Annotated in this window: 53 protein-coding genes; 46 read left to right on the top strand and 7 right to left on the bottom strand. The window is 60.9% G+C overall.

The window, feature by feature from the left end:
• Window positions 1–78: 78 nt before the first annotated feature.
• From rluC to SOP85_RS23745, 3 genes are read left to right on the top strand one after another with little or no spacing between them, the layout of a single operon-like run.
• Window positions 79–1,041 carry a 23S rRNA pseudouridine(955/2504/2580) synthase RluC gene (gene rluC, locus SOP85_RS23755; RefSeq protein WP_274072956.1) on the top strand — a complete coding sequence of 321 codons (963 nt, stop codon included), beginning with the start codon at window positions 79–81 and terminating at the stop codon, window positions 1,039–1,041.
• On the top strand, window positions 1,028–1,690 hold the full coding sequence (locus tag SOP85_RS23750; RefSeq protein ID WP_323628412.1) for an HAD-IA family hydrolase: 663 nt from the start codon (window positions 1,028–1,030) through the stop codon (window positions 1,688–1,690). The genes rluC and SOP85_RS23750 overlap by 14 nt, the downstream gene beginning before the upstream one ends.
• Before the next feature lie 24 nt (window positions 1,691–1,714).
• Window positions 1,715–2,713 carry a S49 family peptidase gene (locus SOP85_RS23745; RefSeq protein WP_323628410.1) on the top strand — a complete coding sequence of 333 codons (999 nt, stop codon included), beginning with the start codon at window positions 1,715–1,717 and terminating at the stop codon, window positions 2,711–2,713.
• 95 nt (window positions 2,714–2,808) lie between these two features.
• On the opposite strand, the gene SOP85_RS23740 is transcribed toward SOP85_RS23745, so the two are convergent.
• Complete coding sequence (locus SOP85_RS23740; protein ID WP_323628408.1) at window positions 2,809–3,387, bottom strand: Maf family protein; 579 nt, start codon at window positions 3,385–3,387, stop codon at window positions 2,809–2,811.
• 105 nt (window positions 3,388–3,492) lie between these two features.
• Here SOP85_RS23740 and SOP85_RS23735 point away from each other — a divergent pair, with 105 nt between their 5' ends.
• The 26 genes from SOP85_RS23735 (at window position 3,493) to SOP85_RS23610 (ending at window position 27,942) form a co-directional block, all read left to right on the top strand.
• Window positions 3,493–4,020, top strand: coding sequence for a YceD family protein (locus SOP85_RS23735; RefSeq protein WP_323628407.1), 528 nt, complete (start codon window positions 3,493–3,495; stop codon window positions 4,018–4,020).
• 13 nt (window positions 4,021–4,033) lie between these two features.
• The gene (gene rpmF / locus SOP85_RS23730; RefSeq protein WP_003179396.1) at window positions 4,034–4,216 is read left to right on the top strand and encodes a 50S ribosomal protein L32; all 183 of its coding nucleotides are present in this window, start codon (window positions 4,034–4,036) and stop codon (window positions 4,214–4,216) included.
• 4 nt (window positions 4,217–4,220) lie between these two features.
• Window positions 4,221–5,231, top strand: a complete 1,011-nt coding sequence (gene plsX / locus SOP85_RS23725) for a phosphate acyltransferase PlsX (RefSeq protein WP_323608683.1) — start codon at window positions 4,221–4,223, stop codon at window positions 5,229–5,231.
• Window positions 5,232–5,356: 125 nt separating this feature from the next.
• Window positions 5,357–6,295: an ACP S-malonyltransferase gene (gene fabD, locus SOP85_RS23720; RefSeq protein ID WP_033043587.1), complete on the top strand. Its 939-nt coding sequence runs from the start codon at window positions 5,357–5,359 to the stop codon at window positions 6,293–6,295.
• Between the two features lie 16 nt (window positions 6,296–6,311).
• Complete coding sequence (gene fabG, locus SOP85_RS23715; RefSeq protein ID WP_274072961.1) at window positions 6,312–7,055, top strand: 3-oxoacyl-ACP reductase FabG; 744 nt, start codon at window positions 6,312–6,314, stop codon at window positions 7,053–7,055.
• A 191-nt stretch (window positions 7,056–7,246) separates the two neighbouring features.
• Window positions 7,247–7,483 carry an acyl carrier protein gene (acpP, locus tag SOP85_RS23710; protein ID WP_007987170.1) on the top strand — a complete coding sequence of 79 codons (237 nt, stop codon included), beginning with the start codon at window positions 7,247–7,249 and terminating at the stop codon, window positions 7,481–7,483.
• A 109-nt stretch (window positions 7,484–7,592) separates the two neighbouring features.
• Window positions 7,593–8,837 (top strand): beta-ketoacyl-ACP synthase II, encoded by a 1,245-nt coding sequence (fabF, locus tag SOP85_RS23705; RefSeq protein WP_077185643.1) that lies wholly within the window; start codon window positions 7,593–7,595, stop codon window positions 8,835–8,837.
• Window positions 8,837–9,652 (top strand): aminodeoxychorismate lyase, encoded by an 816-nt coding sequence (gene pabC, locus SOP85_RS23700; RefSeq protein ID WP_323628406.1) that lies wholly within the window; start codon window positions 8,837–8,839, stop codon window positions 9,650–9,652. Before fabF ends, pabC begins: the two co-directional genes overlap by 1 nt.
• Window positions 9,653–9,655: 3 nt before the next feature.
• Window positions 9,656–10,945: an endolytic transglycosylase MltG gene (gene mltG / locus SOP85_RS23695; protein WP_323628405.1), complete on the top strand. Its 1,290-nt coding sequence runs from the start codon at window positions 9,656–9,658 to the stop codon at window positions 10,943–10,945.
• 19 nt (window positions 10,946–10,964) lie between these two features.
• Entirely contained in the window at window positions 10,965–11,597 is a 633-nt protein-coding gene (gene tmk / locus SOP85_RS23690; protein ID WP_323628404.1) for a dTMP kinase, read from the top strand.
• Window positions 11,590–12,576, top strand: coding sequence for a DNA polymerase III subunit delta' (locus tag SOP85_RS23685; protein WP_323628403.1), 987 nt, complete (start codon window positions 11,590–11,592; stop codon window positions 12,574–12,576). Before tmk ends, SOP85_RS23685 begins: the two co-directional genes overlap by 8 nt.
• 72 nt (window positions 12,577–12,648) lie before the next feature.
• On the top strand, window positions 12,649–13,434 hold the full coding sequence (locus SOP85_RS23680) for a TatD family hydrolase (protein WP_274072966.1): 786 nt from the start codon (window positions 12,649–12,651) through the stop codon (window positions 13,432–13,434).
• Window positions 13,435–13,776: 342 nt separating this feature from the next.
• Window positions 13,777–14,415 (top strand): TetR/AcrR family transcriptional regulator, encoded by a 639-nt coding sequence (locus SOP85_RS23675; RefSeq protein WP_274072967.1) that lies wholly within the window; start codon window positions 13,777–13,779, stop codon window positions 14,413–14,415.
• Window positions 14,416–14,552: 137 nt separating this feature from the next.
• Window positions 14,553–15,521, top strand: a complete 969-nt coding sequence (locus tag SOP85_RS23670) for a GTP 3',8-cyclase MoaA (RefSeq protein WP_274072968.1) — start codon at window positions 14,553–14,555, stop codon at window positions 15,519–15,521.
• A gap of 66 nt (window positions 15,522–15,587) precedes the next feature.
• A complete protein-coding gene (locus tag SOP85_RS23665; protein WP_323628401.1) occupies window positions 15,588–16,196 on the top strand; it encodes a DUF4823 domain-containing protein in 609 nt (202 codons plus the stop codon).
• A gap of 16 nt (window positions 16,197–16,212) precedes the next feature.
• Window positions 16,213–16,773 carry a DUF1285 domain-containing protein gene (locus tag SOP85_RS23660; RefSeq protein ID WP_274072970.1) on the top strand — a complete coding sequence of 187 codons (561 nt, stop codon included), beginning with the start codon at window positions 16,213–16,215 and terminating at the stop codon, window positions 16,771–16,773.
• A 187-nt stretch (window positions 16,774–16,960) separates the two neighbouring features.
• Window positions 16,961–17,677 carry a FadR/GntR family transcriptional regulator gene (locus SOP85_RS23655; protein WP_323628400.1) on the top strand — a complete coding sequence of 239 codons (717 nt, stop codon included), beginning with the start codon at window positions 16,961–16,963 and terminating at the stop codon, window positions 17,675–17,677.
• A 134-nt stretch (window positions 17,678–17,811) separates the two neighbouring features.
• Window positions 17,812–18,687, top strand: a complete 876-nt coding sequence (locus SOP85_RS23650; RefSeq protein WP_323628398.1) for an SMP-30/gluconolactonase/LRE family protein — start codon at window positions 17,812–17,814, stop codon at window positions 18,685–18,687.
• A 272-nt stretch (window positions 18,688–18,959) separates the two neighbouring features.
• A complete protein-coding gene (locus SOP85_RS23645) occupies window positions 18,960–19,778 on the top strand; it encodes an SDR family oxidoreductase (protein WP_274072973.1) in 819 nt (272 codons plus the stop codon).
• Between the two features lie 98 nt (window positions 19,779–19,876).
• Window positions 19,877–20,881: a substrate-binding domain-containing protein gene (locus SOP85_RS23640; protein WP_323628397.1), complete on the top strand. Its 1,005-nt coding sequence runs from the start codon at window positions 19,877–19,879 to the stop codon at window positions 20,879–20,881.
• 64 nt (window positions 20,882–20,945) lie between these two features.
• Window positions 20,946–22,502: an L-arabinose ABC transporter ATP-binding protein AraG gene (gene araG / locus SOP85_RS23635; RefSeq protein WP_323628396.1), complete on the top strand. Its 1,557-nt coding sequence runs from the start codon at window positions 20,946–20,948 to the stop codon at window positions 22,500–22,502.
• Between the two features lie 12 nt (window positions 22,503–22,514).
• Window positions 22,515–23,483, top strand: a complete 969-nt coding sequence (araH, locus tag SOP85_RS23630) for an L-arabinose ABC transporter permease AraH (protein WP_274072976.1) — start codon at window positions 22,515–22,517, stop codon at window positions 23,481–23,483.
• A gap of 208 nt (window positions 23,484–23,691) precedes the next feature.
• Window positions 23,692–24,405, top strand: coding sequence for a GntR family transcriptional regulator (locus SOP85_RS23625; protein ID WP_274072977.1), 714 nt, complete (start codon window positions 23,692–23,694; stop codon window positions 24,403–24,405).
• Window positions 24,402–25,400, top strand: coding sequence for an ADP-ribosylglycohydrolase family protein (locus SOP85_RS23620; RefSeq protein ID WP_323628395.1), 999 nt, complete (start codon window positions 24,402–24,404; stop codon window positions 25,398–25,400). Before SOP85_RS23625 ends, SOP85_RS23620 begins: the two co-directional genes overlap by 4 nt.
• 153 nt (window positions 25,401–25,553) lie before the next feature.
• A complete protein-coding gene (locus SOP85_RS23615) occupies window positions 25,554–27,020 on the top strand; it encodes a purine-cytosine permease family protein (RefSeq protein WP_323628394.1) in 1,467 nt (488 codons plus the stop codon).
• Window positions 27,013–27,942 carry a PfkB family carbohydrate kinase gene (locus tag SOP85_RS23610; RefSeq protein WP_323628393.1) on the top strand — a complete coding sequence of 310 codons (930 nt, stop codon included), beginning with the start codon at window positions 27,013–27,015 and terminating at the stop codon, window positions 27,940–27,942. The genes SOP85_RS23615 and SOP85_RS23610 overlap by 8 nt, the downstream gene beginning before the upstream one ends.
• Window positions 27,943–28,073: 131 nt before the next feature.
• On the opposite strand, the gene SOP85_RS23605 is transcribed toward SOP85_RS23610, so the two are convergent.
• The 4 genes from SOP85_RS23605 to SOP85_RS23590 all read right to left on the bottom strand — a co-directional run bounded on the left by SOP85_RS23605 (window position 28,074) and on the right by SOP85_RS23590 (window position 30,404).
• Window positions 28,074–28,454: a Rho termination factor N-terminal domain-containing protein gene (locus SOP85_RS23605; RefSeq protein WP_323628392.1), complete on the bottom strand. Its 381-nt coding sequence runs from the start codon at window positions 28,452–28,454 to the stop codon at window positions 28,074–28,076.
• 27 nt (window positions 28,455–28,481) lie between these two features.
• Complete coding sequence (locus SOP85_RS23600) at window positions 28,482–28,736, bottom strand: hypothetical protein (RefSeq protein WP_274072983.1); 255 nt, start codon at window positions 28,734–28,736, stop codon at window positions 28,482–28,484.
• A 39-nt stretch (window positions 28,737–28,775) separates the two neighbouring features.
• Window positions 28,776–29,114, bottom strand: a complete 339-nt coding sequence (locus tag SOP85_RS23595) for a hypothetical protein (protein WP_274072984.1) — start codon at window positions 29,112–29,114, stop codon at window positions 28,776–28,778.
• Between the two features lie 84 nt (window positions 29,115–29,198).
• The gene (locus SOP85_RS23590) at window positions 29,199–30,404 is read right to left on the bottom strand and encodes an MFS transporter (protein WP_323628391.1); all 1,206 of its coding nucleotides are present in this window, start codon (window positions 30,402–30,404) and stop codon (window positions 29,199–29,201) included.
• A gap of 194 nt (window positions 30,405–30,598) precedes the next feature.
• Between SOP85_RS23590 and SOP85_RS23585 the strand changes: the two genes are divergently transcribed.
• The 6 genes from SOP85_RS23585 (at window position 30,599) to SOP85_RS23560 (ending at window position 36,550) form a co-directional block, all read left to right on the top strand.
• On the top strand, window positions 30,599–31,081 hold the full coding sequence (locus SOP85_RS23585) for a GNAT family N-acetyltransferase (protein WP_274072986.1): 483 nt from the start codon (window positions 30,599–30,601) through the stop codon (window positions 31,079–31,081).
• A 260-nt stretch (window positions 31,082–31,341) separates the two neighbouring features.
• A complete protein-coding gene (locus SOP85_RS23580; RefSeq protein ID WP_323628390.1) occupies window positions 31,342–32,334 on the top strand; it encodes a 2-dehydro-3-deoxygalactonokinase in 993 nt (330 codons plus the stop codon).
• A 19-nt stretch (window positions 32,335–32,353) separates the two neighbouring features.
• On the top strand, window positions 32,354–32,974 hold the full coding sequence (locus tag SOP85_RS23575; RefSeq protein ID WP_274072988.1) for a 2-dehydro-3-deoxy-6-phosphogalactonate aldolase: 621 nt from the start codon (window positions 32,354–32,356) through the stop codon (window positions 32,972–32,974).
• A gap of 63 nt (window positions 32,975–33,037) precedes the next feature.
• Entirely contained in the window at window positions 33,038–34,186 is a 1,149-nt protein-coding gene (gene dgoD / locus SOP85_RS23570) for a galactonate dehydratase (RefSeq protein ID WP_046815968.1), read from the top strand.
• A 189-nt stretch (window positions 34,187–34,375) separates the two neighbouring features.
• Window positions 34,376–35,686 carry an MFS transporter gene (locus SOP85_RS23565; protein ID WP_274072989.1) on the top strand — a complete coding sequence of 437 codons (1,311 nt, stop codon included), beginning with the start codon at window positions 34,376–34,378 and terminating at the stop codon, window positions 35,684–35,686.
• A 60-nt stretch (window positions 35,687–35,746) separates the two neighbouring features.
• Entirely contained in the window at window positions 35,747–36,550 is an 804-nt protein-coding gene (locus SOP85_RS23560) for an IclR family transcriptional regulator (RefSeq protein WP_323628389.1), read from the top strand.
• Here the strand turns inward: SOP85_RS23560 and SOP85_RS23555 are convergent.
• Window positions 36,547–37,599 (bottom strand): NAD(P)-dependent alcohol dehydrogenase, encoded by a 1,053-nt coding sequence (locus SOP85_RS23555; RefSeq protein WP_323628388.1) that lies wholly within the window; start codon window positions 37,597–37,599, stop codon window positions 36,547–36,549. The genes SOP85_RS23560 and SOP85_RS23555 overlap by 4 nt on opposite strands.
• 180 nt (window positions 37,600–37,779) lie before the next feature.
• Between SOP85_RS23555 and SOP85_RS23550 the strand changes: the two genes are divergently transcribed.
• Window positions 37,780–38,670, top strand: coding sequence for an AraC family transcriptional regulator (locus tag SOP85_RS23550; RefSeq protein WP_323628387.1), 891 nt, complete (start codon window positions 37,780–37,782; stop codon window positions 38,668–38,670).
• Between the two features lie 180 nt (window positions 38,671–38,850).
• On the opposite strand, the gene SOP85_RS23545 is transcribed toward SOP85_RS23550, so the two are convergent.
• Window positions 38,851–40,515 (bottom strand): electron transfer flavoprotein-ubiquinone oxidoreductase, encoded by a 1,665-nt coding sequence (locus SOP85_RS23545; RefSeq protein WP_323628386.1) that lies wholly within the window; start codon window positions 40,513–40,515, stop codon window positions 38,851–38,853.
• 545 nt (window positions 40,516–41,060) lie between these two features.
• On the opposite strand from SOP85_RS23545, the gene SOP85_RS23540 reads away from it, so the two are divergent.
• The 10 genes from SOP85_RS23540 (at window position 41,061) to SOP85_RS23495 (ending at window position 50,668) form a co-directional block, all read left to right on the top strand.
• Window positions 41,061–41,810 (top strand): electron transfer flavoprotein subunit beta/FixA family protein, encoded by a 750-nt coding sequence (locus SOP85_RS23540; protein WP_015093946.1) that lies wholly within the window; start codon window positions 41,061–41,063, stop codon window positions 41,808–41,810.
• A 2-nt stretch (window positions 41,811–41,812) separates the two neighbouring features.
• On the top strand, window positions 41,813–42,742 hold the full coding sequence (locus SOP85_RS23535) for an electron transfer flavoprotein subunit alpha/FixB family protein (protein ID WP_274072994.1): 930 nt from the start codon (window positions 41,813–41,815) through the stop codon (window positions 42,740–42,742).
• A 188-nt stretch (window positions 42,743–42,930) separates the two neighbouring features.
• Window positions 42,931–43,746 carry a substrate-binding periplasmic protein gene (locus SOP85_RS23530; RefSeq protein ID WP_323628384.1) on the top strand — a complete coding sequence of 272 codons (816 nt, stop codon included), beginning with the start codon at window positions 42,931–42,933 and terminating at the stop codon, window positions 43,744–43,746.
• A 9-nt stretch (window positions 43,747–43,755) separates the two neighbouring features.
• Window positions 43,756–44,112 carry a DUF4398 domain-containing protein gene (locus SOP85_RS23525; protein WP_274072996.1) on the top strand — a complete coding sequence of 119 codons (357 nt, stop codon included), beginning with the start codon at window positions 43,756–43,758 and terminating at the stop codon, window positions 44,110–44,112.
• Window positions 44,109–44,921 carry an OmpA family protein gene (locus tag SOP85_RS23520; RefSeq protein ID WP_274072997.1) on the top strand — a complete coding sequence of 271 codons (813 nt, stop codon included), beginning with the start codon at window positions 44,109–44,111 and terminating at the stop codon, window positions 44,919–44,921. Before SOP85_RS23525 ends, SOP85_RS23520 begins: the two co-directional genes overlap by 4 nt.
• A gap of 314 nt (window positions 44,922–45,235) precedes the next feature.
• Window positions 45,236–46,675: an aminotransferase-like domain-containing protein gene (locus tag SOP85_RS23515; protein WP_020799971.1), complete on the top strand. Its 1,440-nt coding sequence runs from the start codon at window positions 45,236–45,238 to the stop codon at window positions 46,673–46,675.
• Window positions 46,676–46,765: 90 nt separating this feature from the next.
• Window positions 46,766–47,227 carry a translation initiation factor 2 gene (locus SOP85_RS23510; RefSeq protein ID WP_323628383.1) on the top strand — a complete coding sequence of 154 codons (462 nt, stop codon included), beginning with the start codon at window positions 46,766–46,768 and terminating at the stop codon, window positions 47,225–47,227.
• A 165-nt stretch (window positions 47,228–47,392) separates the two neighbouring features.
• On the top strand, window positions 47,393–47,647 hold the full coding sequence (locus SOP85_RS23505; protein ID WP_323628382.1) for a YkgJ family cysteine cluster protein: 255 nt from the start codon (window positions 47,393–47,395) through the stop codon (window positions 47,645–47,647).
• Between the two features lie 41 nt (window positions 47,648–47,688).
• Entirely contained in the window at window positions 47,689–48,294 is a 606-nt protein-coding gene (locus tag SOP85_RS23500; protein ID WP_274072999.1) for an START domain-containing protein, read from the top strand.
• Window positions 48,295–48,568: 274 nt separating this feature from the next.
• Window positions 48,569–50,668, top strand: coding sequence for an LTA synthase family protein (locus tag SOP85_RS23495; protein WP_323628381.1), 2,100 nt, complete (start codon window positions 48,569–48,571; stop codon window positions 50,666–50,668).
• The last annotated feature ends 133 nt before the right edge of the window (window positions 50,669–50,801 follow it).

The following is a 50,801-nucleotide window of genomic DNA, read 5'->3' as shown; positions in this document are numbered from 1 at the left end:
CGCTTTTGGCGGCGTTCGCGACTATAGCAGCAATGATTAAGTGCTTCAATTCCATAAAAAATTGTTATCATCCGCGGCATGACGACGACTACCCCCCCGACTCCAGGCGTACAACTGCTTGAGGTCTCGCCGGAATATGCCGGCCAACGTATTGACAACTTCCTTCTCGCTCGGCTCAAAGGCGTGCCCAAGACCTTGATTTACCGCATTTTGCGCAAAGGCGAAGTGCGAGTGAACAAGGGCCGGATCAAGCCCGAATACAAGCTGCAGGCGGGCGATATCGTGCGCGTGCCGCCGGTTCGCGTGCCTGAACGCGACGAGCCGGTGCCGCTGGCCCAGGGGCTGCTGCAGCGCCTGGAAGCCTCGATTGTCTTCGAAGACAAGGCCCTGATCGTGATCAACAAGCCCGCCGGCATTGCGGTTCACGGCGGCAGCGGCCTGACGTTCGGGGTGATCGAAGCCTTTCGTCAGTTGCGCCCCGATTGCAAGGAGCTCGAACTGGTTCACCGTCTCGACCGTGATACCTCCGGCCTGCTGATGATCGCCAAGAAGCGCAGCATGTTGCGCCACTTGCACACCGCGTTGCGCGGTGATGGCGTCGACAAGCGCTACATGGCGCTGGTGCGCGGTAACTGGGCGAGCTCGATCAAGCAAATCCGTGCGCCGCTTGGCAAAAGCAACCTGCGCTCTGGCGAGCGCATGGTCGAGGTCGACGAGGAGGAGGGCAAGGAGTCCGTGACCGTGTTCAAGGTCCTGCGCCGCTTCGGCGACTTCGCCACCCTGATCGAAGCCAAGCCGATTACCGGCCGCACTCACCAGATCCGTGTTCACACCCTGCACGCCGGGCATTGCATCGCTGGCGACAGCAAATATGGTGAGGAAGGTTTCAGCAAGGAAATCCGCGATCTGGGCGGCAAGCGCCTGTTCCTGCATGCCTACATGCTGACCGTGCCGTTGCCCGATGGCGGCGAGTTGAAGTTGCAGGCCCCGGTCGACGAGATGTGGGCCAAGACTGTGGAGCGTTTGAGTGCGCCCATCTGATTACAAGCTGCTGATTTTCGATTGGGACGGCACCTTGGCCGATTCCATTGGTCGGATTGTCGAGGCAATGCATGTGGCATCGCAGCGGTCCGGGTTTGCGCAGTGCGATGACTTTGCCGTCAAGGGCATCATCGGCCTGGGGCTGCCGGAGGCTATCCGTACCCTGTATCCCGAGATCGGCGAGGCCGAGTTGATTGCCTTCCGTCAGCACTACGCCGACCACTACATCGCCTCGGAGGCGGAGCCTTCGCCCTTGTTTGAAGGCGTGGTCGAGTCGCTCGAGGCGTTCCGTGCCCAGGGTTATCACCTGGCCGTGGCCACGGGCAAGGCCCGTCGCGGGCTGGATCGGGTGCTGAAGTCCCATGGGTGGGAAGATTACTTCGACATCACCCGTGCCGCCGACGAGACGGCCAGCAAGCCCCATCCGTTGATGCTGGAGCAGATACTTGCCCATTGCGAGGTGCGTGCGGACCAGGCGCTGATGGTGGGTGATTCGTCCTTCGACTTGCAGATGGCACGCAATGCCGGCATGGATTCGGTGGCGGTCAGCTACGGCGCGCAATCGATCGAAGCGCTGAAGCTGTTCGAGCCGCGACTGACCATCGATCGTTTTTCACAATTGCACGACTGGCTGGGCCAGCGGGCTTAATACGTTATTGCTGGGGTAGATGGCATGGCCGACGAATGGAAAGCGCCCGCCAAGGCGAGCGAAGCGAGTGCAGAGAACGGTGACGAAAAAAGCTGGAAGCTGCTGGAAAAGACCCTGCTGGCCGGTGTGCAGGAGCAGCGTCGCTCCCGGCGCTGGGGGATTTTCTTCAAGTTGCTGACCTTCGTGTACCTGTTTGTCGCGCTGGCGCTGTTTACGCCGCTGATGGACATGGAGAAGGCGGCTACCCGCAGTGGCAATTACACCGCGTTGATCGACATCACCGGCATGATCGCCGACAAGGAGCCGGCCAGCGCCGATAATATTGTCGGCAGCCTGCGGGCCGCTTTCGAAGACGAAAAGGTCAAGGGCGTCATCCTGCGTATCAACAGCCCTGGCGGCAGTCCGGTGCAGTCGGGCTACGTCTATGACGAGATCCGCCGTCTGCGTGGCCTGCATCCGGATACGAAGCTCTACGCAGTGATTTCCGACCTGGGTGCTTCCGGTGCGTATTACATTGCCAGTGCGGCGGACCAGATCTATGCCGACAAGGCGAGCCTGGTGGGTTCCATTGGGGTTACGGCGGCTGGTTATGGCTTCGTCGGCACCATGGAGAAGTTGGGTGTGGAGCGTCGCACCTACACCTCGGGCGAGCACAAGTCATTCCTCGATCCGTTCCAGCCGCAGAAGCCTGAAGAAACGGCGTTCTGGCAGGGCGTGTTGGATACCACTCACAAACAGTTCATCAACAGCGTCAAGCAGGGTCGTGGCGACCGCCTGAAAGACAAAGAGCATCCGGAGCTGTATTCCGGGCTGGTCTGGTCGGGTGAGCAGGCGCTGCCGCTGGGATTGATCGATGGCCTGGGCAGTGCCAGTTCGGTGGCTCGCGATGTGGTCGGCGAAAAAGAACTGGTGGACTTCACCGTTCAGGAATCGCCATTCGACCGCTTCTCGAAAAAGCTCGGTGCCAGCGTGGCTGAGCATTTGGCGATGTGGATGGGGTTTAACGGTCCGTCGCTGCGTTAAGCCGCTTTAAACATCAAAAGATCGCAGCCTGCGGCAGCTCCTACAAGGTTATGTGTACACCTGTAGGAGCTGCCGCAGGCTGCGATCTTTTGCTTTCAAGGGACTTTCACACCCTCTGCCAGCAGCATATCCACCAGGCGAATCAGCGGCAGGCCTACCAGGCTGGTAGCATCAGGCCCTTCGGTGCTTTGAAACAGGCTCACCCCCAATCCCTCGGCCTTGAAGCTGCCAGCGCAATCGTAGGGTTGTTCGGCACGCAGGTAGCGTTCGATGCGTTCGCTGTCGAGTGCGCGCATATGAACCGTAAAAGGCACGCAGTCGACCTGACAGTGGCCGGTCTGGCTGTTCAGCAAGGCCAGCCCGGTCAGGAAGGTCACGCTGGCGCCGCTTGAAGCCAGGAGTTGCTCGCGGGCTTTTTCGAAGGTGTGAGGCTTGCCGATAATCCGCTCGCCCAGCACCGCGACCTGGTCCGAGCCGATAATCAGATGAGCGGTATGGCTGGCGGCCAGTGCCCGCGCTTTCTGTTCGGCGAGGCGTTTGACCAGCTCGATGGCGGATTCGCCAGGGCGATGGCTTTCGTCGATATCCGGCGAGCTGCAGCTGAATGGCAGCTGCAGGCGGGCCAGCAAATCCCGGCGATAGATCGAGCTGGAAGCGAGTAATAAAGGCAGCATGGGCAACTCCAAATGACTGGCGCGAATTCTAGCGAGGCTTCCAAGTGACGGACAGGGCTGAATTTCCTTTGACATGGGCGGGTGCATCCCTATAATGCTGCGCCTATGTTGAATGACCCGATTCCACCTCACGTTGACCCGCGCAAATTGGCTGATCGTGGCACCACCCTCCAGGGTGAAATGCTGCTGGCCGATTTGAAGAGACTCTGCGACCCGCTTTCCGACAATGTCGGTACGGTGCAGGCTAAATTCGTTTTTGAACGAGATGAACGTAAATCTGTGGTCATCCACAGCTTTATCGACACTGAAGTCAAAATGATTTGCCAGCGTTGTCTTGAGCTGGTCACCCTGCCGATCCATAGCGAATGCAGTTACGCTGTGGTGAAGGAGGGTGCGAATACCCAGTCGTTACCGAAAGGTTATGACGTGCTGGAACTGGGCGAAGATCCATTGGATCTGCAGTCACTGATCGAGGAGGAGCTTCTGCTCGCCTTGCCCATTGTGCCTGCTCATCATCCGGAAGAATGCCAGCAGCCGGCGGGAGCAGATGAGCCCGAACCGAGCGAGGACGAGGTAACGCGGTCCAACCCGTTCAGTGTATTGGCGCAGTTAAAGCGTGACCCAAACGTTTAGGAGTTAATCAATTATGGCTGTTCAGCAGAACAAAAAATCCCGCTCTGCCCGTGACATGCGCCGTTCGCACGACGCTCTCGAGGCTAGCACCCTGTCTGTAGAAAAAACCACTGGTGAAGTTCACCTGCGTCACCACGTATCGCCAGAAGGCGTATACCGTGGTCGTAAAGTGATCGACAAGGGCGCTGACGAGTAATCACTTGTCCGCTCAAGTCATCGCGATTGACGCAATGGGCGGGGACTTCGGTCCCCGCAGCATTGTCCAGGCCAGCCTTGCTTGCCTGTCTGCCACGCCCTCGCTGCACCTGACCCTCGTCGGTCAACCCTCCCTCCTTGAAGAACTGATCGCTGGCCAACCGGCTGTGGATCGCGCGCGCCTGTCGATTGCTGCAGCGTCCGAAGTCATCGCCATGGACGAAAAGCCGACCCAGGCCCTGCGTGGCAAGCCCGACTCGTCGATGCGCGTGGCCCTTGAATTGCTGCGCGACGGCAAGGTCCAGGCCTGTGTCAGTGCCGGCAATACCGGGGCGCTGATGGCGTTGTCGCGCTTTGTGCTCAAGACCTTGCCGGGCATCGATCGGCCGGCCATGGTGGCGGCGATCCCGACGCAGAAAGGTTACTGCCAATTGCTCGACCTGGGCGCCAATGTCGATTGCAGCGCCGAGCATCTGTTGCAGTTCGCGGTGATGGGTTCCGTCGCGGCGGAGACTCTGGGCATCGTGCGCCCGCGCGTGGCCCTGCTGAACATCGGCACCGAAGACATCAAGGGCAATCAGCAGGTCAAGTTGGCTGCAACCCTGTTGCAAAGTGCCCGTGGCATCAACTACATCGGTTTTGTCGAGGGCGACGGGTTGTACCGTGGCGAGGCGGACGTCGTGGTCTGTGATGGTTTTGTCGGCAACATCCTGCTCAAGTCCAGCGAGGGCCTGGCCACGATGATTGCCGGGCGCATCGAGGCGTTGTTCAAGAAAAGCCTGCCATCGCGCATGGTCGGAGCCTTGGCCTTGCCACTGATGAAGCGCCTACAGGCCGACCTGGCACCCGCACGGCATAACGGCGCGAGCTTCCTCGGGTTGCAGGGTATCGTGGTTAAAAGCCACGGATCTGCGGGGGTGCAGGGCTTCCAGAGTGCGATTTCCCGCGCCTTGATCGAGATCCAGGAAAACCTGCCGGAACGCATCCACGGTCGTCTGGAGGATTTGTTGCTTTAGGCGTTTTCGTCGGACAATGCTTAAATGTGACCGCTTGGGCTATTTGGCCATCCAACTGTCAGTTTCTTGCGTCCCCCGAGTGGGGCGCCAATTCTCCGACGACCAGATCATTAGGGGCTTGTTACATGTCTGCTTCCCTCGCATTCGTCTTTCCGGGACAGGGTTCGCAGTCCCTCGGCATGCTGGCCGAGTTGGGCGCGCAACACCCGGTCGTCCTCGACACTTTCAAAGAAGCTTCCGATGCCCTCGGTTACGACCTGTGGGCCCTGACCCAGCAAGGGCCGGAAGAGCAACTCAACCAGACCGATAAAACCCAACCGGCAATCCTCACCGCTTCGATCGCCCTGTGGCGTCTGTGGCTGGCTGAAGGCGGCGCGCGTCCGGCTTATGTCGCCGGTCACAGCCTGGGCGAATACAGCGCCCTGGTGGCGGCTGGCAGCCTGAGCCTGGCGGACGCGGTGAAGCTCGTCGAGCGCCGTGGCCAGCTGATGCAGGAAGCTGTTCCGGCCGGGCAGGGCGGCATGGCTGCGATCCTCGGCCTGGAAGACGCCGACGTACTGGCTGCCTGTGCCGAAGCGGCGCAGGGCGAAGTGGTCAGCGCGGTCAACTTCAACTCCCCGGGCCAAGTGGTCATTGCCGGTGCGAAGGCTGCGGTCGAGCGTGCCATCGAAGGTTGCAAGGCCCGTGGCGCCAAGCGTGCCATGCCGTTGCCGGTCAGCGTGCCGTCGCACTGCGAACTGATGCGTCCGGCGGCCGAGCGTTTCGCCGAGTCGATCGCGGCGATCGATTGGCAGGCCCCGCAGATCCCGGTGGTACAGAACGTCAGCGCCCAGGTGCCGGCGGATCTGGAAACCCTCAAGCGTGATCTGCTCGAGCAACTGTACAAGCCAGTACGCTGGGTAGAATCCGTGCAGACCCTGGCCGCCAAAGGCGCGACCAATCTTGTCGAATGCGGCCCGGGCAAAGTACTGGCCGGTCTGAACAAGCGCTGCGCCGAAGGCGTATCGACTTCCAATCTCAACACCCCAGACGCTTTCGCTGCCGCCCGTGCAGCGCTGGCCTGAATCAGGAGAAGCTTGCATGAGTCTGCAAGGTAAAGTTGCACTGGTCACCGGTGCGAGCCGCGGTATCGGCCAGGCCATCGCCCTGGAACTGGGTCGTCAGGGCGCCATCGTTGTCGGCACCGCGACCTCCGCCTCGGGTGCCGAGCGCATTGCCGCCACCCTGAAGGAAAACGGCATTCAGGGCACTGGCCTTGAGCTCAATGTCACCAGCGACGAGTCCGTGGCGGCTGTCCTGGCGAGCATCCAGGCGCAGTTCGGTGCGCCGGCGATCCTGGTCAACAATGCCGGCATCACCCGCGATAACCTGATGATGCGCATGAAAGACGACGAGTGGCATAGCGTGGTCGATACCAACCTGAACAGTCTGTTCCGCCTGTCCAAGGGCGTTTTGCGCGGTATGACCAAGGCCCGTTGGGGACGAATTATCAGTATTGGCTCGGTTGTGGGTGCCATGGGCAACGCAGGCCAAGTAAACTACGCTGCCGCCAAGGCCGGCCTGGAAGGTTTCAGCCGCTCTCTGGCGCGTGAAGTCGGTTCGCGTTCGATTACGGTAAACTCGGTGACCCCAGGGTTCATCGATACCGATATGACCCGCGAACTGCCCGAGGCACAGCGTGAAGCCTTGCAGACGCAGATTCCGCTGGGTCGTCTGGGGCAAGCTCAAGAGATCGCGTCTGTGGTCGCTTTTCTTGCGTCGGACGGTGCGGCTTACGTTACTGGGGCTACAATCCCGGTGAACGGCGGGATGTACATGAGTTAAATGTGACGGATCGTTTCAAAAAAATGTCATACGAGCTGTCTAAAATCCGTTATAAAGCTGCAATCTATTTATAGGCAGCGGGTCGCCGGGTTTGAGGAGTGAAGCTTTCAGTTGAAAAGCTGAAAAGTCTTTCTATACACTTACCCACTGGCCAGCTGCCTGAATTTGTCCATTAGGAGTGAAAACAAGGTATGAGCACCATCGAAGAGCGCGTCAAGAAAATCGTTGCCGAGCAACTGGGCGTTAAAGAAGAAGAAGTGGTCAACACTGCTTCCTTCGTTGAAGACCTGGGTGCTGACTCCCTTGACACCGTTGAGCTGGTGATGGCTCTGGAAGAGGAATTCGAGACCGAAATCCCTGACGAAGAAGCTGAGAAGATCACTACTGTACAAGCTGCAATCGACTACGTTACTGCCCACCAGGCGTAATAGTTTGTAATCGTTGCTCGCTGTCATGGAAAAACCGCACTGCCATCATGGCGTGCGGTTTTTTCTTTAGGCCTGATGCAAAGTCGTCATTTGAAAAAAGGAGAGTGCTGTGTCGCGTAGACGCGTCGTAGTCACCGGTATGGGTATGTTGTCGCCACTGGGCACTGATGTGCCGAGCAGCTGGCAGGGCATTCTGGCTGGCCGCAGTGGCATTGGTCTGATCGAACACACCGACCTTTCTGCCTATTCCACTCGTTTTGGCGGCTCGGTAAAGGGCTTCAATGTCGAGGAATACCTGTCGCTCAAGGAAGCGCGCAAGCTCGACCTGTTCATTCAGTACGGTCTGGCCGCAGGTTTCCAGGCAGTGCGCAATGCCGGCCTGGAAGTCACCGACGCCAACCGCGAGCGCATCGGCGTGGCCATGGGTTCGGGTATCGGTGGGCTGACCAACATCGAAGAAACCAGCCGCACCTTGCATGAGACCGGCCCGCGACGAATTTCTCCGTTCTTCGTGCCTGGCTCGATCATCAACATGATTTCCGGTTTCCTGTCCATCCACCTGGGGGCACAGGGGCCTAACTATGCCATCGCCACGGCGTGTACCACCGGTACGCACTGCATCGGCATGGCTGCGCGCAACATCATGTACGACGAAGCCGACGTGATGATCGCCGGTGGCGCCGAAATGGCCGCTTGCGGCCTGGGCATGGGCGGTTTTGGCGCCTCCCGCGCACTGTCGACCCGCAACGACGAGCCGACCCGCGCCAGCCGTCCATGGGACAAGGGCCGTGATGGCTTCGTACTGTCCAATGGCGCCGGTGCGCTGGTCCTGGAAGAGCTGGAACACGCCAAGGCCCGCGGCGCGACCATCTATGCCGAACTGATCGGTTTCGGCACCAGTGGCGACGCCTACCACATGACTTCGCCACCCGCCGATGGTGCCGGAGCTGCGCGCTGCATCACCAATGCGCTGCGTGACGCCAGGATCAATGGCGATCAGGTGCAGTACATCAATGCCCACGGCACCTCGACGCCGGCTGGCGACCTCGCGGAAGTCAATGCGATCAAGTCGGTGTTCGGCGAGCACGCCTACAAGATGGCCGTCAGTTCGACCAAGTCGATGACCGGGCATTTGCTGGGCGCGGCGGGCGCGGTGGAGGCGATCTTCAGCGTGCTGGCGATCAACAGCCAGGTGGCGCCACCGACCATCAACCTCGACGAGCCGGACGAAGGCTGCGACCTCGATTTCGTGCCGCACACCGCGCGCAACATGGATATCGATGTGGTCCTGTCCAACTCCTTCGGTTTTGGCGGTACCAACGGCTCGCTGGTGTTCCGCCGGTTCGCAGGTTGATGGACAGCTGGGTCGACGGTCAGCCGGCTGACGCATTGTCGCTGAAGGATCGCGGCCTGGCCTACGGCGACGGTCTGTTCGAGACCATCGCCGTGCATGATGGCTTTCCGGTCCTGCTGGATCGTCATCTGGTGCGGCTGGCCAGGGGCTGCCGGCGGTTGGCGATCAATCTTGATCAGGGTGTCGTGGTCGCGGAATTGTTGACCTATGCCGAGCAGCTGAACGAAGGCGTAATCAAGCTGATCGTTACCCGCGGCGACAGCCTGCGCGGTTACGCTTTCGATCCTTCGGCCCAGGCCCGTCGTATCCTGTCGGGTAATCCTCCTGCGGTTTACCCGCACGCCCATGCAGAGCAGGGCATACGCCTGTTCCCGTGCACCACACGCCTTTCCTTGCAACCTCTTCTCGCAGGGCTCAAGCACCTGAATCGTCTTGAGCAGGTGATGGCGCGCGCCGAATGGCAGGATACCGAACATGCCGAAGGCTTGATGCTCGATCAGGCCGGTCGCGTGATCGAGGGCGTTTTCAGCAACCTGTTCCTGGTGCGTGACGGCGTGTTGATCACCGCGGATTTGAGCTGCTGCGGCGTAGAAGGTGTGATGCGTGCCGAGTTGTTGTCTCAGGCCGAATCGTTGGGCATCCCCATACAAATCACCGATATCACGCTCGAGCAGCTGCAAGACGCTGACGAAGTCTTTGTCTGCAACAGCGTGTATGGCGTTTGGCCGGTGCGCGCCTATGCAGCACTGAGCTGGCCGGTTGGGCCGCTCACCCGTAAACTCCAAACCATTGCCCGCGCGCTACTGGATGCTTGATACGTGAGACGTAAACTCTTGCTGCTGCTGGAAACCGGACTGGTTCTGGCGGGGCTGACGTTAGGTGCTTCTGCCTGGAAAATTCATTCGGCGCTGGTGCAGCCGCTGAATATCACACAGGAAGAACTGCTTGAGGTGCCCAAGGGCACTACCCCGAACCGCACTTTCCTGCGCATGGAAGCCGATGGCGTCATCAAGGACTCCTTCTGGCTGCGCGTCTATTGGCGCTTCAACTTGCCGAAACAGCCGTTGCACAGCGGCGAGTACCGCATGACGCCGGGCATGACCGTCGAAGGCCTGATCGATCTGTGGAAGCGCGGGGAAATGGTGCAGTACAGCCTGACCCTGGTCGAAGGCTGGAATTTCCACCAGGTCCGTGCGGCCCTGGCCAAGGAAGAAAAACTCGAGCAAACCCTGAACGGCTTGAGCGACAGTCAGGTCATGGACAAGCTCGGCCACAACGGGATTTTTCCTGAAGGGCGATTCTTTCCCGACACTTACCGCTTCGTGCGCGGTATGTCCGACACCGAACTGCTGAAAACCGCTTACGACCGCCTCGACGAAGTGCTGGCCAAGGAGTGGAACCAGCGGGCGGCCGACCTGCCTTACTCCGGCCCGTATGAAGCCCTGATCATGGCCTCGCTGGTGGAGAAGGAAACCGGCGTGCCGCAGGAACGCGGGCAGATTGCCGGGGTGTTCGTGCGTCGCATGGCGATCGGCATGCTGTTGCAAACCGACCCGACGGTGATCTACGGCCTGGGTGACCGCTACAACGGCAAGCTGACCCGCGCCCATCTGAAGGAAGCGACCCCTTACAACACCTATATGATCGCCGGACTGCCGCCGACCCCGATTGCCATGGTCGGCCGCGAAGCCATCCACGCGGCGCTCAATCCGGTGGAGGGCAGCAGCCTTTACTTCGTGGCTCGCGGCGATGGCAGCCATGTGTTCTCCGATGACCTGGACGCGCACAACAACGCCGTGCGAGAGTTTCAGCTCAAACGTCGCGCCGATTACCGTTCCAGCCCGGCGCCGGCGACCACGTCTGAAACGCCCGAAGCGCCGGATACCCAGGCGCCGCCAGCCGAGACGGCGCAACCTGAGGCTACTGAGGCTACTGAGGCTACCGAGGTTCCCGAGGCCCAGCCCCCTGTCCCGGCGGCTTCACCCGACCCGGCGCCCGAGGCTGCACCTCCCGTGCAAGAGCCTGCGCCTGAACCTGCAGTTGCTCCGCAGGCGCCCCCGGAGCCTGAACCACAACCGAATGCAACAACACCGCAAAGCCCGCAATGAATCTGACTAAGGACTGCCTGTGACTGGCTTGTTTATTACGCTGGAAGGCCCGGAAGGCGCCGGCAAGAGCACCAATCGCGAATACCTGGCCGAACGCCTGCGTGCGGCCGGTATCGAGGTGGTGCTGACCCGCGAGCCGGGTGGCACGCCACTGGCCGAACGCATCCGCGAAGTATTGTTGGCGCCGATCGAAGAAGTCATGAACCCGGACACCGAGCTGTTGCTGGTGTTCGCCGCGCGCGCCCAGCACTTGGCCGAAGTCATTCGCCCGGCGCTGGCCCGTGGTGCCGTGGTGTTGTGTGATCGCTTCACCGATTCGACCTACGCCTACCAGGGCGGTGGCCGTGGCCTGTCCCTGGAGCGTATCGAGACCCTGGAAAGCTTTGTTCAGGGCGACCTGCGTCCCGACCTGACCTTGATTTTCGACTTGCCGGTGGAAGTGGGCCTGGCGCGCGCCAGTGCCCGCGGACGCCTGGATCGTTTCGAGCTGGAAGGCCGGACCTTTTTCGATGCCGTGCGCGGTGCTTTCCTCAAGCGCGCGACGGCGCAGCCTGCGCGTTACGTGCTGATCGACGCCGCGCAGCCGTTGGCGCAGGTTCAGCAATCCCTGGATGCCTTGCTGCCACGCCTGCTGGAGTTAAGCCGTGGCTGACGCCTATCCGTGGCAGGACAGTCTCTGGCAGCAACTGGCCGGTCGTGCGCAACACGCCCACGCCTATTTGCTGCATGGCCCGGCCGGGATCGGCAAGCGCGCGCTGGCCGAGCGCCTGATGGCCAGCCTGCTGTGCCAGCGCCCGACCGCCCAGGGCGCCTGTGGCGAATGCAAATCGTGCCTGTTGCTCAAGGCCGGCAGTCATCCCGATAACTACATCCTGGAGCCGGAAGAGGCCGACAAGGCGATCAAGGTCGACCAGGTGCGCGACCTGGTGAGTTTCGTGGTGCAGACCGCGCAGTTGGGTGGACGCAAGGTGGTGCTGATCGAGCCGGTCGAGTCGATGAACATCAACGCCGCCAACGCCTTGCTCAAAAGCCTCGAAGAGCCGTCCGGCGACACCGTGTTGCTGCTGGTCAGCCATCAACCCAGCCGGCTGTTGCCGACTATCAAGAGCCGCTGTGTGCAGCAAGCCTGCCCGCTGCCGGGCGAGGCCATGAGCCTGGACTGGCTGGCCAGGGCCTTGCCCGACTGTTCGCAGGAAGAACGCGTCGAATTGCTGACCCTGGCCGCCGGTTCGCCGCTGGCCGCCGTCAACCTGCAGGCCCAGGGCGTGCGCGAGCAGCGCGCGCAAGTGGTCGATGGGGTGAAGAAATTGTTCAAGCAGCAACAATCGCCGACGCAGCTGGCCGAGGGCTGGAATGCGATTCCGTTGTTGCTGCTGTTCGACTGGTTCTGTGACTGGTCGAGCCTGATCCTGCGTTATCAGCTGACCCAGGATGAAGAAGGCCTGGGGCTGATGGACATGCGCAAGGTGATTCAGTACCTGGCGCAAAAAACCGCGCAGGACAAAGTCCTGAATATCCAGGACTGGATCCTCGCCCAACGGCAGAAAGTGTTGAGCAAAGCCAACCTCAACCGGGTGTTGTTGCTGGAGGCGTTGCTGGTGCAATGGGCAACTTTGCCTACCCAGAGGTAACCGTCTGCGCCTAGACTCCAGGTATCAGACAAACCGACTGTCCCACTCATACGATGTAAGTTGCAGCCCTTTATGCTCGTAGATTCCCATTGTCACCTCGATCGCCTTGACCTCGCCGCCCATGACGGCTCGCTGGATGCCGCCCTCGAGGCGGCCCGCCAGCGCGGGGTAGGGCACTTCCTGTGCATCGGTGTCAGCGCCGACAACGCGGCCGATGTCAAAGCCCTGGCTGAGCGTTACGACGACGTCGATTGTTCAGTCGGCGTGCATCCGCTGGACGTGCAGCCGGGTGCGGCGCCTGCGCTGGACTGGCTGTTGCACGAGCTCAATCATCCGCGCGTCGTGGCGATCGGTGAAACCGGCCTGGATTATCACTACGAACCGGAAGCGGCAGAGTTGCAGCAGCAATCCTTCAGGTTGCACCTGCAAGCGGCCCAGCAGACCGGCAAGCCGGTGATCATCCATACCCGTGGTGCCCGCGCCGATACCTTGGACCTGCTGCGTGAAGCGGCGCTGCCCCAGGCGGGCGTGCTGCACTGTTTCACCGAGGACTGGGACATGGCGAAAGCCGCGCTGGACATGGGTTACTACATTTCCCTGTCCGGGATTGTCACGTTCCGCAATGCCGACGCGCTGCGCGACGTGGCGAGCAAGGTGCCGGCCGACCGTTTGCTGGTGGAAACCGACTCACCGTACCTGGCGCCGATCCCGTACCGTGGCAAGCCGAACCTGCCGCAGTACGTTCGTGAAGTAGCGGAATTTCTGGCAATGTTGCGGGGTGAGGCTTACGAGCGATTTGCCGAGCAGACCACCGAGAACTTCAAGCGGTTGTTCCCGCTGGCGCATGTGAAAGGTTAAATCGCAGGCAAAAAAAACCCGGGTTCTGGGGGGTGAATCCGGGTTAAGACCATTAGGAGTAAAACAATGGCACGCGGTCCGTTGGTACCAATATCGGCGTGACACTTGGGGGAGATGCCCCGCCGACAGTTCAAGTATTGATCAGTATTTCGCACCGTCCAGTTTGTAGGCTGCGGTTTTTAAACAAATTTGGAATACGCACGCTTCAGAAGAGTTCTCATCAAGCGGCTGTCTTGCGCGAAATCATCAAGAAACACAGATATGGACGGATGATCCGTGCATTTTGGCGTAATTTAGGCATAATACGCGGCTTCGAATTTTGACCCCTACAGACCTTTTCTTATGCATAAAGAACCTCGTAAGGTCCGTGAGTTTCGTCGCCGCGAGCAAGAAATTCTCGATACCGCGCTCAAGCTGTTCCTCGACCAGGGTGAAGACAGTGTCACCGTCGAGATGATTGCTGATGCTGTCGGTATCGGCAAAGGCACGATCTACAAGCACTTCAAGTCCAAGGCCGAGATCTATCTGCGCCTGATGCTCGACTATGAGCGCGATTTGAACGAGCTGTTGCATTCGGCTGATGTCGACAAGGACAAGGAAGCCCTGTCCCGCGCCTATTTCGAATTCCGCATGCGCGATCCCCAGCGTTACCGCTTGTTTGACCGCCTGGAAGAGAAGGTCGTCAAGGGCAACCAGGTACCGGAGATGGTCGAGGAACTGCACAAGATCCGCGCCTCCAACTTCGAACGCCTGACCTTGCTCATCAAGGGCCGGATCAGCGAAGGCAAGCTTGAAGACGTGCCGCCTTACTTCCATTACTGCGCGTCCTGGGCGCTGGTACACGGTGCCGTGGCGCTGTATCACTCGCCGTTCTGGAGCAACGTGCTGGAAGACCAGGAAGGCTTCTTCCAGTTTCTGATGGACATCGGCGTGCGCATGGGCAACAAGCGCAAGCGCGACAACGACACCCCGAGCAGCTGAGCCATTCAGCCGCCTTATTGCCCATGATTTCTCTACATGGCGCAGTACCGCAGGAATATACTCAGGCATAGGGCTTGCTAAAACTTGATTTGTGAGTCAAGTTTTACCAGCCCGTATATTTCTTCGCCGGAGTCATCATGATCGTCGACCGTCAAGGCAGGCGCTTTCGCAATTTAAGAGTCAGCCTGACCTCAGCCTGCAATTACGCTTGTACCTACTGCGTGCCCAACGGCAAGCGGCTGGTGGCTGCGCAGGATGAATTGTCGGCCGAAGCCATGGCACGCGGGGTGGCCTACCTGATCGAAGCGGCGGGCATCGAGCGCTTGCGCATCACCGGTGGCGAACCGCTGGTCAGCCCGAAACTCGAAGCCTTCATGGCCGCGGTCGGGCAGATGGGGCTGCAGGACATCAGCCTGACCACCAACGGGCAGCTGCTGGCGAAGAAGCTGCCGATCCTGATCGACGCCGGCATTCGACGCATCAACGTTTCCCTCGATACTCTGGACGCCTCTGCGTTTCGCAGCATTGCCCGTGGCGGCGACCTGGCGACGGTGCTCGGCGGCATGGATCAGGCCCGTGCAGCGGGCATGAAGGTCAAGGTCAACATGGTGCCGCTGCGCGGCCAGAACCTCGACCAGGTGATGCCACTGCTCGACTATTGCCTGGAGCGTGGCTATGAACTGCGCTTTATCGAGTTGATGCGCATGGGCCACCTGGCTAGCGACTCCAATGCCTTCCTGCAGCAGTTTGTCAGCCTGCAACAGCTGCTGAGCCTGATCGGCGAGCGTTATGAGTATCTCCAGGCCGATGCGCCTGTAGACGCGACCGCTGTACGTTATGAAATTCCGGGGCAGGGCTATTTTGGCGTGATTGCCAACGAAAGCGTTCCGTTCTGCCGCACCTGCTCGCGGTTGCGCCTGTCCTCCACTGGCTGGCTGCATGGCTGCCTGTCGTCGAGCAATCGCCACTATGTCGGCGACCTGCTGGACAAACCGCGCCATCAGGCTTTGCCGGCGTTGCAGCGACTGCTGGTCAAGGCATTGGGCGACAAGCAGGAAGTGGCGTTTTCCGGTGGTGCCACGGTCATGAAGATTATTGGCGGCTGAGCTGGCGCAAAAGCTGCATCCCACGGCCATTCGCCGGTTTTCCGTCACCGGCCTCTGGAGGATAGGATGCGTAGCCTGGTTTTGCTGCTGGCCATATTGGCGCTCGGTGGCTGCATGAATGTCAGCGACATGGCCGAAGGGACTCGCTACCACATGAGCGACGCCGGCCTGCTGGACCACAGCGACAGCCGCCGGGTGAACAACCTGCGCATTCAGCCGGACTCCTTCGTCTACATTGCCCAGGGCGCCTTTGTACCGCCTGGCAGTGCCGTCTACCCGCGCCCCAACGTGATCGCCGAAGTCGCCTTCGATGGTTTCGTCGAATATTTCCCGATGGTCCGCCGCGCCCGCACACCGCAAGGTCTTGACCAGGCCATGGGCGAAGCCCGTGCCGTGGGTGCCCATTACCTGCTCTATACGCGTTTCGCCAACTCCGATGACCGCATCGGCAACTCGGATGAGTGGCTGGACCAGGAAGCCCTTGATCGCCTCGGCATCGACACCGGCGTGATTCAGGTCATGTTGATCGAGACCAGCACCCAGTATTTGATTGATACTGCACGTATCCAGGGTCGTGGTGGTCTGCTGACCTTCCACGACGAAAAACCCGAAGACCTGATGGGCCCGCCGCTGCAACAGTACGCGCGCAGCCTGCTGGGGCTCAGCGACCAGTAATTTCAAGGAGAACGCCATGAGTGGCCCGCAAAAAGCCAACGACCTGCTGGGGCAAATCCCCAAGACCCAAGGCTTGCCACCGGTCCACCTGTGGAACCCCGACTTCTGCGGCGACATCGACATGCGCATCGCCCGCGACGGTACCTGGTATTACCTGGGCACGCCGATCGGGCGCAAGCCGATGGTCAAGCTGTTCTCCACCATCATTCGCCGCGACGGTGATGATTACTTCCTGATCACGCCGGTGGAGAAGGTTGGCATCAAGGTCGATGACGCACCTTTTGTGGCGATTGCCGTGGAGGTGGAAGGTAAGGGCGAGAAGCAGGTCCTGCGCTTCACCACCAACGTCGATGAGACTGCCGAGGCCGGCACCGAGCATCCGATTCGCGTGGTCATCGATCCCGACACACAAGAGCCGGCGCCCTATGTGCATGTGCGCACCAACCTCGAAGCGCTAATCCATCGCAATGTGTTCTATCAACTGGTTGAGCTGGCGGTGAGCCGTGAGATCGAGGGTCAGCGCTGGTTGGGGGTGTGGAGTGGCGGTGAATTCTTCCCCATCGGTCTAGAGCCTTAATCGGTCAAAATGTGGGAGCGGGCTTGCTCGCGAAGGCGGTGTGCCTGACACATGGATGTTAGATGTACAGACGCTTTCGCGAGCAAGCCCGCTCCCACATTTGATCTATGTATTATTTTAATGTGATTGACAGCCAATCATATGATGATTAGCGTGGACACCCATCGCGAACGGCTTTGAGGTGTCCATGTCCAGCAGTTTTCATGCGTCGACCGTCGATTGGCTGGGCTGCTGGATCGCTGCCGGGCAGGTCAAGCCCGGTGAGGCGCTCAAGGTCGAAGCCGACCTCGGCGAACAACTGGGTGTCAGCCGCACCGTTATCCGCGAAGCCATCAAGACCCTGGTCGCCAAGGGCATGCTCGAGGTCGGGCCGAAGGTCGGTACGCGAGTGTTGCCGGTACGGCGCTGGAACCTCTTCGATCCGCAAGTCGTCGGCTGGCTGTCCCGCAGCGGTTTGCCGGAAAACTTCGTCGATGACTTGCTCGACCTGCGCCGCACCATCGAGCCGATGGCCGTGCGTTGGGCCTGCGAACGCGCAACCGCACAACAGCTCGACGCCATTTCATTGGCCTACAACGCGTTGGAGCGAGCAGTGGACAGCGGCGTCGACTACAACCGCGCCGACCAGCTCTTCCACGAGTGCATCCTCGCCGCCAGCCACAATCAATTCATCGAACAAATGGTCCCGGCCCTGGGCGCGCTGCTGGCCGTGTGTTTCGAAGTGTCCGCCGCCGACCCCGACGAACTGCGCCGCACCTTGCCGATTCATAAAGATATGGCCGACGCCATCGCCGCCCGGGATACCGCGCGGGGTGTCTGGGCCTGCATGACCCTGATCGATAACGCTGACCTGGCGATCAAACGCTTCTACCCACAAGTGATGGCCGACAAAAAAGACAGCTGAGCACGGAAAACTCTTGTGGGAGCGGGCTTGCTCGCGAAGGCATCGGCACATTCAACATCGCCTTTCCCTGCCACACCGCCTTCGCGAGCAAGCCCGCTCCCACATTAAAAAACAAGAACAATGCAGGAGGTTTCATGGAGTGCACCGCAGTGACCGAACACCGCGCCCAGCTCGGCGAAGGCCCGTTCTGGGATGCGCCGACCCAGGCGCTGTACTGGGTGGACATCGCCGGCAAACAGGCGCTGCGCTTGATCGGCGCCAACGTGCAGATCTGGCAGATGCCGGAGCACGTGTCGGCGTTCATCCCCTGTGCGAGCGGCGATGCGCTGGTGACCTTGAGCAGCGGGGTGTATCGGCTGGATCTGGATTCACCTGGACTAGCGCCTCGACTGACCTTGTTCTGCGTCGCCGATCCGCACCCCGGTAACCGCCCCAACGAGGCCCGCTGCGATGCCCAGGGCCGGCTCTGGCTCGGCACCATGCAAAACAACATTGGCGAGCAGGGCGAAGACCTGCCTGTCGAACGGCGTTCCGGTGGCCTGTTCCGCATTGATCGCGACGCACGGGTGACGCCGCTGCTGCGTGGCTTGGGCATTCCCAACACGTTGCTGTGGAGCGATGACGCCACCACCGTTTATTTCGGCGACAGCCTCGACGGCACGTTGTACCAGCATTTCATTCGTACCGACGGCCACCTCGAACCGCCACTGGCCTGGTTCGGCCCCCACACCCGCGGCGGCCCGGACGGCTCGGCGATGGATGCCGAAGGTTTTATCTGGAATGCGCGATGGGATGGCAGTTGCCTGCTCAGGCTGACGCCGGACGGGCAGGTCGATCGGGTGATCGAACTGCCCGTCAGCCGTCCGACCAGTTGCGTATTTGGCGATGCCGACCTGAAAACTTTGTACATCACCAGTGCCGCGAGTCCGCTTGGGCATCCGCTGGATGGAGCGGTACTGGCGATCCGCGTCGACGTTGCAGGAAAGATCTGTAGCCGATTCGCTGGTTAGATCCCTAAATATGGGATGTAAATATATATATTGAGATTATCGGCGAGCCGGGTTTATAGTCGGCTCCATCAGTTACACGCACTCACACTTAAAAAAACAAAACAGGTGAAGTGATGCAGCGATATTCCCCCGCACTCCCGCGTGGAGTCCGCGTTTCAGAGTACCTCAGGGCTGAAACGTTTTCGCGCCTGCCTGTTTCTTCCACTCGCCTTTTGACCGGACATCCACCGATGCCCGGTTTTCGTCGTGCTTTCGAACAGGAGTCCTGATCCATGGCTGAACCTCTTTCGCTGCCACCAGTGCCCGAACCCCCAAAGGGCGAGCGCCTGAAAAATAAAGTCGTGCTGTTGACCGGCGCCGCCCAGGGCATCGGCGAGGCGATCGTGGCGACCTTCGCGTCCCAGCAAGCCAAGCTGGTCATCAGCGATATCCAGGGTGAAAAAGTCGAAAATGTCGCGGCGCAGTGGCGGGGCAAAGGGGCTGACGTGGTGGCGATCAAGGCCGACGTTTCGCAGCCGCAAGACCTGCAGGCGATGGCCAGGCTGGCGGTCGAGCTGCACGGGCGAATCGACGTGCTGGTCAATTGCGCCGGGGTCAACGTGTTCCGCGATCCGCTGGAAATGACCGAGGAAGACTGGCGTCGCTGCTTCGCCATCGACCTCGATGGCGCCTGGTACGGTTGCAAGGCAGTGTTGCCGCAGATGATCGAGCAGGGCATCGGCAGCATCATCAACATCGCTTCCACCCATTCCACCCACATCATTCCGGGCTGCTTCCCCTATCCGGTGGCCAAGCACGGCCTGCTCGGCCTGACCCGCGCCCTGGGGATCGAATACGCCCCCAAGGGCATTCGCGTCAACGCCATTGCACCGGGCTACATCGAAACCCAATTGAACGTCGACTACTGGAACGGCTTTGCCGACCCCCATGCCGAACGTCAGCGCGCCTTCGACCTGCATCCGCCACGCCGCATCGGCCAGCCGATCGAGGTGGCCATGACCGCGGTGTTCCTGGCCAGTGATGAAGCGCCGTTCATCAACGCTTCGTGCATCACCATCGATGGCGGGCGCTCAGTGATGTACCACGACTGAGTCGTGCGGGTTTCAGGTGTTAACTACGCCTGAAATCCAATCATCATACGATATGACTATTGGCAGTACGCTCAACAAAAACAACAAGGAGTCAGCTTATGAATCGTCGTCATGCCATCCGTACCCTGTGCTGTGCCGCCCTGGCGGTCAGCGCGGTCAGTCTCAGCAGCACGCTGCTGGCGGCCGAAGAAGTGAAAATCGGTTTTTTGGTCAAGCAAGCGGAAGAACCCTGGTTCCAGACCGAATGGGCATTCGCCGAAAAGGCCGGCAAGGAGAAGGGCTTTACCCTGATCAAGATCGCCGTGCCGGATGGCGAGAAAACCCTGTCGGCCATCGACAGCCTGGCGGCCAACGGCGCCAAGGGTTTCGTGATCTGCCCGCCGGACGTGTCCCTGGGCCCGGCGATCATGGCCAAGGCCAAACTCAACGGCTTGAAAGTGATCGCCGTGGATGACCGCTTCGTCGATGCCAGCGGCAAGTTCATGGAAGACGTGCCGTACCTGGGCATGGCGGCGTTCGAGGTCGGCGAGAAGCAGGGCAGCGCCATGGCCACCGAAGCGAAAAAACGCGGCTGGGAATGGAAAGACACCTATGCCGTGATCAACACCTACAACGAACTCGACACCGGCAAAAAACGCACCGACGGTTCGGTCAAGGCCTTGCAGGATGCGGGCATGCCCAAGGACCACATCCTCTTCTCCGCCCTGAAAACCCTCGACGTACCGGGCAGCATGGACGCCACTAACTCGGCGCTGGTGAAATTGCCGAGCGCGGCGAAGAACCTGATCATCGGTGGCATGAACGACAACACTGTGCTCGGCGGCGTGCGTGCCACCGAAGCCGCCGGTTTTGCCGCGGCGAACGTGATCGGCATCGGCATCAACGGCACCGACGCCATTGGCGAACTGAAGAAACCCGACAGCGGCTTCTACGGTTCGATGCTGCCCAGCCCGCACATCGAGGGCTACAACACCGCCAGCATGATGTACGAGTGGGTTACCAGCGGCAAAGAACCGGCGAAGTACACCGCCATGGACGACGTGACGCTGATCACGCGCGACAACTTCAAGCAGGAACTGGAAAAGATCGGCCTGTGGAATTGAGGGCCGGTTGATTTCATTGGCGGCCCCGGCAACGGGGTTGCCTGATCTGTGTGATGAGGTGGTTATGCACGCGCAAACACAAGTACAGCAGCACGGCAGTTCTTTCAGTGGCAGTGGCAGCTTGCGCTTCAACGGGATCGGCAAGACCTTTCCCGGGGTGAAGGCGCTGGACAACATCAACTTCGTCGCCCATCCGGGGCAGGTTCATGCCTTGATGGGCGAGAACGGTGCTGGCAAGTCGACCTTGCTGAAAATCCTCGGCGGCGCCTACATCCCGAGTAGCGGCGAGCTGCAGATCGGCGGCCAGACCATGGCCTTCAAGTCCACCGCCGACAGCATTGCCAGCGGCGTCGCGGTGATTCACCAGGAGCTGCACCTGGTGCCGGAAATGACCGTGGCGGAAAACCTGTTTCTCGGTCACCTGCCCGCCAGTTTCGGCCTGATCAATCGCGGCACCCTGCGCCAGCAAGCCCTGGCCTGTCTCAAGGGGCTGGCCGACGAAATCGACCCGCAGGAGAAAGTCGGGCGCCTGTCCCTCGGCCAGCGACAGTTGGTCGAGATCGCCAAGGCCTTGTCCCGTGGCGCCCATGTCATCGCCTTCGACGAACCCACCAGCAGCCTGTCGGCGCGGGAGATCGACCGCTTGATGGCGATCATCGCGCGCCTGCGCGACGAGGGCAAAGTGGTGCTCTACGTCTCCCATCGCATGGAGGAAGTGTTCCGCATCTGCAACGCGGTAACGGTGTTCAAGGATGGCCGCTACGTGCGCACCTTCGAAGACATGAGCCAACTGACCCACGATCAACTGGTCACCTGCATGGTCGGTCGCGACATCCAGGACATCTACGATTACCGCCCGCGCCCGCGCGGTGCGGTGGCGTTGAGGGTCGACGGCCTGCTCGGGCCGGGCCTGCGTGAACCGGTCAGTTTCGACGCGCACAAAGGCGAGATTCTCGGCTTGTTCGGCCTGGTCGGCGCGGGGCGCACGGAGTTGTTTCGCCTGCTCAGCGGCCTCGAACGCAACAGTGCCGGTCGCCTTGAGCTGCGCGGCCATGAATTGAAACTGCGCTCACCCCGGGACGCGATTGCGGCCGGGATCCTGCTCTGTCCCGAGGACCGCAAGAAACAGGGCATCCTGCCCCTGGCCAGCGTTGCCGAGAACATCAATATCAGCGCCCGCGGTGCGCATTCCACCTTCGGTTGCCTGTTGCGCGGTTTGTGGGAGAAGGGCAACGCCGACAAGCAGATCAAGGCGCTCAAGGTGAAAACACCGCACGCCGGCCAGCAGATCAAGTTTCTCTCCGGCGGCAACCAGCAGAAGGCCATTCTCGGTCGCTGGCTGTCGATGCCGATGAAAGTCCTGCTGCTTGACGAGCCTACCCGCGGCATCGACATCGGCGCCAAGGCGGAGATCTACCAGATCATCCATGACCTGGCTGCCAGTGGCATTGCGGTGATCGTGGTGTCCAGCGACCTGATGGAAGTGATGGGCATTTCCGACCGCATCCTGGTGCTGTGCGAAGGCGCGCTGCGCGGCGAACTGAGCCGCGAACAGGCCAATGAATCCAACCTGCTGCAACTGGCTTTGCCGCGCCAACGCGCTGACGGCGTGGCGAACTGAGAGGTGACTATGATGACAAGCCAAAACGACGCACTGCCAACCCCGCGCAAGCCCCTGGACCTGCGGCGCTTTCTCGATGACTGGGTGATGCTGCTGGCGGCCGTGGGGATCTTCGTGCTCTGCACCTTGATGATCGACAACTTCCTCTCGCCCTTGAACATGCGCGGCCTGGGCCTGGCGATTTCCACCACCGGGATCGCGGCGTGCACCATGTTGTATTGCCTGGCGTCCGGGCACTTCGACCTGTCGGTGGGTTCGGTGATCGCCTGCGCCGGGGTGGTTGCCGCCGTAGTGATGCGTGATACCGACAGTCTCTTTCTCGGGGTCAGTGCAGCACTGGCGATGGGACTGATCGTCGGGCTGATCAATGGCATCGTGATCGCCAAGCTGCGGGTCAATGCGCTGATCACCACGCTGGCGACCATGCAGATCGTCCGCGGCCTGGCCTACATCTTCGCCAATGGCAAAGCGGTGGGCGTGTCCCAGGAGTCGTTCTTCGTGTTCGGTAACGGTCAGTTGTTCGGCGTGCCGGTGCCGATCCTGATCACCATCGTCTGCTTCCTGTTCTTCGGCTGGTTGCTCAACTACACCACCTACGGGCGCAACACCATGGCCATCGGCGGTAACCAGGAAGCGGCGCTGCTGGCGGGCGTGAATGTCGACCGGACCAAGATCATCATCTTCGCCGTTCACGGCCTGATCGGTGCGCTGGCCGGGGTGATCCTGGCGTCGCGCATGACCTCGGGCCAGCCGATGATCGGGCAGGGTTTCGAGTTGACGGTGATCTCGGCTTGCGTGCTGGGTGGCGTGTCCCTCAGTGGCGGGATCGGCATGATCCGGCATGTGATTGCCGGGGTGTTGATCCTGGCGATCATCGAGAACGCGATGAACCTGAAGAACATCGATACCTTCTACCAGTATGTGATTCGGGGTTCGATCCTGTTGCTGGCGGTAGTAATTGACCGCCTGAAACAGCGCTGATCAACCTGTGTCCTGCACAAGACTGAATGTGCAGGCGATCCAGTGTGGGAGCGGGCTTGCTCGCGAATGCGGTGTGTCAGTCAACTAAACAGTGGGTGACATACCGCATTCGCGAGCAAGCCCGCTCCCACTTCGACTCCATTCCCTTCTGTCACCTCCCATAAATATTCCTTGCCCGTCATAACATGTATCGGTTACTAATTTGTACATGATTAGACAGGTACGATTCGACAAGAAACAACGGGTGGTCGACGAACTCATCCGGCGTATTGAAAGCGGTCTCATGGAGGACGGCTTTCATCTACCGGGCGAGCATCAGTTGGCCCAGGAATTCAAAGTCAGCCGAGGAACCTTGCGTGAAGCGCTGGCAGAGTTGAAACGGCGCAACTACATTGCGACGCAAAGCGGGGTCGGTTCCATCGTCACTTTCGACGGTGTGGCACTGGATCAGCGCAGCGGCTGGGCCCAGGCCCTGGCCGACAGCGGCGCGCTGGTCAATACCGAAGTGTTGCGGTTCGAGGCGGTGACCCGTCCTGACCTGCTGTTACGTTTCGGCACCGACCAATTCATCACCCTCGACCGTCGCCGCCGCACCAACGACGGCACGCTGGTCTCCCTCGAACGCTCATTGATGCCCGCTAGCGGAGGCCTGGAAAGCCTGCCGCGGGTTGGCCTGATCGATAACTCGCTGACCATCACCTTGGCCGCCTATGGCTACATCGGCGAACGTGGTGATCAATGGATCGGCGCCGAACCGTTGAACGCCGAAGATGCCGAGCTGCTGGGGCGTCCGGTCGGCACGGTTTTCCTCAAGGCCTTGCGCACCACCTATGACCGGCAACACCGCTTCATGGAGCAGGTGGAAAGCCTGCTCGACCCCGTGCATTTTCGTCTGCACCTGCAATTTGGACCTTCGAAATGACCGCCCTCGATCGTGCGCTTGGCGCGTTCTACGGCCTGGCCCTGGGCGACGCGCTGGGCATGCCGACCCAATCCCTGAGCCGCGCCCAGATCCAGGCGCGCTTCGGCGACATCACCAATCTTGAAGATGCCGGTCCTGATCAACCGATCGCCGCCAATATGCCCAAAGGCTCGATCACCGATGACACTGAACAGGCGATCCTGGTCGGTCAGTTGTTGATCGAAGGCAAAGGCCACATTGAACCCTCGGTCCTTGCTCAACGCCTGATCGAATGGGAAGCGGTGATGCAGGCCAAGGGCTCGCAGGACCTGCTCGGCCCTTCGACCAAACGGGCGATCGAGATGATCCTCGCCGGCCATTCACCCGAAGAAGCCGGGCGCTACGGCACGACCAACGGCGCGGCCATGCGTATCACACCGGTGGGGATTGCTGCCGACGTGGCCAATCCCGAGCGTTTCATCGATGCCGTGGTGCAAGCCTGCCAGGTTACCCACAACACCACGCTGGGCATTTCCAGCGCGTCGGCGGTGGCGGCGGTGGTGTCCGCCGGGATCAACGGCATGGACTTGGGCGAGGCATTGAACCTCGGCCAGCAATTTGCCCAGCAAGCCGAAGGCCATGGCCACTGGGTGGCTGGCGGTCGCATCGCTTCGCGCATCAGTTGGGCACGCAGCATCAGCGTCGACAGTGACAAGGCGTTGCTCGCCGATCTGCTGTACGACGTGATTGGCACTTCGGTGGCTTCCCAGGAGTCGGTGGTGGTGTCGTTTGCCTTGGCCCAGCAAGTGGCCATCGGCGAAATGAGTGCCTTCGACGCACTGTGCATGGCCGCCAGCCTGGGCGGAGATACCGACACCATCGCGGCGATTCTGGGGGCGATGCTCGGGGCCTGCCTGGGTCTGGCGAGTTGGCCGGTCGAGATGATCGACACGGTCAAGGCCGTCAATGAGCTGGAGCTGGAGCCGCTTGTGAAAGGACTCCTCACCCTGCGCTGAGGAACACAAATCCCCTGTAGGAGCTGCCGCAGGCTGCGATCTTTTGATCTTTGGCGGTCTTGAGGTCGCTGAAAATCAAGATCAAAAGATCGCAGCCTGCGGCAGCTCCTACCTTGCCCACAACCACAAAAATGGCAACAGGAGCATTTTTTCATGAGTTCATCGAACGCCGGGCAGAACGCCGGGCAGCTGGAAACCCGCGGCATCGAGCCGGTGCCGGAGGCCGAGTGCAATGGGCATCCGCTGCAGCTGTTCTGGGTCTGGTTCGCCGCCAACATTTCTATCCTCGGCCTGCCGCTGGGTGCGACCCTCGTGGCCTTTCGCGGCCTGGCGATCTGGCAGGCAGTCATCGTCGCGATCCTCGGTGCCGCCGGTTCCTTCGCGGTGGTCGGGATCATTTCCATTGCCGGTCGTCGTGGCCGCGCACCGAGCCTGACCCTGTCCCGCGCCATCTTCGGCGTGCGCGGCAATATCGGCCCGACCCTGGTTTCGCTGATGTCGCGCCTGGGCTGGGAAACCGTCAACACCACCACCGCCGCGTTCGTCTTGCTGTCGCTGTGCTCGATCCTCTTTGGTTCGCCGGTGGAAGCGAAAAGCGCGCCGCTGCTGACCCTGGTGTTCATCGCGATTTTCGTACTGTTGACCTTGTCGGTCTCCGGCCTCGGTCACGCCACGCTGCTGGTGATTCAGAAGTGGGCAACCTACGTGTTCGGCGCCCTGAACATCCTGGTCGGCGGCTTCCTTTGCGCCACCATCGACTGGAGTGCGGTGTTCAACGCCACGCCAGCGCCGATGAGCGCAATGATCATCGGTATCGGCACCATGGCCGCCGGCACCGGGATCGGCTGGGCCAACGCCGGTGCCGACATGTCCCGTTATCAGCACCGCAGCGTCAAGGCCGTGCGCCTGGTGGCGTCGGCAGCGTTCGGCGCGGGCATCCCACTGGTGCTGTTGATCACCCTCGGCGGCCTGCTGTCGGTGGGCAGCAACGACCTGGCCCAGGCCACCGACCCGATCATCGCCATCCGCGACATGCTGCCGACCTGGATGGCCGTGCCGTACCTGATCACCGCTTTCGGTGGCCTGCTGCTGTCGAACAACCTGTCGGTATACTCCGCCGGCCTCACCACGCTGACCCTCGGCCTCAAGGTCAAGCGCGTCTACGCCGTGGTGGTGGACATCGTGGCGATCTTCGCCGGTTCGATCTACTTCATGCTGATCGCCGACAGTTTCTACGGCCCGTTCATCACCTTCATTTCCCTGCTGGCGGTGCCGATCACGGCGTGGGTCGGGATCTTTGTGGTCGACCTGATTCATCGTCACTACTACAGTCCCAAGGACCTGCTGGACGTCAGCCCGAGCAGCGCCTACTGGTATCGCGGCGGCGTCGAGTGGCGCGCGTTCGGTGCCTGGGCGCTGGCGATCGTGCTCGGGTTCAGTTTCACCACCATCGGCACCACGTCAGAAAACGTCTGGTTCAAGGGATTCCTGTCCGACTCGTGGCTGGGGCATAACGGCCTCGGCTGGATCGTGACCTTTGTGGTCGCCGGTGGCATTTATCTGGTACTCGGCGGGGCGAAGGACCGTCGTGCCGCAATGGTCGAGAATGCTCATGCCTAAGATGCTGCACACGGGCCAGGTGATCATCGACCTGGTCATGGCCGTGGATCAATTGCCGCAAGCGGGAGGCGACGTGTTGGCGCAGTCCGCCAGTTTCGAAGCGGGCGGCGGTTTCAATGTGATGGCGGCCGCACAACGTAACGGCCTGCCGGTGGTCTACCTCGGTCGCCACGGCAGCGGACGTTTCGGTGACCTGGCGCGTGAGGCGATGAATGCCGAAGGCATCCGGATCGGCATCGCTGACCCTGCCGAGCGCGACACCGGGCTGTGCGTGGCCATCACCGACGCTTCGGCCGAACGCAGTTTCGTCTCCTACATCGGCGCCGAAGGCGAGTTGACGGCCGAGGACCTGGCCAGTGTACCGGCCGAGACGGGCGATTATGTCTACGTCAGCGGCTACAGCCTGCTGCAGGCGGGCAAGGCACAGGCGCTGGTGGATTGGGTTTTGGCGTTGCCGGGCGCGGTCAAGGTGGTGTTCGATCCGGGGCCGCTGGTGGACTCGCCGGACATGCCGCTGATGCAGGCGCTGCTGGCGCGCATCGACGTATGGACCAGCAACAGCGTCGAAGCGCTGAAGATTACCGGTGCGCCGGACATTGCTCAGGCGCTGGATCGTCTGGTCGAGCATTTGCCGCGCGACGTGCTCATGGTAGTGCGTGACGGGCCCCAGGGCTGCTGGATTCATCAGCAGGGCGAGCGTCGGCATGTGCCGGGTTTCAAGGTGCAGGCGGTGGACAGCAATGGCGCCGGCGATGCCCATGCAGGAGTGTTCGTGGCGGGGCTGGCGCAGGGTTTGTCGGCGTTTGATGCGGCGCGAAGGGCGAATGCGGCAGCGGCGTTGGCGGTGACCCGGTGGGGGCCGGCGACTTCGCCGGGGGCTGCTGAGGTGGATGCATTAATCTGTGAGACTTTCGGCGCCTGATCGACCGTCATCGCCAGCAGGCTGGCTCCCACAAGTTGCGATGGTGAACACATGACTGATGAACAACATCGAACCCTGTGGGAGCCAGCCTGCTGGCGATGCCGCCATCAGGTCCAAAACAGGATTCGACTTTAACCAGCCTTGCGCAACGCCTCGATCAACTCCTGCTTTCGCATCGACGATCGCCCGGGAATGTCTTTCGCCCGGGCCTCTTTCCTCAAACTATCGACGGTCTGGGTATCGCGCGAAACCTTGCTGCTGCGCGGATGGCCGTCACGGCTGACGACGGCGCGACGTGCAGATTCCTTGCGATCCGCGGACTTGGCACTGGCCGGCTTCTTGCGCCCGGAACCCCCGGCACGCTCACCACCACCGGACTGTTTGTTCACCGTCGCCCAGGCACGCGCTTCGGCTTCGTCCCTGGACACGCCCTTGTGCTCATAGCTCTCTTCGATGTGTTCGGCCTTGCGTTTCTGCTCGGCGGTGTATTTGTCTTTGGTTCCACGAGGCATGGGATTTCTCCAGGCTTGCTGATGGGTTCAAACATCCAGCTTGCGTGCCGCCTCAACGCCGGCAGCGCTGAGCTTGATCGGCAGATTCAGCGAGTGCTCGCCGTCCTCGTTGCACTGCACGTTGCCGTGCTGGATCAGTCCACGTTCCTGCAGTTCGGCGAGGGTACTGGCGACGATCTTCTCCCCCCGGTAATTGTCCAGCACCTCCTTGCCCAGGCCACTCGGGTGGGCGTGCAGCAGGCGGGTCAGGACTTCTTTTTCCAGGTTTTTATCGACGTTCATGGTTACCTCTTCGTTGCGATAGGTAGGTGGTGCGGTGAACTATTGGCTCACGCCCCCTAAAGAGCCCGAGCCACCTTCGGTGGTGGTCGAGCCGATGCCGGGGGCGGCGTTATCGGGTGTCTTGGTATCGGGCTGGTTCAGGCCACCCTGGCGGCCGGCATCGTTGCCCTGGATGCGCGGATCGGTACCGGTTGACGGCGGCAGGCTGCTGTCGACGCCCGTGCCGTTGGTGTTGATGCCGGGGGCGCTCTGGATGGCGGGGGCTCTGGGCGATTCGACCGGGTTGGTCGGGCCGGTGCCGGACGCGGTGGTGGCAGCATTGGCAAGCGGGGAGAGCAGGACAGCGAGGGCGAGAGCGGTCAACCGGGGCGTGCGCATGGTGGTGTCTCCATTGATTTAGAGTCCCTACCTGATGTTGGTCCGCCCCCGTTTCGGATTGGTGCCTGATGAACGACGAACGGTTCAGGCTTGCAGCAATGACCTGGTCGAGCTCAGCCGACGCCAGATCAGGCGACCCACGGTGATCAGCCAGTTGAGGCCGGCGACCGCCAACAGGGTGTACAGCAGCGTCGCCATTCCTTGCTCGACGATGATTTTCCCGGCAAGCAGCGGGAAGCCGAACACGCCGATGAAATACGACAGACTGAACAGCAGCAAGGATTGCGCGGTGGTGCCGTTCGGCGCCTCATTCGCGGCCAGGCCGTTGATCACAGAATAGGTCAGGCCGTAACCGACCCCGAGCATCACCGCCGCCAACACATAGCTCAAGCCATCGTCGACCACGAAACCGAACATCAGGATCGAGCCCATCATCAGGCCCGACAGCAGGCACGAGGCGCGCAGCGGATCGCGCTTGACCACGAAGCCGGCGATCAGCAGGCGGCTGCTGATCGCCGCACCCATGAAGCCGAGGAAGAACAGCGAATAGTCCAGTGAGCGCGCGGCGGCGTAGCTGGTCTGGAAACTCGACAGGCCGCCGAAAACGCAACCGCCAAGGCCGACCATGACGATCGGCAGCACCGCCCGGGACGACAGCACTTGCGCGGCGGCACGCCAGGAAATCCGCGACACGGCAGTCGAGGGCACGGCCGCTTTTTTCAGCTGGCCATCCAGTCTCCAGAACAGCAACACGCCCATCAGGCTGGCCAGCGCGGCCAGGTAAAACGCGGCCGTCACCGGATAGCCCAAGGCACTGGCGGCACGACCGAGCAAAGGACCACTGCCGATTCCGCTCATCATGCTGCCCGACAGCAGGGCAAAATATTTCGCCCGTTGCGCAGGCGTCACCAGGCTCGCGACGATGATCGGCCCGAGGGTATAGAACACCCCCCAGCCCAAGCCCAGCAGCAGCCCGAAAAACAGCAGCCATTGGCCAAAGCCCGGTGTCAGGGCAAAGCCCAGGCTGGCGGCCACCAGCAACAAGCCGAACAGTGCCACCGAGCGGGCCGCACCGAGCAGGTCGCACAGGTGGCCGGAAACGATCACCGCCGCGAAGGTACTGAGCATCGCCGCCGAAATCACGCTGCCGGCATCGTGCTCGTTACCCCCGCGAGAGTCGATCAGCAATGACAGCAAAAAAGTCGAGCCGTAGGACAGGGACAGCAAGTAGCTGGCCAGGCAAAACAGGCCGAACAACTTGCTGGAGACTTGAGGTGTTGCAGTAGACATGACGCGGTTCCTTGACCCGATAGATACCCAGGGCCTCTATCTACCACGCCGGGCGCCAAGGATAGGTCCGAGGTTCGCGATGCCAGGGTTAGCGGTGGGCGGAGTAATGCCCGGGATGACATTTTCATTTCCCATGTGACGAGCGCCACGCACCGCCTTAGTATGGCGTTTTCAACTTTTGACAAGGCACGTCCATGACGATCGAAATCCGCCCGGCGACCCCCAGTGACGCACCGCAAATCCTCGCGTTCATCACGGAACTGGCCGACTACGAACGTGCCCGCCATGAAGTCATCGCCAGCGTCGCCGACATCGAACGCAGCCTGTTCAGCGAAGGGGCCACGGCCCATGGCCTGATTTGCCTGCGCGCAGGCGTGCCCATCGGTTTTGCGGTGTTCTTTTTCAGCTACTCCACGTGGCTGGGCAGCAACTGCCTGTACCTCGAAGACCTGTACATCACGCCTGAGCAGCGTGGCGGCGGGGCGGGCAAGACCCTGTTGCGCCACCTGGCGAAAATCGCCTGTGCCAACGACTGCGGGCGCTTCGAATGGAGCGTGCTGGAGTGGAATACCCCGGCCATCGACTTCTACAAATCCCTGGGTGCACAGCCGCAGGAGGAGTGGGTTCGCTACCGCATGGATGGCAAGGTGCTGAGAGAGTTCGCAGACGGTAATTAATCACGGCGTAGACCCATCTGTAGGAGCTGGCTTGCCAGCGAAGGCGACCTGAAGAGCAGCGCAGCACCTCAGGTTGGATCACCAGCAAGCCGGCTCCAGGGCTGTGTATGTTTCAAATATCGCAGAAATCAACGTCTGCGATTTTTTTTGCCTGAAATATAAAATCCCAATATATGGGAGTGATATTTATATATTGAGATTTATCGGCGCCAAGGTTTATAGTCCCCTCACTCACTGCCAAAAACAGAACAGGTGAAGCGATGCAGGCGCAATTGATCGCGCTCGACTGGGGGACAACCTCATTACGTGCCTACAAACTTGCCGCGGGCGGCCAGGTGCTCGAACAGCGTTCGCTGTCGTCGGGGATCATGCAGTTGCCCAAGGCTGGGCGAATCATCAACGGCCGCGAATGCGTCGACGGGTTTGAACTGGCGTTTGACGAAGCCTGCGGTGACTGGCTCGACCAACAGCCCGACTTGCCGGTGATCGCCTGCGGCATGGTCGGCAGCGCCCAGGGCTGGCGCGAAGCGGCCTATCGCGACACGCCTGCGAACGTCGCCAACCTCGGCACCGCCCTGCAAACCGTACGCAGCCTTCGCGGCGTCGATGTACACATCGTGCCGGGCGTGATCCAGCGTTCGCGCCTGCCGAACGTGATGCGCGGCGAGGAAACCCAGGTGCTCGGCGTGCTGCACAACCTGGCGGGCGAGGCGGGCGCCGATCTGCTGATCGGCCTGCCGGGCAGCCATTCGAAATGGGTGGAAGTGGCCGATGGCTGCATCGTGCATTTCGACACCTTCATGACCGGCGAAATCTTCGCAGTGCTCTGCGAACACAGCATTCTTGGGCGCACCCAACAGCGTGGCGGGTCATTCGATGGCGACGCGTTCGATCGCGGCGTGCAGGTGGCGTTGTCGACGGACGGCGAGATCGGTCCCTTGTCTACCCTGTTCAGCGCCCGCAGTCTCGGCCTGACCGGCGAACTCAGCGCCACGGCGCAAGCGGATTATCTGTCCGGCCTGCTCATCGGCCATGAACTGTCGGCCCTGGCGTGCGTGCAGCGGCGTCGACGCAACAGCGTGCACCTGCCTTCGATCATCCTGATCGGCAATGCCCAACTGTGCAGCCGCTACAGCAGGGCGCTCGATGCCTGCGGTTTTTCCCGGGTGACGCTGGCCGAGCAGGCCACCGAACGCGGCTTGTGGCAGCTGGCCCTGGCGGCCGGCCTGGTCGCGGCCAATCCCCATCGTTAACCCTGACTGGAGTCCTGACATGCTCAAACAAGCACTGGCGCAAAACGGTCTGATCGCGATCCTGCGTGGCCTGCGTCCGCAAGAAGCAGCTGCCATCGGCGAAGTCCTGTACGCCGCCGGCTTTCGCGTCATCGAAGTGCCGCTCAATTCCCCCGAGCCGTACGAAAGTATTCGCATCCTGCGCAGCAGCCTGCCCGCCGATTGCCTGATCGGCGCGGGCACGGTGCTGACGCCGGAGCAGGTTGAGCAGGTGAAAGCGGCGGGCGGCCAGGTGATCGTCATGCCCCACAGCGATCCCAAGGTGTTGCGTGCGGCGAAAGCGGCCGGCCTGTACCTGTCGCCCGGTGTCGCCACCCCGACCGAGGCCTTCGCGGCACTGGCCGAGGGCGCTGATGTGCTGAAGCTGTTCCCCGCCGAGCAGATGGGCCCGGCGGTGGTCAAGGCCTGGCTCGCGGTGTTGCCCGCCGGGACCATTCTGGCGCCGGTTGGCGGCATCACCCCGGACAACATGCAGGTGTTCATCGACGCCGGCGTCAAGGGCTTCGGCCTCGGCTCCGGGCTGTTCAAACCGGGCATGACCCCGGCGCAAGTGGCGGCCAATGCCAAGGCCTATGTCGCTGCCTGGAAAGCCCTTCGCTAAGACTTTTTTGGCGCTGCGTGCGCTGCATCTAATAAGAGCTGCATTGATAAAAAGAGAGCACAGATGAAAATCACCAAACTGACCACCTTCATCGTTCCGCCACGCTGGTGCTTCCTCAAGGTCGAGACCGACGAAGGCGTGACCGGCTGGGGCGAGCCCGTGGTCGAAGGCCGCGCCCACACCGTCGCTGCCGCCGTTGAAGAATTGTCCGACTACCTGATCGGCAAAGACCCGCGCAACATCGAGGACATCTGGACCGTGCTCTATCGCGGCGGCTTCTACCGAGGCGGCGCGATCCACATGAGCGCCCTGGCCGGTATCGACCAGGCGTTGTGGGATATCAAGGGCAAGGCCCTGGGTGTGTCAGTCAGTGACCTGCTGGGTGGCCAGGTGCGGGACAAGATCCGCGTGTATTCGTGGATCGGCGGCGACCGTCCGGCAGACACCGCGCGGGCGGCGAAGGAAGCGGTCAGCCGGGGTTTCACCGCGGTGAAAATGAACGGCACCGAAGAGCTGCAGTTCCTCGATACTTTCGACAAGGTCGACCTGGCCCTGGCCAACGTCGCCGCCGTGCGTGACGCGGTGGGGCCTAACGTCGGCATCGGCGTCGACTTCCATGGCCGGGTGCACAAGCCCATGGCCAAGGTGCTGATGAAGGAACTCGACCCGTACAAACTGATGTTCATCGAAGAGCCGGTGCTCAGCGAAAACTACGAAGCGCTGAAAGAACTGGCGCCGCTGACCAGCACGCCGATTGCCCTGGGTGAGCGGCTGTTCTCGCGCTGGGATTTCAAGCGCGTGCTCAGCGAAGGCTACGTCGACATCATCCAGCCCGATGCTTCCCACGCCGGTGGCATCACCGAAACCCGCAAGATCGCCAACATGGCCGAAGCCTACGACGTGGCGCTGGCGCTGCATTGCCCACTGGGCCCGATCGCGCTGGCGGCGTGCCTGCAACTGGACGCGGTCTGCTACAACGCATTCATCCAGGAGCAGAGCCTGGGCATCCATTACAACGAGAGCAACGACCTGCTCGACTACGTCAAAGACCCGCGGGTATTCGACTACGACAAAGGTTTCGTCAAGATCCCCAACGGCCCGGGCCTGGGCATCGAGATCAACGAGGAATACGTGATCGAACGCGCCGCCGTCGGCCACCGCTGGCGCAACCCGATCTGGCGCCATGCCGATGGCAGTTTTGCCGAGTGGTGAGTGCTCCCTGATCCACCACCTATCCCCTGTGGGAGCCAGCCTGCTGGCGATTCGGTCGGTACATCCAGCGATGATGGTGACTGACACACCGCCATCGCCAGCAGGCTGGCTCCCACAGGTTGATCTCCATGCACAGGGAGATCTGCGTTACTGGTTCGACCTCAATAAACATAAAAAGAGGCACTCCCCATGCAACCGCAAACCCTCACCGGGCAGGCGTCGTTGGCGGCGCCCAGCCGCAAGCGTTTTTTCATCATGGTGCTGCTGTTCATCACCGTGGTGATCAACTACCTGGACCGCAGCAACCTGTCGATCGCCGCACCAGCGCTGACCAGCGACCTGGGCATCGATCCGATCCACGTCGGCCTGATCTTCTCGGCCTTCGGCTGGACCTACGCCGCCATGCAGATTCCCGGTGGCTGGCTGGTGGACCGGGTGCCGCCGCGCATTCTCTACACCGCCGCACTGCTGCTGTGGTCGATTGCCACGGTCATGCTCGGCTTCGCCGGCAGTTTCATCGCCTTGTTCGTGTTGCGCATGGCGGTTGGTGCTCTCGAAGCGCCGGCCTATCCGATCAACAGCCGCGTGGTCACCACCTGGTTCCCGGAGCGTGAGCGCGCCACGGCCATCGGTTTCTACACCTCCGGGCAGTTCGTCGGCCTGGCTTTCCTGACGCCGGTACTGGCCTGGCTGCAACATGAATTCGGCTGGCACATGGTGTTCGTCGCCACCGGCGCAGTGGGCATTCTCTGGGCGGTGATCTGGTACGCGGTGTATCGCGAGCCACGGGATTTCAAAGGCGCCAACGAGGCCGAAATCGACTTGATCCGCGAAGGCGGCGGGCTGGTGGATATCCAGGCCGAACAAGCCAAGGTCAAAGCCAAATTCAGCTGGACCGACCTGGGCATTGTCCTGACCAAACGCAAGCTCTGGGGCATCTACCTCGGCCAGTTCTGCCTCAACTCGACGCTGTGGTTTTTCCTGACGTGGTTCCCGACGTACCTGGTGAAATACCGCGGCATGGACTTCATCAAGTCCGGCCTGCTGGCATCGCTGCCGTTTCTCGCGGCGTTCGTCGGCGTGCTGTGTTCCGGGTTCTTCTCGGACTTTTTGATCCGTCGCGGCTACAGCGTAGGGTTCGCGCGCAAGTTGCCGATCATCAGTGGCCTGCTGATTTCCACCTCGATCATCGGCGCCAACTTCGTCGAATCGACGCCTCTGGTGATTGCCTTCCTCGCGCTGGCATTTTTCGGCAACGGCCTGGCGTCGATCACCTGGTCGCTGGTGTCGACCCTGGCACCGGCGCGCTTGCTCGGGCTGACCGGCGGGGTGTTCAACTTCATCGGCAACCTGTCGGCCATCGCCACGCCCATCGTCATCGGCTTCCTGGCCAGCGGTGACTCCTTTGCCCCGGCCATCACCTATATCTCGGTGCTGGCGCTGATCGGTGCACTTTCCTACATCTTGCTGGTGGGCAAGGTCGAGCGTATCAAGTTGTAGTCGTGACCTGCGGGCGACCATAATGCCGCCCGTTCACTCGCTCAACGGTAAAGGCTGGATATGCAGGAAGACGCCCCAAAAATCACCAAGGACGCCGCGCCCACCGGCACCCAGACCCTGCTTCGCGGTCTGGGTGTGGTTCAGGCCGTGGCCAGTGGCGCCCGCGATCTCAAGGAAATCGCCCGGTTGATTGGCACCACGCGCAGCACCACCCATCGCCTGGCCAGTTGCCTGGTGGACGAGCGTTATCTGCGGGTGGTGCCGCAGGTCGGCTATCTGTTGGGGCCCAAGCTGATCGAGCTGGGATTCCAGGCGCGCGAAGAATTGCCGCTGGTGACCCTGGCCGGGCCGTATCTGGATGAATTGTCGGCAGCCACTGGCGACACCATCCACCTGGCGATCCGTGAAGGCGACGAGGTGCTGTACCTGCTCAAGAATCCGGGGCGCAACGGACCGGAAATGCGCTCGCGGGTCGGCCATCGCATGCCGTTGGCGCGCACCGGGATCGGCAAAGCGTTGATGCTCGATGACTCGCCGCAGGAATGGCAGCGCCTGTACGAAGTCAGCTTGCCGGTGGGTGGGAAAAATCTGTTCTGGCCGCAACACCCGGAGCAGTCCTGGGAGCAGTTCCAGCAGCGTATGGTCGAGTACGTGGCCGGCGGCTACGCCTTCGACCTGGAAGACAACGAACCGTCGATCCGCTGCGTGGCGGCGCCGATCCGCGATGCCAGCAAACGCATCGTCGCCGGCATCAGCATCGCCAGCACCGTGCCGTACATGCCGCTGGAAAAAATGGCCGAGCTGATTCCCCTGATCAAAGGGGTCACGGCCCGGCTGTCGGCGGAGCTTGGCCTCAAGGTTTAGACCTTGAGGGTCGCCATGTCGATGACGAAGCGGTACTTCACGTCACCGGCGATCATGCGGGCGTAGGCCTCGTTGATCTGGCGGATGTCGAGCATTTCGATGTCGCAGGTGATGTCGTGCTCGGCGCAGAAATCCAGCACTTCCTGGGTTTCGGCGATGCCGCCGATCAGGGAGCCGGCGAGCACACGACGGCTCATCACCAGTTTGCCGGCATGCATGGGTGGATCCACCGGTTCGATCAAGCCCACCAGGATGTGCACGCCGTCGAAGCGCAGGGTGTCGAGGTAGGGATTGAGGTCGTGCTGCACCGGAATGGTGTCGAGCAGGAAGTCGAAATGTCCCGCCGCGGCCTTCATCTGTTCGGCATCGGTGGACACGATGACGTGGTCCGCGCCTTGGCGGCGGGCCTCTTCAGCCTTGCTCGCCGAACGGGTGAACAACGTCACTTCGGCGCCCAGGGCCTTGGCAAACTTGATGCCCATGTGGCCAAGGCCGCCCATGCCGAGGATCCCCACCTTGTCGCCGGCCTTCACGCCATAGTGCTTGAGGGGCGAGTAGGTGGTGATGCCGGCACACAGGATCGGCGCGGCGCTGGCCAGGTCGAGCTTTTGCGGAATACGCACCACGAAGTGCTCGCTGACCACGATGCTGTCGGAGTAACCGCCCATGGTGTTGCTGCCATCCACGCGGTCGGGAGTGGCGTAGGTCATGGTCGGGCCTTCGAGGCAGTATTGCTCGAGGTTGGCCTGGCAGGCGTCGCAGCTGCGGCACGAGTCGACCATGCAGCCGACGCCGACCAGATCGCCGACTTTGTGTTTGGTGACATTCGCACCGATGGCGGTAACTTTGCCTACGATTTCGTGGCCAGGCATCAAGGGGTATACGGCAATGCCCCACTCGTTGCGGGCCTGATGGATGTCGGAGTGGCACACGCCGCAGTAGAGAATCTCGATGGCGACGTCGTCGGGGCGTGGGCTGCGGCGTTCGAATTTTACCGGGGCGAGGGGCGTGGTGGCCGACTGGGCGGCGTATCCGATGGCGGTGTACATGGTGAACCTCGCAAAAGCGCTGACAAGTGAGGTGGCGCATTCTGGGCGCCGACCCCCATCGCAGCCATGGCGATTCCTCCGGGTGTCATGCCTATTCCTCCGGCATCGGCTCTTGATCGATCGCATTGGCGATCAGACCTGCGATGATGCTTTCATCCCTTTTTCCGTGAAGCTTTTCCAATGTTGTTGACCCGTCACCTTGATGCCAATGCCGCGCTGGTTTCGCTGATTGAGCCGCTGTCGACCCGCGACGGATTCGTCCCGACCGCGTTGCCGGGCGTGCAGGTTCTGCGCGCCAGTTGCGATGTGGCCCGTGGCCCGCAGATCTACGAGCCGAGCCTGGTGATCATCGCCCAAGGCAGCAAACTGGCGTACCTGGGGCCGCGCACCCTGGAATATGGGGCAGGGCACTATCTGATCCAGGCGCTGCCGGTGCCGTTCGAGTGTGAAACCTTTGCCGCACCGAGCGGGCCCATGCTGGGAGTGTCTGTGGCGATCGACCGGGTGATGCTCGGCGAGCTGGTGTTGGCGATGGGCTTGGCGCCGGGGCGGCATATTGCGGCACAAACACCGGAGTCCATGACCTCGGCGGTGCTCGATGACGCCATGCGCGGTTGTGTCGAACGCTTGTTGCGCTGCCTGCACGATCCGCTGGAATGCCAGATCATGGGGCAAGCGCGCTTGCGCGAATTGCTGTTCGTCGCCTTGCGCGGTCCGCAGGCGGATGTGTTGCGCGCCCTGGTCGAGCAGCAGGGACAATTCGCGCGGATCGCGGCATCGCTCAGTCATCTGCATGCGCATTACACCGAACCGCTGAACGTCGAGACCCTGGCCAGCTGCGCCAACATGAGTGCGTCGACCTTTCATGAGCATTTCAAGCGCAGCACCTTGCTGTCGCCGGTGCAATATCTGAAGCGATTGCGTTTGCTTCGGGCGCAGCAGTTGTTGCTGGGCGAGGGGCTGGGCGTGGCGCAGGTGGCACATCGGGTGGGGTATCAGAGCACGTCGCAGTTCAGTCGCGAGTACAAGCGCTACTTCGAGCGTAATCCGGGCGACGAACGCGCTGCCTGAACCCGTAGGGAAACCCTGTGCGAGCCTGCTCGCGAAGACGGTCTGAAATCCAACATCGATGTTGACTGACATACCGCTTTCGCGAGCAAGCCCGCTCCCACATTGGATCTAGGTTGATTCATCAATCGCAGGCAACAAAAAGGCCCCCATTTCGGGAGCCTCGATGTTCAGGCGTTCGGCTTACATGTTCGGGTAAGTCGGGCCGCCAGCGCCTTCCGGCGTCACCCAGGTGATGTTCTGTGCAGGATCCTTGATGTCGCAGGTCTTGCAGTGAACGCAGTTCTGGGCGTTGATCTGGAAGCGCTTCTCGCCGTCTTCCTTGGTGATCACTTCGTACACGCCAGCCGGGCAGTAACGCTGTGCCGGCTCATCGTACAGTGGCAGGTTCTTGCTGATCGGGATGCTCGGATCGGTCAGCTTCAGGTGGCAAGGCTGCTCTTCTTCGTGGTTGGTACCGGAGATGAACACCGAGCTGAGTTTGTCGAAGCTGATCTTGCCGTCCGGTTTCGGATAGTCGATCTTCTTGCAGTCGGCCGCCAGTTTCAGGCACGCGTAATCCGGCTTGGTGTCGTGCAGGGTGAACGGCAGTTTGCCGCCGAAGATGTTCTGGTCCAGCCAGTTGAAACCGCCACCAACGATGGCGCCGAACTTGTGGATCGCCGGGCCGAAGTTACGGCTGGCGAACAGTTCTTCGTGCAGCCAGCTGTTCTTGAACGCGTCGACGTAAGTGGTCAGTTCTTCAGTACCGTCCTTGTCGGCGAACAGTGCGACAGCCACCGATTCAGCGGCGAGCATGCCTGACTTCATCGCGGTGTGGCTGCCCTTGATCTTGGCGAAGTTCAGGGTGCCGAGGTCGCAACCGATCAGCGCGCCGCCCTTGAAGACCATTTTCGGCAGCGAGTTCAGGCCGCCCTTGCAGATGGCGCGGGCGCCGTAGCTGATGCGCTTGCCGCCTTCCAGGTACTGCTTGAGCACCGGGTGATGCTTGAGGCGCTGGAACTCGTCGAACGGCGACAGGTAAGTGTTGCTGTAGGACAGGTCGACGATCAGGCCGACTACTACCTGGTTGTTTTCCAGGTGATAGAGGAACGAGCCACCGGTGTTCTCGGTGCCCATGATGTCCATCGGCCAACCGGCGGTGTGCACCACCAGGCCTGGCTGATGCTTGGCCGGGTCGACTTCCCAGATTTCCTTCAGGCCGATGCCGTAGTGCTGGGCATCGGCGTCAGTGTCGAGGTTGAAGCGCTTGATCAGCTGCTTGCCGATGTGGCCACGGCAGCCTTCGGCGAACAGCGTGTACTTGCCGCGCAGTTCCATGCCCGGGGTGTACAGGCCTTCTTTCGGATTGCCTTCGCGGTCAACGCCCAGGTCGCCGGTGATGATCCCGCGTACCACGCCGTTTTCGTCGATCAGGGCTTCCTGGGCGGCGAAGCCCGGGTAGATCTCCACGCCCAGGTTCTCGGCCTGCTGGGCCAGCCAGCGGCACAGGTTGCCCAGGGAGATGATGTAGTTGCCTTCGTTGTGCATGGTCTTGGGCACAAAGAAGTCTGGAATTTTCTGCGCGCTTTCAGCGTTCTTCAGCACGAAGATGTCGTCGCGGGTGACCGGCGTGTTCAGCGGCGCGCCAAGTTCTTTCCAGTTCGGGAACAGTTCGTTCAGGGCCCGAGGCTCGAACACCGCGCCGGACAGGATGTGAGCACCGACTTCGGAGCCTTTTTCGACCACGCAGACGCTGATTTCCTTACCGGCTTCGGCGGCCTTCTGCTTCAATCGGCAGGCAGCGGAAAGACCAGCGGGGCCGGCACCGACGATGACCACGTCGAATTCCATGTATTCGCGTTCCACAGGTTATCTCCTACTCAAGGCTCAACAGTTTTTTTTCTAATAGGGAGGTTGGGTGTCGCATCCGTGAATCCCTGCGTGACGCCGGGAGAGGACAATCGATTAACCACCTTTCTCTTTGGTGGCGCATTATATCTACACCACTCTCAGCGTCCAATACAAACGTTTGTTTGAAATGGCTCCAAGCCAGAGAAATCAAAGTCACCCGGCTTATGAACGGCCATTTTGGCGTATTGACCGGAATAGGTGTTCCGGTCAAGATACGGGCGGTTTTGCGCTCGCCGTAGGCTGACTGTTGGTTTCAAGAGCACCTCTAAAGACAGGGCGATGGCAGGAGAGAATGACGCTGCGCTTGCTTGATGCGCAGTTTACACGCCGCGATGTTGAATGACTCCTCAGTCACCACTGACGAACGGTCATACAGATCATGAGCGATGGTCACTTGACACCTTTGCCGGCGTTTTTGGAGGTGCCCTTGCGCCCGATGAGCATCAACCGCCAGGTTCGCCTAGGCGACTTTCTTTTCACCGGAGAGTAACGAGGAATCCATGAAGGTTCTTGTAGCTGTCAAACGCGTTGTGGATTACAACGTGAAAGTTCGCGTCAAGGCGGACAATTCCGGCGTCGATCTTGCCAACGTCAAGATGTCGATGAACCCGTTCTGCGAGATCGCCGTGGAAGAAGCCGTACGCCTGAAAGAGAAGGGTGTTGCGACTGAAATCGTCGTCGTCTCCGTCGGCCCGTCCACCGCTCAAGAGCAACTGCGCACCGCGCTGGCTCTGGGTGCCGACCGCGCCATCCTCGTCGAGTCCGCCGAAGACCTGACCTCCCTGGCCGTTGCCAAACTGTTGAAAGCTGTAGTCGACAAGGAACAGCCTCAGCTGGTGATCCTTGGCAAACAAGCGATCGACAGCGACAACAACCAGACTGGCCAGATGCTGGCTGCACTGAGCGGCTACGGTCAGGGCACCTTCGCTTCGAAAGTCGAAATCAGCGGCGACAGCGTTGCCGTGACTCGCGAAATCGACGGCGGCGCGCAGACCGTTTCCCTGAAACTGCCGGCCATCGTCACCACCGACCTGCGTTTGAACGAGCCGCGTTATGCGTCCCTGCCAAACATCATGAAAGCCAAGAAGAAGCCTCTCGAAGTGCTGACTCCGGACGCTTTGGGCGTTTCCACCGCCTCCACCAACAAGACTCTGAAAGTCGAAGCGCCTGCTGCACGCAGCGCGGGTATCAAGGTCAAGTCGGTGGCTGAACTGGTCGAGAAACTGAAAAACGAAGCGAAGGTAATCTAATCATGACTATCTTGGTAATCGCTGAACACGACAACAAAGTGCTGGCCCCGGCCACGCTGAACACCGTTGCTGCCGCCGCCAAGATTGGCGGTGACATCCACGTTCTGGTTGCAGGCCAAGGCGCTGGCGCCGTGGCTGAAGCCGCTGCGCAAGTGGCTGGCGTGAGCAAAGTATTGGTCGCTGATAACGCTGCCTACGCTCACCAACTGCCGGAAAACGTCGCTCCTCTGGTCGCAGAGTTGGGCAATGGCTACAGCCACATCCTGGCTGCCGCCACTTCCAACGGCAAAAACATCCTGCCGCGCGTTGCCGCTGCACTGGACGTTGACCAGATCTCCGAGATCATCTCGGTAGAAAGCGCTGACACCTTCAAGCGCCCGATCTACGCTGGTAACGCCATCGCTACCGTTCAATCGAACGCTGCAGTGAAAGTGATCACCGTGCGTGCCACCGGTTTCGATCCGGTTGCCGCTACCGGTGGTTCGGCGGCTGTTGAAGCCGTTGGCGCTGCCCACGACGCTGGTATCTCCAGCTTCGTCGGCGAAGAGCTGGCCAAGTCCGATCGTCCGGAACTGACCGCTGCCAAGATCGTCGTTTCCGGCGGGCGCGGCATGCAGAACGGCGACAACTTCAAACACCTGTACGCCCTGGCCGACAAGCTGGGCGCTGCCGTCGGTGCTTCCCGCGCCGCGGTCGACGCAGGTTTCGTTCCGAACGACATGCAGGTCGGTCAGACCGGCAAGATCGTTGCTCCACAGCTGTACATCGCCGTCGGTATCTCCGGCGCGATCCAGCACCTGGCCGGCATGAAAGACTCCAAGGTGATCGTTGCGATCAACAAGGACGAAGAAGCGCCGATCTTCCAGGTGGCCGATTACGGCCTGGTGGCGGACCTGTTCGAAGCCATCCCTGAGCTGGAGAAGCTGGTCTAATCCGGCTGCTTCACTTATAAAGAGCCCGACCCTTTGGTCGGGCTTTTTTTTTTCTGTAGGAGCGAGCTTGCTCGCGATGGACGTCAACGATGACGCGCGCATTCTGCATGAGCGCGGCACATCTGAGACCATCGCGAACAAGCTCGCTCCTACAGGGATATACACGGTCTCAACGGGAGAGTATTGCCATGGATCTGCGTCTTGCGTGGAGCTTGCTGGGATTGATGCTTTTGCCGACGCTGTCCGTCGCCGCCGGCAAGTGCGAACGCCTGGTGGTCACCGGCAGCCCGGATGCGCCACCGTACCTGTGGCAGGATCCGCAAAATCCCAAGCACCTGATCGGTGCCAGTGCCGATTTGTTGCAGCAGGTAGCAGGGCAGTTGGGGATCAAGGTCGAAATGCTCTATGCCGGCAAACGCTCCCAAGCCCTGGACGAAGTACGCAGCGGGCGCATGGACATGCTGGCCGATGCACCTTTGACGGTCACTGAGCTGGAATCCCTGGATTACATTCATCCACCGTTGCTGGAAAACGATTACCTGGTCTGGACCCGCAGGGACTCGTCGCTGGTCTACAACGAAGTGCAGGACCTGCATGGTCATCCAGGCGCTTTGTCGGAAAAGTCTCGATTGACCTCGGCATTCGCTACTTTCGCCGAGCAGCAACTGGCCCTCACCCGTACGCCAAACCTGACCCAGGCCTTTCAGAAACTGCTGTTGGGCGAGGTGGAATTTGTCCTGGCCGGGCGCTACTCCGGCATGGCAATGGCGCAGACGTTGGGCATGGCCAATGACCTGGTTGCCCGTGAGCAACCGGTCGACAGACCTGGACTGTTCCTGGCGGTTTCCCATAACTCCGCCTGCAACGATCCGTGGTTGCGCGGACAGCTGGCCAAAAAGATGACAGAATTGCCCGCGTCCGGACTGACGGAGGTCGCGCTGCAACGCAATATCGAGCGTTGGAACGCGCAGCAGAAAAAACCTGTCAGTACCCCAAAACAGTAAGGATTTTTAGTGAGTATCCGACCTCTTTTCGCTGCCCTGGCCCTTCTGGCCCTGGCGGGTTGTGCAGCCGATCCGGCGCCGATTGAACAAATGCGCCTGACCGAACAGGCACTCGAGCAAGCGAAGGCCGTGGGCGCTACTGCCGACGAAGTGCCGCAAATGAAACTGGCCGAAGACAAGTACAACCGCGCCAAGGGCAGCATGGCCGACCAATCGTTCAGGAATGCGCGGATGCGCGCTGAACAGGCCGAACTGGATGCGCGCCTGGCAGAAGCCCGGGTCCTGACCCTCAAGAGCGAAGAGCAGCTGAACGTGCTCAACACCCGCATCGCCCGCCTGCGCAAGCAACTGGGAGATGCCCAATGAGCCTCAAGACCCTAACCCTCGGCGGTGTGATCCTGGCCGGCTGCATGAACCTTTATGGTTGCGCCGGTCAGCACAGTGAGTCGGCATTGCAGCAGGCCGGTGCTGATTTCCAGAAGGTCAAGGAAGACTCCAACGTGTTGCGCATCGCGCCAAAGGACGTGATTCGGGCCGGTGAATCCCTGGCCCGCGCCGATCGGTTGTCCAGCTATTGGGGCAGCGGTTCGGACGTGGTGCATTACGCCTACCTGAGCCAGCGCTACAGCGAAATCGCTCGCGAGCACACCAACCAGGTGCTCAACGAAGAGCGCGCCGCGAAGCTCGAACTGGAGCGTCAACGCCTGCAACTGGCGTTGCGCGAATCCAAGCTGTTCAGCGTGCAGCAGCAGGGCAAGTTGCTCGAAGAACAAATTGTTGCGCTGGCGACCACCCAGACCGATCGTGGCCTGGTGATGACCCTGGGCGATGTGCTGTTCGACACCGGTGAAGCAGAGCTGAAAAACTCGGCCAATCGCGTGGTGCTCAAGATCGTGCAATTCCTGCAGCTCAACCCCAAGCGTGTGGTGCGGATCGAGGGCTACACCGACAGCACCGGCGGCAAGCAGGACAACCTCAAGTTGTCGCGGGACCGTGCGCAATCGGTGGCTGACGTCTTGATGGACCTGGGCATCGACGACAAGCGCATCAAGGTGGAAGGCTACGGCGATGAATACCCGGTAGACGTGAACGCTTCCGAGCGCGGCCGTGCGCAGAACCGTCGAGTGGAAATCGTGTTTTCCGACGAAAAAGGCCAGTTGGGCGCCGCCCGCTGAATGTGAAATCCGGCCTGTAGGAGCTGACGAGTGAAACGAGGCTGCGATCTTTTGATCTTCCTTGAAACTCAAGTGACCCTGTAAAGATCGCAGTCTCCTTTCAGTCGACAGCTCCTACAAATCTCGTACTACCCGGCGCTGCCATACAGCGCCGGGTTTTTTTATGTCTGCCAAATATCTCGCAAAACAGTACAGTTCTTGCTGACACTGCACTGTACTGTCGACTATTGTGGCAACTGTCCCCGTACACTTCTAAACTGTTCCGGTATTGTTTTACACAAGAATAAAATACCCGTGAAATCGAGTGCTGCGTCATGACCAACCTCTTGCTCTACCAACGTATTGCTCAGCAACTGGCCGAAGACATCCGCCGTGGTGTCTATCAACCGGGCGAGCGCGTGCCTTCGGTGCGCAAGATGAGTTCGCAGCTCAACGTCAGCCATGCCACGGTGTTGCAGGCGTATGCCAACCTCGAGGATCAGGGGCTGATCCGCGCGCGGCCGCAGTCCGGTTACTACGTGCACCAGACCCCGGCGCTGACGGCGCCGACCCCGGACATCGCCCGGGTCGAACGGCCAGGCCTGGTCACCCGCAGCAGCATCATCCAGCAGGTGTTGGTCGAATCGCGCCGTGAGGGCGTTTTTCCCCTGGGCGCCGCGGTGCCCAGCGTCGACTATCTACCGGTGCGGGCGCTGCATCAGCAGTTGGCCAAGGTCACCCGGTTCCATAGCCCGCGGGCTTTCAGCTACATGTTCAGCCCCGGTTTCGAACCCTTGCGCCGACAGGTGGCGATCCGCATGCGCGATGCCGGCGTGGTGGTCGACCCCTCGGAAGTGGTGATCACCCACGGCTGCGTCGACGCCTTGCAGATGTCCCTGCGGGTGCTGACCCGGCCCGGTGACCTGATCGCAGCCGAGTCGCCAACCTACTACGGGTTGCTGCAGCTGGCCGATCTGCTGGGCCTCAAGGTCATCGAAATTCCCAGCGACCCGTCCACGGGCATGAGTCTCGAAGCCCTGCAATTGGCCGCCAACCAGTGGTCGATCAAGGCGCTGGTGCTGACCACTCGTCTGAGTAACCCGCTAGGCGGCACCATGCCCGAAGAGCGGCAGAAGCAGCTGCTGCGCCTGGCGTCGGACTTCGATATCCAGATCGTCGAAGACGATATCTACGGCGAGCTGATGTTCGAGCAGGGCCGCACCAAATCGCTCAAGGCCTATGACCGCCTGGATCGGGTGATCTATTGCTCCAGCTTCTCCAAGACCCTGTCGCCGGGAGTGCGGATCGGCTGGATGATTGCCGGCAAGTACCAGCAGGAGATCCAGCGCCTGCAGACTTTCAGTACTCATTCGGCCTGCAGCGTCACCCAGATGGGCATTGCCGCCTATCTGGAAAACGGTGGCTACGACCGCCATTTGCGTTACATCCGCCAGGAGTACCGCAAGAACCTCAGCGCTTTCCAGCTGGCGGTGCAGCAGTATTTCCCCGAAGGCACGCAGATGACCCGGCCGACCGGCGGTTTCATTTTGTGGGTGAGCCTGCCGGGACGGGTCAACACCCAGGAACTGCACGTGCGCGCGTTGCAGCAGGGCATCAGTATCGCGCCAGGGCTGATCTTCAGTAACACCGAGCAGTTCAATCACTGCATCCGGCTTAATTGCGGGATCCCATGGAACCGCGAAGCCGAACGGGCGTTGATGACCCTGGGCATGCTTGCCACCCAGCTCTGCCAGGAGATGGCCGGCGGCTTTTGACCGGGCGGTTCCGGTCCGTGCTTGTCACGGGGCGCGCAACAGGCGAGCATATGCACCTCTGTCGTTTTCGCCGTTTGCATCGTTGGGTCCATGAAGCCGATTTTTCCTGCCGCCTGGCTGTTGATCTGCCTGTTAGGGAGTGTTCTGCCGGCGTCCGCGCAGGCCCAATCCGTGCAGGAAAAACCCACCGCCAGCACCCCGAAAAAAAACGCACCTGCGAGTAAAACCGCGCCGGCGAATAAGACCGCCGCGGTAAAAAAGCGCCCACCGGTTGCTTCAAAGTCAAAACCGGCCAGCGAGGTGGTGAAAACCCCAATCCCTTCAGCCGACCTTGACCTGAGTTTGCCCAAGGACATGGTCGAAGAGCTGAAACCGGTCGGTACAGTGCCATTACCCAAGCGCGAACCGGTGTTGCCGGAAATGTTCGGGGACAAAAACAACCAGTTCCAGATCAACGGCAAGCTGATCAATAACGAAATGCAGTTGCAACTGCGTAACGAAGAACGCCGTGAAGTCGAAGGCGCGGCGCTGGAGTTCGAATTCAAGCGCTGAATCCCGCCTTTGCATGCCCGCAAGCAAAGACGCTTGGTCGGAGACTGCCCGGTCACGCTCGCTTGCGGGTAAAAACCCGAGGCCGAGTAATTTAAAACAACTGTTTTAGCGGTTACTCTGTGCCCCGTCCTTTAACACATTGCTCGTCGCGAGGAACTTTTCGTCATGAAATGCCGTGAGGGCTGTGGCGCCTGCTGCATAGCCCCTTCCATCAGTTCACCGATTCCCGGTATGCCCAATGGCAAAGCCGCCGGGGAGCGTTGCCTGCAACTCTCTACAGAAAACCTGTGCAACATTTTCGGTAAACCCGAGCGTCCGGCGGTGTGTTCGGCGTTCGAGGCTGACGTCGAGGTGTGTGGCAGCAGCAGCGAAGAGGCTATTCGGTTGATTGGCTGGTGGGAGCAAATGACGGCCGCGTGATGTGTTCGACGAACGGAACTTCAACAATAAGGAATAAGATTATGGGTTCGCTGCATCGTATGGCTGTGTTGTGTGGTTTGACGGCTGTCCTGGCCACGTCGGTCGCCCAGGCCGAAGACTGGAAGGTCGCCAGGAATGAAGACGGCATCAAGATATCCCTGAGTGAAGTGCCCGGCTCCGACTACAAGGCCTATCAGGGCGTCACGCTGATGAAGACCACCGTGGCCAAGCTGCGCGCGTTGCAGGAAGACGTGGTCGGCACCTGCGCCTGGATTCACGAGTGCAAGACCCAGAAGTTGCTCAAGCGCGAAGGCGACCAGAGCTGGACCTACACCCAGTTCAATACGCCATGGCCGGTCACGCCGCGTGATTCGGTGGTGCATATCACCACGACTGTTGGTGCCGATGGCAGCCTGACCCGCAAGCTCGAGGGCGTGCCGAAATACATTCCTGAAGAAAAAGGTTTTGTCCGGGTCGCCAAGGTCGACGGTTTCTGGAAGTTCGTACCCAAGGGCGATCAGGTCGAGGTGACCTACCAGGTGCATACCGAGCCGGGCGGCAGCGTGCCATCGATGGTGGCCAACAAGTTTGTGGTCGATGCCCCGTTCAATACGTTGAAAGCCCTGAAAGAGCGCGCCGAGAAGTAACGCCGATCAAAGATCGCAGCCCCTGTAGGAGCTGCCGAAGGCTGCGATCTTTCGCCTTTATTGTGTTTCCAGATATTCGTTGCACAAAATTTTCACAAAGCCTCCAAGACAATTCGCCCGCGCCGCCATCGACGAACAGTAATCAATGGCAATGCCGCGATTGATCGTGCAACATTTGCGCACCGCGCAAACCCCGGGGCCGAGTACTGGCCAAAAGAGGGCAGGGCGCAGCTGTATTTTCGAAACTTCAACTTCCAATGGGTCCTAAAACGACATGGCAATCCCGGACGCCCTGAGTCAGAAGCGAGCATCGAGTCGCTTGCTGCAACCGACCGTCAAATCGCATCTGGCCTACACGCTGTTGTGCGCTCTGGTCATGATGGTGATGTTTTCCGCACTGCGCCTCGCGCTGCTGGTCTATAACCGCGAAATGATCCTCGATACACCGGCCGCGACCTTTTTCGAAGCATTCGCCAATGGCCTGCGTTTCGACCTGCGCCTGGTGGTGTACCTGAGCATTCCGCTGGTGCTGGCGCTGTTCAGTGCCAGGGCCATGGCCGCGCGCGGGATCTTTCGCCTGTGGCTGACGGTAACTTCCAGCATCGCGCTGTTCCTCGGCCTGATGGAGATGGACTTCTACCGTGAATTCCACCAGCGCCTCAACGGGCTGGTCTTCCAGTATGTGAAGGAAGACCCGAAAACCGTGATGAGCATGCTCTGGTACGGTTTCCCGGTGGTTCGCTACCTGCTGGCCTGGGCCTTGGGTACCTGGATCCTGAGCCTGGCGTTCAAGGGTGCCGACCGTGCCACGCGTCCCCGTGGCCCGTTCAGTGGCGGCAGCATCAGCACCCGCCAGGTGGCTCCCTGGTACTCGCGCGCCATGGTGTTCGTGGTCTGCCTGCTGATCTGCGTGGTCGCGGCCCGCGGTACCTTGCGCCAAGGCCCGCCCATGCGTTGGGGTGATGTCTACACCACCGATTCCAACTTCGCCAACCAGCTGGGCCTCAACGGTACCCTGTCCCTGGTGGCGGCGGCGAAGAGCCGGATGTCCGAAGATCGCGACAACATCTGGAAAGCCACCTTGCCGCAACCGATGGCGCAGCAGACCGTGCGCGACCTGCTGGTGATGCAGGACGACAAACTGGTGGATGGCGAGACCGCCGCCGTGCGTCGCGACTACACACCGCCGGCGGACAAGACCCTGCCGATCAAGAACGTCGTCGTGATCCTGATGGAAAGCATGGCCGGTCACTCGGTGGGTGTACTGGGCGGGCCGGGCAACATCACGCCATACCTCGACAAACTGTCGAAGGAAGGCCTGTTGTTCGACCGCTTCTTCTCCAACGGTACCCACACCCACCAGGGCATGTTCGCCACCATGGCCTGCTTCCCGAACTTGCCGGGTTTCGAATACCTGATGCAGACCCCGGAGGGCAGCCACAAACTGTCCGGCCTGCCGCAGCTGCTCAGCGCTCGTGACTACGACGACGTGTATGTCTACAACGGCGATTTCGCCTGGGACAACCAGTCCGGTTTCTTCAGCAACCAGGGCATGACCAACTTCATCGGGCGTAACGACTTCGTCAACCCGGTGTTCTCCGACCCGACCTGGGGTGTGTCCGACCAGGACATGTTCGACCGTGGCCTGGTGGAGCTCAAGGCCCGTGATGGCAAGGACAAGAAACCCTTCTATGCCTTGCTGCAAACCCTGTCCAACCACACCCCGTACGCCTTGCCGAGCCCATTGCCGGTTGAGCGTGTGACCGATCGCGGCAGCCTGAACGAGCATTTGACGGCCATGCGTTACTCGGACTGGGCGCTGGGCCAGTTCTTCGAAAAGGCGCGCAATGAGCCGTACTTCAAGGAAACCCTGTTTGTCATCGTCGGCGACCACGGTTTCGGCAACGAACGCCAGATCACCGAAATGGACCTGGGTCGTTTCAACGTGCCGATGCTGCTGATCGCACCGGGCATCCAGGAAAAATTCGGCACCCTCGACCACACCGTGGGTACTCAGGTCGACATCGTGCCGACCATCATGGGTCGGATCGGTGGCGAAGTGCGTCATCAGTGCTGGGGCCGCGACTTGCTCAACCTGCCTGAGGGCGATACCGGGTTTGGCGTGATCAAGCCATCGGGCAGCGAGCAGACCACCGCGATCATCACCGCGGACCATATTCTGGTGTTGCCGAAGGACAAGGACATGGAGCCGAAGATGTACCAGTATGAACTGGGCGCTACGCCTCGTGCCGTGGTCGTTCCGAATGCACCGCGTACCGCCGAGCTTAAAACCAAGCTCGAAGCGTTCCTGCAAACGGCGACCAAGAGCCTGATCGATAACACCGCTGGTGTGGTCGACGGCAAGCCGGACTAAACAACGCTGCAATAAAAAAGAGGCCCTTCAAGGGTAATGCCGATCAGTTAAGCCATCTCGCTTGACCTTTGGCCGCAAGAAATCAAAATCCGATGCCTGAACTGGCATCGGATTTTTTTATGCGTCTCGCTCG

This window comes from Pseudomonas sp. YuFO20, assembly GCF_035064975.1.
Classification (GTDB): Bacteria; Pseudomonadota; Gammaproteobacteria; order Pseudomonadales; family Pseudomonadaceae; genus Aquipseudomonas; species Aquipseudomonas putida_AE.
The sequence above is the reverse complement of the archived record's forward strand: the minus strand, read 5'-3'. Positions and strand labels throughout refer to the sequence as shown.

What these genes read in the sequence shown, in the direction of transcription:
- rluC (WP_274072956.1), top strand. Translation starts at nt 79, where the DNA reads ATGACGACGACTACCCCCCCGACTCCAGGCGTACAACTGCTTGAGGTC.
- SOP85_RS23745 (WP_323628410.1), top strand. Translation starts at nt 1,715, where the DNA reads ATGGCCGACGAATGGAAAGCGCCCGCCAAGGCGAGCGAAGCGAGTGCA.
- SOP85_RS23740 (WP_323628408.1), bottom strand. Translation starts at nt 3,387, where the DNA reads ATGCTGCCTTTATTACTCGCTTCCAGCTCGATCTATCGCCGGGATTTG.
- SOP85_RS23735 (WP_323628407.1), top strand. Translation starts at nt 3,493, where the DNA reads ATGTTGAATGACCCGATTCCACCTCACGTTGACCCGCGCAAATTGGCT.
- rpmF (WP_003179396.1), top strand. Translation starts at nt 4,034, where the DNA reads ATGGCTGTTCAGCAGAACAAAAAATCCCGCTCTGCCCGTGACATGCGC.
- fabD (WP_033043587.1), top strand. Translation starts at nt 5,357, where the DNA reads ATGTCTGCTTCCCTCGCATTCGTCTTTCCGGGACAGGGTTCGCAGTCC.
- fabG (WP_274072961.1), top strand. Translation starts at nt 6,312, where the DNA reads ATGAGTCTGCAAGGTAAAGTTGCACTGGTCACCGGTGCGAGCCGCGGT.
- acpP (WP_007987170.1), top strand. Translation starts at nt 7,247, where the DNA reads ATGAGCACCATCGAAGAGCGCGTCAAGAAAATCGTTGCCGAGCAACTG.
- pabC (WP_323628406.1), top strand. Translation starts at nt 8,837, where the DNA reads ATGGACAGCTGGGTCGACGGTCAGCCGGCTGACGCATTGTCGCTGAAG.
- SOP85_RS23680 (WP_274072966.1), top strand. Translation starts at nt 12,649, where the DNA reads ATGCTCGTAGATTCCCATTGTCACCTCGATCGCCTTGACCTCGCCGCC.
- SOP85_RS23675 (WP_274072967.1), top strand. Translation starts at nt 13,777, where the DNA reads ATGCATAAAGAACCTCGTAAGGTCCGTGAGTTTCGTCGCCGCGAGCAA.
- SOP85_RS23670 (WP_274072968.1), top strand. Translation starts at nt 14,553, where the DNA reads ATGATCGTCGACCGTCAAGGCAGGCGCTTTCGCAATTTAAGAGTCAGC.
- SOP85_RS23665 (WP_323628401.1), top strand. Translation starts at nt 15,588, where the DNA reads ATGCGTAGCCTGGTTTTGCTGCTGGCCATATTGGCGCTCGGTGGCTGC.
- SOP85_RS23660 (WP_274072970.1), top strand. Translation starts at nt 16,213, where the DNA reads ATGAGTGGCCCGCAAAAAGCCAACGACCTGCTGGGGCAAATCCCCAAG.
- SOP85_RS23655 (WP_323628400.1), top strand. Translation starts at nt 16,961, where the DNA reads ATGTCCAGCAGTTTTCATGCGTCGACCGTCGATTGGCTGGGCTGCTGG.
- SOP85_RS23650 (WP_323628398.1), top strand. Translation starts at nt 17,812, where the DNA reads ATGGAGTGCACCGCAGTGACCGAACACCGCGCCCAGCTCGGCGAAGGC.
- SOP85_RS23645 (WP_274072973.1), top strand. Translation starts at nt 18,960, where the DNA reads ATGGCTGAACCTCTTTCGCTGCCACCAGTGCCCGAACCCCCAAAGGGC.
- SOP85_RS23640 (WP_323628397.1), top strand. Translation starts at nt 19,877, where the DNA reads ATGAATCGTCGTCATGCCATCCGTACCCTGTGCTGTGCCGCCCTGGCG.
- araG (WP_323628396.1), top strand. Translation starts at nt 20,946, where the DNA reads ATGCACGCGCAAACACAAGTACAGCAGCACGGCAGTTCTTTCAGTGGC.
- araH (WP_274072976.1), top strand. Translation starts at nt 22,515, where the DNA reads ATGACAAGCCAAAACGACGCACTGCCAACCCCGCGCAAGCCCCTGGAC.
- SOP85_RS23625 (WP_274072977.1), top strand. Translation starts at nt 23,692, where the DNA reads ATGATTAGACAGGTACGATTCGACAAGAAACAACGGGTGGTCGACGAA.
- SOP85_RS23620 (WP_323628395.1), top strand. Translation starts at nt 24,402, where the DNA reads ATGACCGCCCTCGATCGTGCGCTTGGCGCGTTCTACGGCCTGGCCCTG.
- SOP85_RS23615 (WP_323628394.1), top strand. Translation starts at nt 25,554, where the DNA reads ATGAGTTCATCGAACGCCGGGCAGAACGCCGGGCAGCTGGAAACCCGC.
- SOP85_RS23610 (WP_323628393.1), top strand. Translation starts at nt 27,013, where the DNA reads ATGCCTAAGATGCTGCACACGGGCCAGGTGATCATCGACCTGGTCATG.
- SOP85_RS23605 (WP_323628392.1), bottom strand. Translation starts at nt 28,454, where the DNA reads ATGCCTCGTGGAACCAAAGACAAATACACCGCCGAGCAGAAACGCAAG.
- SOP85_RS23600 (WP_274072983.1), bottom strand. Translation starts at nt 28,736, where the DNA reads ATGAACGTCGATAAAAACCTGGAAAAAGAAGTCCTGACCCGCCTGCTG.
- SOP85_RS23595 (WP_274072984.1), bottom strand. Translation starts at nt 29,114, where the DNA reads ATGCGCACGCCCCGGTTGACCGCTCTCGCCCTCGCTGTCCTGCTCTCC.
- SOP85_RS23590 (WP_323628391.1), bottom strand. Translation starts at nt 30,404, where the DNA reads ATGTCTACTGCAACACCTCAAGTCTCCAGCAAGTTGTTCGGCCTGTTT.
- SOP85_RS23585 (WP_274072986.1), top strand. Translation starts at nt 30,599, where the DNA reads ATGACGATCGAAATCCGCCCGGCGACCCCCAGTGACGCACCGCAAATC.
- SOP85_RS23580 (WP_323628390.1), top strand. Translation starts at nt 31,342, where the DNA reads ATGCAGGCGCAATTGATCGCGCTCGACTGGGGGACAACCTCATTACGT.
- SOP85_RS23575 (WP_274072988.1), top strand. Translation starts at nt 32,354, where the DNA reads ATGCTCAAACAAGCACTGGCGCAAAACGGTCTGATCGCGATCCTGCGT.
- dgoD (WP_046815968.1), top strand. Translation starts at nt 33,038, where the DNA reads ATGAAAATCACCAAACTGACCACCTTCATCGTTCCGCCACGCTGGTGC.
- SOP85_RS23565 (WP_274072989.1), top strand. Translation starts at nt 34,376, where the DNA reads ATGCAACCGCAAACCCTCACCGGGCAGGCGTCGTTGGCGGCGCCCAGC.
- SOP85_RS23560 (WP_323628389.1), top strand. Translation starts at nt 35,747, where the DNA reads ATGCAGGAAGACGCCCCAAAAATCACCAAGGACGCCGCGCCCACCGGC.
- SOP85_RS23555 (WP_323628388.1), bottom strand. Translation starts at nt 37,599, where the DNA reads ATGTACACCGCCATCGGATACGCCGCCCAGTCGGCCACCACGCCCCTC.
- SOP85_RS23550 (WP_323628387.1), top strand. Translation starts at nt 37,780, where the DNA reads ATGTTGTTGACCCGTCACCTTGATGCCAATGCCGCGCTGGTTTCGCTG.
- SOP85_RS23540 (WP_015093946.1), top strand. Translation starts at nt 41,061, where the DNA reads ATGAAGGTTCTTGTAGCTGTCAAACGCGTTGTGGATTACAACGTGAAA.
- SOP85_RS23535 (WP_274072994.1), top strand. Translation starts at nt 41,813, where the DNA reads ATGACTATCTTGGTAATCGCTGAACACGACAACAAAGTGCTGGCCCCG.
- SOP85_RS23530 (WP_323628384.1), top strand. Translation starts at nt 42,931, where the DNA reads ATGGATCTGCGTCTTGCGTGGAGCTTGCTGGGATTGATGCTTTTGCCG.
- SOP85_RS23520 (WP_274072997.1), top strand. Translation starts at nt 44,109, where the DNA reads ATGAGCCTCAAGACCCTAACCCTCGGCGGTGTGATCCTGGCCGGCTGC.
- SOP85_RS23515 (WP_020799971.1), top strand. Translation starts at nt 45,236, where the DNA reads ATGACCAACCTCTTGCTCTACCAACGTATTGCTCAGCAACTGGCCGAA.
- SOP85_RS23510 (WP_323628383.1), top strand. Translation starts at nt 46,766, where the DNA reads ATGAAGCCGATTTTTCCTGCCGCCTGGCTGTTGATCTGCCTGTTAGGG.
- SOP85_RS23505 (WP_323628382.1), top strand. Translation starts at nt 47,393, where the DNA reads ATGAAATGCCGTGAGGGCTGTGGCGCCTGCTGCATAGCCCCTTCCATC.
- SOP85_RS23500 (WP_274072999.1), top strand. Translation starts at nt 47,689, where the DNA reads ATGGGTTCGCTGCATCGTATGGCTGTGTTGTGTGGTTTGACGGCTGTC.
- SOP85_RS23495 (WP_323628381.1), top strand. Translation starts at nt 48,569, where the DNA reads ATGGCAATCCCGGACGCCCTGAGTCAGAAGCGAGCATCGAGTCGCTTG.